The sequence below is a fragment of the Bacillus sp. ME78 genome, from assembly GCF_903970865.1.
Classification (GTDB): Bacteria; Bacillota; Bacilli; order Bacillales; family Bacillaceae_G; genus Bacillus_A; species Bacillus_A cereus.
On sequence record NZ_CAJCKK010000017.1, the window covers coordinates 57,672 to 115,342 of the forward strand.

Below are 57,671 nucleotides of genomic sequence, written 5' to 3' on the forward strand. Positions count from 1 at the left end.
GACACAACAGGAAGATGGTCAATTCTCTCCTCCACATGAGCGACGATGCCTTCCAATAAGGTATAGAATGAGTCCGCCATTTGAGCAATGATGTGTTCATCAAATAAATCTGTATTGTACTCAAAAACACCAGTCAGTCGATCATCTTTCTCTGCAATAAAGAGGGTTAAATCATATTTAGCCGACGGTCTATCAATCTCTATGTCTTCTATCTCTAATCCCGGCAATTCTACTTCCACAGCAGAGGTATTCTGAAGCATAAACATTACTTGGAATAGCGGAGAGTAACTTAAATTTCGTTCCACGTTTAATTCCTCTACCAATTTTTCAAATGGAACATCTTGATGAGCGTATGCTTCGAGAGCTACCTCGCGTACATGCTTTAACAATTCACGATAGGTCATGGTTCCCGCTACTTGCGTACGCAAGACCAACGTATTGACAAAATAGCCTATGAGATTTTCAATGGCACGTTGATTGCGATTAGCGACAGGAGAACCTACGGAAAGGTCCTCTTGGTCCGTATAACGATAAAGAAGGACTTTAAACGCCGCTAACAAGGTCATATACAAGGTAGTGCCTTCTTCTTTGCTTACATTTTTCAGCAAAGCGGTTACCCGCTCTGAGATTTCAATCCGATAGATGTCTCCCCGATAAGTCTGTACCGATGGACGCTGGTGATTCGTCGGCAATGGCAGCAGCGGAGGCTGTCCTTGTAATTGTTCTTTCCAATAATTGATTTGCTTCGTGATCTCTTCACTTTCGATCCACCCTTGTTGCCACGCAGCAAAATCAGCATATTGAATCGGCAATTCCGGAAGCTTTTCCACTTCCTTTGCTAAACGCGCCCGATAAAGAATAGATAATTCACGCATGAAAACATCATGTGACCATCCATCCCAAATAATATGGTGCAAATTAAGCAGCAAGATATACTTTTCAGGCTGGAGTCGAATGATACTTGCACGGAAGAGCGGTCCTTGACTTAGATCAAATTCGTATAGCACCTCTTGCTGAATCAGACTATTTGCTTTTGTTTCTCGTTCTTCTACTGGCTCCCTACTAAGGTCAATAAACGGAACAGACATGGCTTTGAATGGAGAGATTACTTGCTCGATTTGCTCTCCATTTTCCACGAAAGTCGTTCGCAAGATTTCATGGCGACGAACGATTTCATTTAAACTTTCCTTGAATACAGCAAGATCTAATTCTCCCTGAAGTCGCAAAGCAAGTGGAATATTGTATACATGCTTGTTTTCCATTTCCATTTGATTTAAAAACCACAATCTCTTTTGTGAGGAAGAGAGTGGTAAATGTTGACCTCGTGCTATGGCTTCTATAGCAATCTCGTTTTCTTCTTGCTTCGTCGTATCAATATGTGAAGCTAATTCTGCGATGGTTGGGTAATTAAAGATCGCATGGACAGGTACTTCGATACCTATGGCGATACGTAAGCGCGAAAGAACCTGTGTCGCTAATAGGGAGTGGCCTCCGATCTCAAAAAAGTTATCTTGAATGCTCACCTGATTGACACCGAGCACCTGATTCCAAATCCCTGCAATGATTTCTTCAATTGGGTTACGCGGTGCCGTATATTTACCAGAAACCACGCCCTCTACTTTCGGCATCGGCAATGCTTTACGATCCACTTTACCGCTTGGGGATAATGGCATTTCGTCTAGTGTTACAAATACACTTGGAACCATATATTCAGGTAATTTTCTTTTCAGGAAATGGCGCAGTTCGCTCGTAGCCAACGCTTGATTTGGCTGCACGACGATGTAGGCTACTAACCGCTGATCCTGTAGCTGGTCTTCTCGAACAACAACGACAGATTCTCGCACAGCAGCGTAAGATTCTAATGTCGCTTGAATCTCGCCTAGTTCAATACGGAACCCTCGCAATTTTACCTGATCATCCATCCGTCCTAAATATTCCAAGTCGCCATTTGGCAACCAGCGTACCAAATCTCCCGTACGATACATCCGCTCGTCTACAGCCCAAGGCACAGGGACAAATTTTTCTTCCGTTAGACCTTCACGGTTCAGATACCCCTTTGTTACACCCAGGCCTGAAATGCACAATTCTCCTGGTACACCCAATGGCTGCAGTTGTAAATTTTCATCAACGACATAAGCCTTGGTATTCGGCAGTGGTTTTCCGATTGGTATACTTGATTCCCTCTGCATCTCCTCGACTGAGAAGTGAGAAGCATAAATTGTAATTTCTGTCGGTCCATAAAGATTTTCTAGTCGCACGCCTTCAAATAGCTCAAAGAATGTTTTCACCGTCTCTTTTTTCAGTGCCTCTCCCGCCGAGAATACATAGCGCAAGGCAGGCAATTTCCTTGGAAGCTTATCTTTTAATGACTCTAGAAAAGAGTGCAACATAGATGGTACAAAATTAACATGGGTGACTTGGTAATCTTTAATAGCCTCAAATAAACGTACAGGGTCTTTTTCAGCTTGTGGTTCTAAGATCGTAAGCTTTCCGCCTCCCTGAATCCAACCAAATAATTCACTGACAGACACATCAAAGGTAAATGGCGTTTTCAAGAGGTAGACATCACTTTCGTTAAATGGATACAGCTGCTCCAAGGCGTATAAAATATGCAACACATTACGTTGAGTAACCATTACACCTTTTGGTTTTCCTGTGGAACCCGAGGTATAAATCACATATGCCAAATCATTTAATTTGCTCAACGGCTTAAGATCAGTCGCGTCTCCTTGGTAAAGTTTTTCGTCTTCAAGATTCAAAACTTCACCGGCAAATGCGACATGCTTTTGCCAAATTTCTTGGGTCAAAAGCAGCTTTACTCCGCTATCTTTGAGCATGTACTGAATGCGTTCCTCGGGAAGATGAGGGTCAATTGGTAAGTATGCTCCTCCTGCTTTCAGGATTGCAAATATACCAATCACCATTTCTAACGAACGCTCTGCCATAATCCCGACTAGCTGGTTAGCCTCTACTCCACGCTCGCGCAGATTATAGGCTAGTTGATTTGCGAGCTTATTTACTTCTCGATACGTAAGCTGCCTGTTTCCATAGATAAGTGCCACCGCTTCTGGACTTTGGGCGACTCGGGTTTCAAAATGCACAGCGAGTGTATCAGGAGCATCCGCCTTATGATTGAATTCATTCCAATCTGTTAGAAATTTCTGTTGCTCCATCTCTGTTAAAATTGGAATCTGACCAATCGTATATTCTGGAGAATCAACGATTCCATCAAGGATTGCCTGGTAATGCTGCCCCATGCGCGAGATCGTCTCTTCATCAAACAAGTTACTATTATATTCAATAGACACTTCTAGCCTGTCTTCACTTTCCATGACGTTTAGCGTGAGATCAAACTTGGCAATATCATGCTCTAGTTCCACGGTTGTTACACTAAGCCCTGGTAACGTCAGAGACGATGATGAAGTGTTGAGCATAGCAAACATCACTTGGAACAACGGGGACGTGCTCGCATCCCGATCAGGCTGGAGTTCCTCTACTAGCTTTTCAAATGGAACATTCTGATAGGTATAAGCATCTAAAGATATTTCCCGCACATTTTCAAGTAACTCAAGGAAGGTTTGTTCGCTTGATACATTTGTTCTAAATACGATCGTATTGACAAAGAAACCGATCATTTTTTCAATTCCCTCGTGATTTCTTCCCGCGATTGGTGAACCAACCAATAAATCTTGCTGCCCCGTATAACGATAAAGTAGGACTTTAAAGGCTGCGAGTAAAGTCATAAATAAAGAAGCACCTGATTGCTGACTGAGCTGCTTCAGCTTCCTATAAAGCGCACGAGATAGTTCAAATCTCTTTAATTTCCCTTGGAAGGTCATCTCCTTTTGTCGCGGTCGATCTGTTGGCAATTGAAGTATAGGCAGTTCACCGCCCAGTTGTTTTTTCCAATAAGACATCTGTTCTTCTAGCCTATCTCCTTGCAGCCATTCGCGCTGCCAGACAGCATAATCCGCGTATTGGAAAGGTAATTTTTCTAACGGGGAATCCTTTCCTTGACTTATGCTTTCATATAAAGCAGACAATTCTTCCATGATGATTTTATTCGACCATCCATCCGACACAATGTGATGAAGATTGAGCATCAAAAGGTATTTCTCTTCTTCGAGCTTTATAAGTGTCACTCGGAAAAGCGGCCCTTGACTAAGGTCGAAGACATAATGTGCTTCTTTTTTCAGTATCGCCTTGGCACGTTGTTCACGTTCAGATTTTGGCTCGTTAGATAAATCAATCATCGTTGATTTGAATTCCGTATAGGAGTCAATTACTTGGACGCTTTTTCCATCCATATCTTTAAAAGTCGTCCGCAAGCTTTCATGACGGCGAACCATCTCGGATAAACTCTGCTTCAATGCCTTGACATGGACTCTCCCCTGCATTTCATAAACCAGCGGGATGTTGTAAAGATGACGCGTGTGAGACTGCCATTGATCTACAAACCACAAACGCTGTTGAGCAAATGACAGCGGCAGATTTTCACGTTGCCCAACAGGGGAAATCCCCTCTGTGAAAGTCTTTTTACTTCCCTTTTGCCCTTCTATATAGACAGCCAACGTGGATACTGTTGGATATGTAAAAATACTCCGCACATCTAAGCAAATGTCAAAAACTTCACGCAGGCGTGAAACGACAAGCGTTGCGACTAAAGAATGACCACCTAAATCGAAGAAATTATCATGAATTCCGATACGACGAATGTCGAGAACCTGACTCCAAACTAACGCAATCTCCTCTTCAACATTAGTGCGCGGTGGAATGTATGCTTCTGTCAAATCTTTGTTCTCTAACTCTAAGGCCGATAACGCTTTGTAATCTACCTTACCATTCGGCGTTAATGGCAAACTTTCTTTAGTGACCACAATGTGGGGAACCATATACTCTGGAATATTATCTTTTACGTAATGAAGCAATTCTTTGACTGCAAGCTCATGTTCCTGTGCAGAAACCACATAAGCCACTAAACGCTTATCCCCCGATGTCGTTTCATGCACCATTACGACAACGTCTTCTACATGTGGATACTGTGCCAATACAGCTTCAATTTCACCTAACTCAATTCGGAAGCCGCGGATTTTCACCTGATTATCAGCCCGTCCTAAAAACTCAATGTTACCGTCAGCTAAATAACGTACCAAATCTCCGGTCTTATATAAACGAGATGACGAATCGTCACTAAATGGGTCTGGAATGAATCGCTCCTCTGTTAAGTCGGGACGATTAAGATATTCTAATGCCAGACCATCCCCGCCAATATACAACTCCCCTGGTACGCCTACAGGAGCCAGCTGAAGCGACTTGTCCAATACATAGACTTGTGTATTAGAAATCGGTCTGCCGATCGGTACTGTCTTTAGGATTTGCTCCACGTTGTCCATTGGATAACAACAGGTAAAGGTAGTGCTTTCTGTTGGACCATACCCATTGATGAGACAACATCCATCTAATTTATCCAACACTTTGCGTACATGAGCAGGAGATAATACGTCCCCCCCTGCTAAAAGCTGACGAACTCCTTGCAAATCTTCCAAATGGTATTCTACCATTTGATGGAATACACCTGCTGTGAGCCATAATGTACTGATTTCGTATCGCTGCAATACCTGCCCCAATTCTTCAAGTGAGGCTTTCTCATAAGGATAAATCACCAATTGCGCTCCATTGAGCAAACTACCCCAAATTTCAAAAGTAGCCGCATCAAAGGATATTGGAGCAAATTGAAGTAATGTCTCTTCAGAGGACAAGTTCACATAATTAACATTTTTGACCAAGCGTAAAACACCACGGTGGGGGATTATAACCCCTTTCGGCCTTCCCGTAGAACCAGAGGTATAGTTGATATAAGCCGGGGCTTCTCCCGTCAAGCCATGTACGGGATTTGCGGTGCTTTCTTGTGAAATCTTGTCCCACTCGGAGTCTAGTGTAAGAGTCAAATCTTCATCAAATGGAAGTCTTCCCATCATATCCTTTTGTGTGATCAAAAAAGAAACATTTGAATCTTCTAACATAAAACGCAAACGTTCCTCTGGGTAGCAAACATCAAGGGGGACATAGACACCACCCGCTTTAATGATTCCAAGCATTCCTATAATCATTTCAATAGAACGTTCTACACTTAGCCCAATCATGGATTGTGAGGAAACCCCACGCTTTTGAAGATAGTTAGCTAATTGGTTAGCGCGATGGTTTAGCTCCGCATAAGTCAGACATTTTTCGCCTTTTTTCAGTGCTACAGCATCCGGTGTATTTGCTACTTGTTCTTCAAATAAATCTTGGATACATTTTTCTCGTGGGTATTCTGCTGTGGTATTGTTCCAGTCTGTTAATAGCCTCTTTCGCTCAGATGTTGTCAACATGGACATTCGGCTAATTTTTTGATCAGGATTGGAAACAGCACTTTCAAGCAATGTCACATAATGTAGTGTCATGCGAGCGATAGTTTCATCATTAAATAAATCTGTATTATATTCAAATACAGCTTGTAAACCTTGTTTACTTTCCTCAATAAATAGAATTAAATCGAATTTAGCTGTTTCATTGTTTACTCTACGAGGAGCCAACGTCACCCCTTCCAATTCTAATGGCTTCATGAGTGAATTTTGGAAGGCAAACATAACTTGGAAAATCGGGGAGTAGCCCGGATCACGTTGTGGCTGTACTGCCTCCACGACTTTATCAAATGGAATATCTTGATTGTCAAAAGCTTCATAGGCTACTTTCCGAGATTCCTGCAACACATCTAGGAAAGTCGGGTCATCCTTAAGTTCCAAACGTAAAACGAGTGTATTGACAAAAAAACCGATGAGGTCTTCAGTTTCTTTCTGGTTCCGTCCAGCTATAGGCGTTCCAATCAAAAGGGTTTCTTGAGAAGTATAACGATATAAAAGTGTACTGTAAGCGGCAAAGAAGAGCGTAAACATCGTTACACTTTCCTTCTCACCCAATTGCTCTAATTTATGAATTAACTCATGAGGAAGGTCAATCACTTGATAATTCCCACGGAATGTTTGCTTCACAGGACGTGGACGATCTGTCGGCAATTGTAATACAGGAAGGTCTCCAGCCAATTGTTTCTTCCAATAGTTTAACTGTTCCTTCGCCTCTTCCTCCTGCAACCACTTGGTATGCCACTCGGAAAAGTCGACATACTGAAGGGCTAGTTCAGGAAGCGGGGAATGTTCCCTTTTTGAAAACGCGGCATATAAGGTAGAAAGCTCCTTATGAAAAACCCCCATAGACCACCCATCTGAAATAATGTGGTGCATATTCCAAAATAGTACATGTTTCTCAGGATTTAACCGAATAAGAACAGCACGGAATAAAGGTCCTTTCTTTAAATCAAAAGGCTTTGCCACCTCTTCTTTAATCAGTGGCACTACATCCTCCTCTTGTGCTTCAATGACAGGAATTTGTATCTGCAAAGAAGGGTGAATGATCTGCACTAGTTCTTCTTCTACCTGCGCAAATGTCGTCCGTAAGCTTTCATGACGATCTGTAATTTCTTGAAAACTTTTCTCCAAGGCACTCACATGAAGCGGGCCTGTGATATCTAAAGCAACAGGGAGATTGTACACGGTGCTAGGCTTAAATTCCTCAATGAACCACAGTCGTTTTTGACTTGAGGACATCGGAAAAACAAAAACTTCATCTGCCGTATTATTTACGTGAACAACGGTAACAGAATCATTAGATTGACTCATTTCAACAACTCCTTTGTTTATTCGCTCATTTAATCATTTAGCAAATCTGTTAATTTTTTCGCATGTGAACGCCGTGATTGACGCACAATACCATTGTTTCTTTTTGAGGATTTACTTGTTTGATGCTCTTTACGATTAACTTTTTCTGCTATTTTCACAATAACTGGTTCACTTAAAAATTCAATGAGCGTTAATTTTACTTTGAAACGCTCATTAATCCGTGTAATGACCTGAGTGGCCAGAATAGAATTACCGCCATGTTCTAAGAAATTATCGTGAATTCCAATTTTCTGCGTACCTAGCACCTCTGTCCAAATTGCTGCAATCCGCTCTTCGATTGGATTGCGGGGAGCTATATATTCTGCTGAAACCACTCCCATTGATTCGGGGTTAGGTAATTTTTTACGATCCACTTTACCATTCGGAGTCAGCGGAAACGACTCCATTGGCACAAACAACGCGGGCACCATATACGACGGCAGGTGTACTCGAAGATACTCACGCCACTCCGCCATTTGTTTTGCATGATACCCTTTCTCTACAGTGAGATAAGCGGCTAAATATTTGGTGTTTTTCTCACTCAAACGGTCAACCACCACTACCTGCTTCACCATAGGAGCTCCCTCTAATACATTTTCGATTTCCCCAAGCTCAATGCGGTGACCATGGATTTTAACCTGATGGTCAATCCGTTCTATATATTCAATTTCTCCGTTTGAGAGAAGACGTGCTATATCTCCTGTCTTATACATCTGTTTTCCTGGTTGGTACGGATGCTGTACAAACCGCTCTTGATTTAACTCGTCACGGTTATGATAGCCGCGAGCCAAGCCGGCACCAGCAATACATATCTCACCTTTGACACCAAAAGGCTGTACTTGCATATTCTTGTCCATAATGTAAAGCTCATAATTGGCAAGCGGCTTTCCAATGGTGATTTCATCAGGACTTGTCAATTCTTTGATTGTAGCGTATACCGTTGTTTCTGTTGGTCCGTATATATTGAGAATCTTGGCATCACTCACGCTACGTACAGCTTCAAACAACGTAGGAGGAAACGACTCTCCTCCCATACAGATGACTTTTACAGATTGAAAACTTTCTTTATGGTCATCATCATTTAGCATCAGTTGAAGACGTGCAGGGGTTCCAGGCAAAACTTCTATTTGATGTGTCTTAAGTAAGGTATGAAGTGCCTTATAGTCGTGCTGCTCTACTTCATTTGCGATGACTACTTTCAATCCATAAGCTAGTGAAATGACGGATTCAATAACAAAGATATCAAAAGCCATACTTGCTAAGGCTACAATAGAACGGTGCTTATTCAGATCAAGATGATCCCTGACAGCATAATACAAATTTCGCACAGAATGATGTTCAACCATCACTCCCTTGGGCCTTCCTGTAGAGCCAGAAGTATAAATCATGTAGGCTAGTTGATTGCCTCTAATTTCTACATTCAACTCTTCTGTACTCTCCGTTTCAATATTTCCGTTCTCGTCTTGAAGATTAATGATTACTGCTTCAGAATCAGCAAACTGCTCCGCCAATTCCGATACACTAATAACAAATCCCAATGCTGCATCCATCATCATATAAACCAACCGCTCTGTTGGGTAAGTAGGGTCAAGAGGTACATAAGCAGCCCCTATTTTCAGAATTGCCAATTGTGAAATGATGATTTCTGCTGAGCGCCCTAGGCAAATTCCTACGAGATCGCCCACACCCACTCCTTGTTTCTGTAAATAACGTGCTAATTGGTTTACCTTATGGTTAAGTTCGCGGAAGGTTAAACAGTGTTCACCTACTACTATTGCAATAGCTTCAGGATTCAATAATACTTGGTTTGTAAATAATTCATGAATCTGCCCCTCATTGGGGAATTCACAAACATCAATATTTGCTATAGTTATCAATTCCTTCTGCTCTTCTTCCGTTAAAATTGATACTTGTTCAATCAAACAATCTGGCTGATTTATCATATTATGTAATACCTTCTCAAGATGCCCAAGTATACGTGCCACTACATCTTGGCTAAATCGACCTTTGTCATACACCATAGAAAGTGAGATTCCAGATTGTTCTCTAAACGTATATAGCCCTATGTAGGCACCACTCAATTCTTGAAATGCTTGTATATGATTAGAAACTGTCTTAGAAGTCTCAACTGAAAATTTTGTCATATCTATAAAATCAAACAATACCTGAAGTAATGGTGTACTACTCTCTTTGTTACGCTCAGATTGCAATTTTGCAAATGATGTTAATTCCTGAGATTCAATCTGCGCAGTTTCAACTTCCTTACATACCTGACAAAAAGTAAACTTTTCGGAAAATCTTATATTAAAAACGTTTGGATTAATGTCTTCTAGATTACTAGATAAAGAGTTATCCGATTTTATCCGTGGAGAGCCAATCCAAAATTCGACTTTTTCAGTATACCGATATAAAAGTATATTTAATGCAGAAAGTAATGCTACACCTTCGTCGTGGGAAAACATCTTTAAACTCTGAAAAAGGTAATCGGGTAAATTTTTTTTGTAAATTGCATATCCTGATTCCTTCCTATTTGTGAAAGGAAGGCTAAGGATATGCTGTTCACAATTTAAGAAATGTTTTAGATTTTGTTGTGTAATCAATATATATCACCAATACCTTTCAAAATATTAAATCAAGTGTTTATATAATGGAATTAATTATCTCGGAACAAAAGTCCAATTCTAAAGATAATGCCTATTGGGAGGTAGACATATAACGAAAAACCATAGACAAGGAAAACTTTGACACATAGATTTAAGAGATTAAAATTCAAATGAAAGAATTATTAGTACTACGATTGTACAATCGTCCAAAGTAAACTTTATTGAATGAACTGAAGATGTTTATACAAGAGATGAGATATAAATAGCATCGTATATTCTAAAAAACTTTATATATATTGACAGATTTTATTTACTAAAGTACAAATTATTCATTTTTTTCGAAAAATTAACATTATAACCATTTTATTTCAATTAATTGGATATTTCAACAAATTATTCTAATCTTTTTATTTTTCTATAAACTAAACATATTTCGCACCTAATATTTTTGTTAGTTAAATTTTATTGATGCGGTACAAATAATAAGAAAAACAGCCAACTCATTACAGTATTTACAATATGGGAAAGTTCACCTAGGACTTCCATCCCACTTTAGACAGCGGATGAAAGTATCGTTTTTTACATAGCAAAACATGTTATACTTTATTCATAGTCATGCAAAAGACATAACAGCATTTGAGAACCAACAATTTGTATAGTACGGTCACAGTATATAGACCACGAACCTATATGCTCTGTTGTCAGAGCGGTAGCAATCTTACTCGTCAGCAATACCAGAAATGGACTAAACCTTTGGTAGGAAGAATCCCACTGACGTTATTCAGCTTGCCTCTTGAGGTGGTGAAAATGTCAAAATAACTATGATTTCATTTTCTACATGATAAATTGTTTTCAATCATTTTTAGATCTGTTTAAGATCTTATAAATTTCTTGCCTATACCTTGCAATCGACACGGTATTTACAGCTTTAAAGCATATATTAATAGAAAGACCACCTAATAATCATTAGAGAAATCTTATATAAAACATAAGGTTTAATTATGTCGTAGGTAGATAAATTAATAGATAAAATCCGTAAACGTTTATGGTTAAAAGGGAGAGTATAAAATGAGTCAAATAATTAAGGAATTCCAATCATCAACAAATCATAAGAAAATATTTTGTTTCCCGTTTGCAGGAGGATATTCAGTATCCTTTCGTCCACTGAATACATATTTACAAGATTTTTTTCACATACTCGCTATTGAACCTCCCGGTCATGGTACAAATCGAATGAAATTAAATGATAATTTCGAAGAATTAGTAAACATATACATTCAAGAATTAACCCCACTACTTGATGGTGTTGATTTTGCTTTGTTTGGGCATAGCATGGGAGGATTAATTGTTTACCGATTAGCTCAGGAGATGGAAAAAAAAGGGGTATTCCCAAGAGCTATATTTATTTCTGCAACTAAACCTCCACAACACAAGTATACTAATATTTCCAATTTTGATGATACCCATTTAATAAACTATCTTATAAAGTTAGGTGGAATTCCTAAAGAATTAGTACAATCAAAAGAATTATTACAATTTTTCTTACCAATATTCCGCGCTGATTTTAAGGCGTTAGAAACATTTAAACATAATGATCATACTTTACTTCAATCTCCTGTTCACATTTTTAATGGCAAGTTAGATCACATGTGTTTTCAACACTCCTCGGGTTGGAATAGATGGGCCAATGAAGTACACTTTCACAATTTTTCAGGAGGCCATATGTTTCTTAATTCAGAAGTCGAAGAAGTCGCAAAAAAAATTCGGTTAATATTAAATAACAATAGCTTATAAACATCTTTATTTACAAAAATGTGTGAGGTGAGACAGTTATTCAAAATTATATAGATCTTATTGCATTTAAAGTAGGTAATAAACTTACAGACCTATCTATGGAGCAGAAACTTAAACTATTATCAAATAATGAAAGACAGCGGATATTGCGATTTCGAAAGTGGGAAGATCGACAAAGAAGTTTATTAGCAAATATCGCTGTACGAAGACGATTGGAGATTTTACTACAAGAGCCAATTAATCCGTCTTCTATTGAAAGAGATCAAAAAGGACGTCCTTTTCTAAAAAATTTCCGCAACTGGCAAGGAGATTTTAATCTTTCTCATTCGGGTGAATGGATTATATCTGGAATAACTACTAATGGAAAAATTGGTGTTGATGTTGAGCAGATACAATCTATAGATCTTTCAGTATCTGAACTATGTTTTACACAGGAAGAAAAAGCTTATCTATATAGTCTTCCTACTAAAGATCAACTATCTTTTTTCTATGAAATATGGACATTAAAAGAAGCTTTTGTAAAAACAATTGGTCAAGGACTTCTTTTTCCAATTAATAGTGTTGGCTTTGATATGAATAAATGGACTCAAAATAAAATAACAATGAGCAACACTACGCTTTCTTTTCATCATTTCCTATTTCAATTATATCGATTAGAACCAAATTACATTGTAGCTGTCTGTACAAATTTAAAACATGTTTCTGATTTAGAAATCCAAATTTTAGATAGATCCGATATTCTTTAGGGTATTGTAACAGTCTCTTTAATTGGTATGATAAAAATTCAACATAATCATTTATTATTGTAGATTAACGAAAATAAAAGATGGACGATGGATATGTCTGTCAACTAACAGAAAAATAATCTGAATGTTCGGATGTTTAAATAGTTCATATAAGTAACAAGGCGATTTTCCATTTTTACACGTTTAAGATTTTGAAGTAAATAATAACATTTGACTAAATATATACTTGTGTGTTTCTTAGCTCCTGCGATGCCAATTGAAGTCGCTAAGTGGTTCTTACCAATACACCACTCGGTCCTAAGAAAACAATGTTTTCATACTTCTCTAAAAAACATAAAAGAAACAAAATCTAAAATTTATTGGAAGTTAACACTTGGTTGGAAATCAAAATCTTCAATTTCTTTTAAATAAGGAAATGCTCCGAACTTAACTATAGAATGAATCATATTTTGCTCACGCACATCGATTTCGTAATTTGTTAATTTTACTATTGTTTCTACAAATGATAATTGGTTATTAATACTTAAATCAACAACTTCACCGAGCTGTTGTACCAATTGCTTAAGTTTTAGATATTCTAGATTCTTTGTTAATTGTTGATAACTATTATTCATTACTATACACTCACCTGTGGCAGATAAATTTTGTTTGGCTAATTATTGATATCTAGATATTGAGGAACTACTGTAGACAATGTTTCTTTATCATCCAACTTCGAGTGGCTTACTTTATACTGCACGATTAGCTCTGTGTAATAATAAACAAATAACTGATTATCATATACTTGTAGACTAAGGTCTTTCCTTGATACTTAGCTGGAATTGAGCATTGACTTGACTTTTAGGAAATCCTGTTCAATGCATTGACTTTTACAAGTGTATGTTTGATTCTATAAGAATCTCTTATTGTGTTCTTTTGTAGGAACTGTAAGAGATTCTTTTCTTGTGACAAATTGTATTATTAAGTGAGACACCTAAAAGACAAAAAAGCTCACCTCGCTCCGTGTAAAGTAGAAGTTACCACACCACTTACTTAACACAGAAGACGAGTATGAGCTATTTTCATTTCACCACATTTAAATGTGGACAACTAGAATCACTTTATAGATTGGGATATTTCACAAGAAAAGTAGGTTCAATTTTAAAACGACATCATTCATCTATCTCACAAGAGTTAAAAAGAAGTTCCAAAGAAAACAAGATATATGACAGTGAACAAGCACAGAAAAATATATCGAGCGAAAAATATGGTATTATCAAGCAGCTGTCATCCCAGACAGAACGGCAGAATCTATGGAATTCGTTATTAAACAGATTAATCTACTGCATTTCAAATAGCTATTGTTGATAGAGGAACAGAGTTTTCGTGTTAGCAACGAGTGGATAACAACCTTAAAATCGCAGTGTTCTTTACCGATCCTTATTAAGTCACGAAGATGCTAATAGCCTATTACGCGAGTTTTATCCTAAAAAACAGATTTGGGTCTTGTTTCACAACAACAATTGAATCAAGTACTATTTCTTATTAATTAAAGACCCAGAAAATTTTTAGAGTAGAAAACTACTCACGAAGCATTTCAGAATGAGCTGTCGCATTTAGATTGATAAACTATCATATAAAGACCCTCGGTAATACTTGGAATATAAATAATAAAACCTTCATCAAAGTCACTAACGATATTACTTGTATTTACTTTATTTTTAAAATATTCACACTCCTTTTCATCTCTTAACCTGCTGAATTATATTCTTTTCCATCGCATTTTTCATGATTATACAGCCCTTCTCTAGACCTTCAATGTCGATAGTGAGAGGTGGCATAATCTTTAATACAGTATCATTTCTTCCTACACGTTCAATTAGCAATCCATTCTCATAACAACAAGAAGCAATCTCTTTGGCAAGGATAGATGCTTGTTTCCCTAAACCTGATAAATCTATCCCCCAAATTAAACCTAACCCACGTATTATTATCTTTTCATCTAATACTGAAATATGGTCATTCAAATATTTCTCCAGCCATGTTCCTTTACTTTTTACACTCATATCAAGTTGATAAATTTCACGAAATTCAAGTGCTGCTGTCGCCCCAATAAATGCCAATTGATTCCCTCTAAAAGTTCCGTTATGCTCAGCCGGTTCCCAAATATCTAGTTCTGGTTTTATCAAAAGTATAGACATAGGTAAACCATAACCGCTAATAGATTTAGATAAAACAACTATATCAGGAATAATATCAGCTCTTTCAAACGAGAAGAAATTGCCCGTTCTTCCACACCCAACTTGAATATCATCACATATTAAAAGAATATCGTGTTTGTCACATAATTGTCTTAATCTTCGAATCCAATCAATTGAGGCAATATTTACTCCTCCTTCTGCTTGAACAGTTTCAAAAATAATAGCAGCTGGCTTAGAAACTCCCGAATGACTATCTGTTAGTAATGCTTCAATATATTCGATAGTATCAAAGGGAAAATCAGTTGGATATGGCATAAATGTAACATCCGACAAGTTGACTCCAGCTGCATTACGATGATAATCATTAGAAGTTACAGATAAACTTCCCAATGACATTCCATGAAAGCCACCTGTAAAGGAAAAAATCCCCGTTCTTTTCTTTGATTTCCTTGCAATTTTTAATGCAGCTTCTATAGCATTTGTTCCCGTCGGCCCACAAAATTGTACTTTATAATCCAGCTTTTTAGGATTAAGTATTAAATTAAAAAAGCTTTGTAAAAAATCTTCTTTTGCAGAGGTATACATATCTAATCCATGCATAATTTTATCAGATTCTATATATGCAAGAATTTGCTTTTTTATAAAGTCATTGTTGTGACCATAGTTTAATGCACCCGCCCCAGCAAAAAAATCAATATACTCCTTTCCTTTTTTTGTGTATAAATTGAAATTTTTTGCAATCTCAAAGGTGTCAGTAAAATTCCGGCAATAAGAACGTACATTTGATTCTAGTTGTTCAAATGTATTTAATTTAGTATTTAACATTAGATTATGCCTACTTTCTAAATTATTATCGTAATTATAACTGATTAAATATACATCCTGAAAATGTAAAAAGATTTAAAATCAGGTACTTATTACAATTTTTATGTGATATTAATATAATAGAACATGCGCAACGGATTTTCAACGGAATTTTCTGAACAATATAATTTAATTATTTTGCATATAGTTATGTAATCCTTTATCTTAAGCTAATTTATTCCTATTAGGATTATAGAAATATCAATACTTTGATTCAAACTGTAAAAGAACAATGGAATAAGATAAGCCTTGCAGAAGAAAAAAATATTTCTGGAACAAAAATATCAAAAGGTGACCTTTTACTGTTTTTAATTCAATATCAAATTCAGCACCTAGGAAAAATGACAATTCTGATGCGCCAAGCTAACTTAAAAATGCCCGCCATTTACGGTCCAGCAATAGAGGAATGGGCTAATTTTGGTACGAAAACACCAAAGTACAATTTCAATTATGATTTTGATCTAAATAATGAGCTCTGAAACACTACTCTTCTTCTAAAATAGCGTAATAATATTCATCCCACCACTCATTTCCATGTGGTATACACCTCCTGAAATAAGCCTCTTTTCTCATTCCCATTTTCTCCATCAATCGATATGCTGTGGTATTTTGTGGCTGACATGTAGCTATAATTCTATGTAATCCCATTTCCTTAAAACCATATTTCAATGTGGCTTGTGCAGCTTCAGAAGCATATCCTTTATTGAAATATTTAGGATTGAATACCCAACCAATCTCATAAGTATGCTCACCAAAATATTTATGAAAAACAATATGATTAATCAATATATTTTCATCTATTAATATCACAGGAAAGTTCTTAGCATTTTCACCCATATTTTTATTCACAAAATTCCTTTTATCTTCTTCAGCAAAAAAACCTTCAGGTATGTATTTCATAACATTGCTACCTGATGTATACTCATGAACAGCTTCCCAATCCTTGAACTCAAATTTTCGTATTAATAATCTTTCTGCTTTTATAAACATTTACTTTTCTTCCCTCAAAAAATCGTTTCTTTATTTCAGATCCACATTCAACCCTTAAAACAAAAAAACTTGCAGGAATCTCTACAAGTTTTTTTATCAGGTGAATATATGGGAAAAACAACCTATCTTACAGATTTATCCTAGAAACTATAGAGGTAGTACTTTGACAACTATATTATATAACAAATATTAACATCATAATTTTTTGGAAATTACGTGAATTAAGGGTAGAATTGTCATTCCCTTAAAAGTTCTAACTTCTTTTCACTTAAATAAACTACTCGGTTTGTTTTTTTACAACTTCTTGGTAATGTGTAACAACAATTACACAAGTTCATGTGGATTGGAACTATATAATAAGATATGAGCACCTCCTATTAAGAAATGCTCTTATCTTTCATATAAGTGAATCCGATTTATAAATTGAATTTTGTATGATAAATCCCTATAACTCTTCAAAATATTTATTTGATATAGATTGAAGTTCGCATTGTATTAAACGGAGCGTTAATAGATGTTTTCTGGTATTCAAATGTCCCTTGCTGATGCCCAGAAGCATCCCACTTATAATACCAACCAACAATTGGTTTTCCACCAATTATAGTAGAACTAATACTTTTTACATTAAAACCATTCATTTTCGCAAATGGATTTTGACCATATCCCATTTCCTTTGTAGTAATATATAAGTATTTTCCCCCGTGGTCACGTGTTGTGCTAAAACTGTTTGGATTAATCGTTTCTACTCCACCCAGCTCAGACTCTACTTGTACGACGTTTAGTGAAGTAAGTGGTGCTGCAGGTCCAGCAAAAGCTTCTGTTGCCATTCCTAATCCGACAAACGCAGTTATTGCTAAAGATGAAATACCCAGTGCTGCTTTTTTAAAAATAAAAACATCCCCTTCCATCTATTGTTTTCTCTTTCACTGTAAATATAATCCTACTACCTTTATATGCATATAGTTTGAAACTTTAGAAATATCAATACGAATATTCTATCTTATATTTCTGCAGTTATACGACATCAAATTACTTATTTACAGTGTAAAACAAAATCTCTATTAAAAACGCATCTTTTTGAGAGCTAAGAGTTTGGGATTTAAAAAATAATACTAGGGCTTAGCATTTTGATTTTTCCATCTTGCTTAAACCAATAATTCATTAAAAACTTTTCCAACTTACAAAAATCAGTTGAGGTATAGGCAATTGGCATTCCTTCTATGAATTCCAACCTACCTTGAGTTGAAAGAGGGTTAGGTATACTGACTTCTTCATCTTTGTACATCTGAAATAATTGCCATGGTACTGCATTAGTAACCTCAAATTTACCTTTAAGAATTGGACAAAGTCCTTTTTTTTCTTGTGTTTGAACTGGAAAAGCAAAGTTTTTATACAATGCACCTGTTTCATGAGTATAGCTATCTATTTTGGTAGAAAAATAGCTTATACCATCAAAACTAGATTTTCTTATTATTTGTAAAAGTAACTGTGGAATAATGTATTCCGGTTTAAATGAATCTTTATTATTTTTAACACGAATTGAACAGGCAGCAATTAATGGCCATAATACAATATAATCGCATAAACTAGAATAAATTCTTTTCATATCAGTTAAGTCGAATAAATAAAACTTATTTATCAAATCTTTCATTAGCTCTGCTGGAGTTATAGAAAGATCTAAATAATTAATATTTTGAGATACAAATAAGGATGTTTGAATTGTATTTAAATCCGGTTTGTTAAGCTCTTCCCAACATGTAAGAGGAGTATGTCCTAAATATACGCATGGCAATCCAGGGATGCTATATCTATTAGTACTAACCAATCCTCGACACTCAAAGGGAATATGAAACATTTCATTTTTTGAAAAAGTATATTCTGTTCCTATGCGCATCTTATAAAATTTATTTTTCATAGATCCCGTCAGTTTCATATTATTTTTAAGGTATCCTGGAAATGATAAATTACTAACAAATCCTTTATTTAACTCTATAAATGCCTGATCTGGGAATCCGCTATAATACTCTTGTATGGAATCAATAATTTTATTGCACAATTCTTTAGTGTTTTTTAATGTCTGATCACTTAAAAGTTCCTTATACTCAAGTGGAATATTACTTTTAATAAAAACTAACATTGAATAATATTTTTCGAAAATATCTTCTAAATATTCTATAAAACTTTCATTATTTCTTGTTAAAGGCAATTTTCCAAATTCTGAAAATAGACCATTAAAGGGGAGTATATTAAGACACCATCTAGCTAAATAAACAATCCTTTCTGTCACTTTAAAAAAATCGAGCGAATCCCGTACATCGGAATTGTTATAATGAACTATGTCTTCATACTCTATACTTCGGGTCCAATTTGGTTTTTCATTTAAACTAATATAAAGTGAATATGCTATTTTAGCTTGTTCATTGGTAATAGTATCTGTTTCTTGTACCTTGGAAAGTTCAATAGCCATTTGAACTTGTTCTTTACTTAAATTGTTAATATTAATCACTTCACCTTCATCATTTCAAAATATCAAATTTATCATTGCTAATAAGGTTGTTTCAATAGTTTTTTATTCCGTAGCAACGGGTTAAAAAACTTACGTTTGAGTAATAACTACTAATAAGTATTAATTATACCAAATATACGTTCTTTGATCCGAGAGATTGTAAATTAAACACGGATTTAATGTAAAATTAATAATAATACAAGATTTACTCACTTTTTGCTCCAACCAACAAAAAAGACTCATTCTAATTTGAACAAGTCTTTGACTCTTCTCCCTATAAAAATAGCACGATTCAGATCACAATACATTCAATTATATCGACAAAGTCCATTATTAAAAGCGCAAAAATTAAAGTGAAAATAAAAATCTGGTAACTAAATATAATGCCCATACTTTCATAATCATTTAAATTTCCAAATAAGGCATTGTCTTTAATCCACTTACAAATTCCTCACCCGGCTTTCCATTTACCCATAAAACGTATCAGAATTCATCTTTACTTACTTCATTTCAATTTTTTCTACTTCTTCTAATTGGATAAGTTTTGACTCAATAGATTCTACTTCAAAATCTTTAATCTCAAATACACCATTTTCATCTTTCCCGAAAATCTTAATTTCAACATTGCTTACGTTCCGCAAAGCATAATAGATTCTATTTGAATAATTTGGAGCAATTGTAATTATACGCACTTCCTCATTAAAACAAGAGGGATAATAAGCCGATTGCCATGCTATATTTTTATCATCTTCAACGACTTTTAATTCTATAACACACAATACACCTTTTTTATCTTTCGCTAAGATATCAATTATTCCGCCTTCAACTCTATGTTGATTTGCAATAAACTCCATACCTTCCTCTATACATTCAATATATTCACACAAAAATAATTCCAATAATTCTTCTGTACCTTCCATAATTGCATCAGTAATGCATAACTCCCATATGCTTTGGATGCTTCCTCTTATATTTTTTATCTTTTCATCACAATTGTATTCGTCATTTTTCATACAATTATCTGAACAAACACCATAAAAGATAGACGGTTTTACTAGATTAGTTGCATTTTTAACCATGGACCAATCCATTCCTGTAATAGTAAATAAAATTTCATTTTGCATTCGTTTCCTTGTATTATAAGGAGTACCTTCCCATATATAAAAACACCAATACTCCGTCTCTGTAGAATTTGATAACTTAGCAATATCTTTTTTTCTGAAACATTCTTTACAAAAAAACTCTCCACTTTCTATTGTTAAAATATTATTTTTGAAATATTTAACGATATTTTTATCAGTTACTATACCAATTAACTCCCCATTATTAAAATCCCATTCTTCTAGACTATTACTAAATGCATATAAATAATATCTTTGATCTTCTAATTCTCTATATTCAATCCTTACGCAGCCATATTGGTCCAATAATCTATCTTTATCTACTAACTTCCCTTTTTTATTCAAATATAAAGCATTCATAACTCCACCTCCTGCTAGCAGTATGAACAAAATAAAGTAATAACATTCATAAAAAATCACTACATTTTTTTATTATGTATCCAGTTTCTATAAATGGACTCCCTCTATTCTAGCACTGAGTACTGCGATGCCAGTCTCCTTATCTATGAAAATGCCATGTCGCACAATATGGGCACCAAACTGAAAGATTCACATTTCCACCTTTTTCATACACTATTAATACAGGCAATGATCTTTCGCTTTTATTTAATCTCATACGTATCCTCCTAAAAATATAATTATTAAATTTAAATATAAAGTAATAACGATTAACAAGATATAAATTATCTTCCGATTACAAAAATTTCTTTTATAATAACTTCAACTGAATATAACCACCATCGTTATCTTTTAAGAACCTTGAAATATCACTAAAAAAATCGCCATGCAACAGCCTTTCACATGGCGATTTTTAGGATTTATTTATGAAGAGCTATGTTCGTTTTCTCACCGATTCCCATAGCACTCTTTTTATGCATCCAGAATTTACTCTGAGTAAAAACGCAACTGTTCTCCCTTGATTTGGTGTCGCAAAAGTGTCGCACAAATAGTAAAGAAAATCCCGCTATTAAGATAAAATATTTTCTAATATTCCAGTAAAATATGAAGGATACTTACATAATAACAAACGCACTTCAACTTCAGAACGTATAAATTCTTTAATTAAAGCTCTTTTGAAAGAACTTGTCTCTTTCATAATTGAACATAATTCAATTGTAACAACACGATCTGCAAAACCTAATTCATAAATAGCAACCGCTTTGGCAGAGGATAAACCATACTTCATTCTTTTTTGTAACTTTCGCAAATTGTTCGTAAGTTCTTCATGCTTTTCTTGATAAATAAAATCAATTATTTCAATGATCGCTCCTAGCACTAATGTCCCCTCATATGCAATTGCTTGTTCACAAATATCAATTACATGTTCTATTTTTAATTGTCTTTGTTGTACTTTGCTTACAAGCCTCATATCATTGTCTGCAATATAATTATATAAATCTCCAAATGTAACTCCTTGAATCCATTGTTCCGCTATATTAATTAATACTTCTGGTTTATTACACTTATTAAAAATTTTATTTTGAATATTTTCTGAAATAACTGGCCATACAACTTTCAAAAGACTCTCTATATTTTCACAGGCAATAAGCACATGAATATTTTCAATTACCCAATTTTCAATATTAACAGATTGATATACTCCAAACAATGTTTTGCCATAAGCCCTACACCTAGAAGATTCTGAAACTTTTTCCTTAATATTATTTGCAATGAGTATAAATAAATCAATAATTTGTTGTTGTTGACTTGTATTAGCTAAATAATAAGCTAACGTTCCTTTAGCAAGCTCACTAATCCTTTCCTCAGTATCCTCTGAATTTAAAGTATCCCAATGCGCCATTAAAAAGCTTTCTATAGATGAGATAATATTTATCTTCCTATCAATCTGTCTATTTAAACTTTCAGTTGTAAATGCTTTATCTCCATGATCTAATACAAGATGTTTGGCAAATGCAGTTATTATTCTAATATCTTGCAAATAATCCTTAACAAATGTTAATGGCTCCATTGGGATGTGGTATCTACCATATTCACTTTCTAAAGGTTCAAAAAGTGATAATATAGTACTTGCACAAGGCTCAGCATTCTCAGGTTTCAACATCTTTTCAATTTGTTTCCATCTCCAACTATCTCGAGCTAATTTTCTTTTATCATATACGATTGGATCAGCAAAGATAATGCTCCCTTCTGTATGCATACCTGAACGTCCAACGCGTCCAATCAAATTGTGAAAATCCCTAGTTTTTATTCTTTCCCCTCCTTGATATACACTTGTCACAATAAGGTATCTAATTGGTAGATTGACTCCTTGCGCTAAAGTAGAAGTACAAATAACAAATTTAATTAATCCTTCTTTCATGGCATGCTCTACAGAAAGTCTAATTCCCATAGGAATATTACCATGGTGCGTGAAAACTCCTAGCGCAGCACTTTGTGTCGTTACATCTTTATAACCAAGATGGCTTTGATAAAGAAAATGTAGACGCTTTACCTCTGCTTCATCTGAGAATACAAGAGGCTTCACAATATCTAGTTCTCTTTCATAAGCTTCAACAATTTTTTCACACATACTAGTTACTGAGGTTTTTGTGCCACAAAAAATCGCTACACTACCATTTATCGCTAATTTTAATCCTAAATATAAAGCAATAGATTTCCCATCATTTTTTTCAGGGAATACACGTCTCTTTTTCTCTCTTCCCTTAAGTTCTAATTCTTGCTCTTCCAGTACTCTAGGTACATAAAACTCTTGATTATCAGGATTATTTTGTTTTACAAATTCCAGCCTACCAAGTTGATCTAACCAACTTGTAAAGGCAATAGTTCTATAAGTAGGTATAAGATTTGTTCCAGAAACTAACATATTGTCTTCACCATTAAGCCAGTTACCTACAGATTGTGCATTACTAATCACAGCAGAAATTAAGACAGTTTGAATCGTTTTAGGTACCATTTCTTTCAATGACGTCAAAAGAAGTTCATAAGTAATACCTCGTGTGCCATTATCAAATTGATGTCCTTCATCATATATTAACAAACCAATACTATTAGCTAAATCAGGAGTATGACGTAATATGTATAGTAACTTTTCAGGAGTAACAATCAATACTTGCTTCCCTTCTAAAATAGCTTCAATCTCAAAATCCGGTTGAAGTACATCCGAAAGTTCATCTACGGTAATTGATTCGTCCTGAAATGCTTTTATTAAACCATTACTTATCTCATGACATAATGCTCGAAAAGGTGCTACAATAACAGCAAGCGATGTTCGTCCTGAAAGGAAGGCACTTCTAATTATAATCTCAGTAGCTTTCGTCTTACCTGCACTCGTAGGCATCTGAACTACAGCTGACTCTCCTCTAAAAACACCTTTTTTCCCTAATAGATGTTGAGCAGGCCATAACTCACGAATAAAGCTTTTTTTATATAGCGTACTTTGCCACTGGCTAATATCAATTGATGAGTACATAGGTAATGAATACCAAGTAGAATTTAAAATTCTTTTTCTGATAACTGCACAAACCACATCAGTAATAAGTAATTGACGCGATGTACCTGAAGCATAAACATTTTTTCTCAATGCATTCGCACTTTCCAAAAGCTCATCATTATTCATACCCTTTTTAAAGTAGCTAACTACTAATCGAGAAATTTCTTCAATGTACCTCTTAAATGATCCGCCTGAATAAATAATTTGATTGCTAAAATCACCTTTAAGTAACCAAAGTAAAAGTATTTCAATTCCTTCACACTCTAAATCCAGACTTTTTATATCAATATTATTAGCTAAAACAATAGCACTTCCTGGTAAATCACATAAATGATACGATGATGCACCTAGCAACAAAAGATAAGGATTTAAATTAGCTTCTAAACGAGATTGTAAGTAAGCATCGAAAAATCTTGCTGAAAACTCTAGATTTTTACGTAAATCACTTAAACTCTCTTCGTCTAGACTTTCCGAAATAGTCTGAACCGCAACATCGCCTAACAAACCAATTGCTAAAGGAAATAATCTCGAAGGATCACGAGAAATATTAATATGATCCCCCAAAGGAACATTATACTCATACATCTTTGCTTTAGATTGAGTTACTCCTAATAATTGTTTTGATCTATTTTCAGGCTTCATCTGCAGTCCTCCTATAAAGTTCATATACAAGTTTCATCAATTCAGCTCCATATATAACTAAAAGTTTAAGGTTACTTTGATTAGGATGATTACTCGCGTCTGTCCCCTGAATTATCTCTTGATCAAATACTTCAGTATTAAATATTGCAACTGCGCCATTTAACTCTTTATATGGCCGATCCTCTGGATTTTGAAATCTTCCTACGCGTCTAGCTTCCTCTATACGATTGTCACCAAAAAGTCTTTGTTTTATAGCGTTTAGAGACTCACCTCTTCTAGCTTGATCCTTACTTGAATCATTCACGGCATCTTGAAGTCTTGGTTTTGATTTTTTTCCCGAAAATTGTGTTTTCGCCTCAAATATAGCTAAAGTATCTTCTAACGATTCTTTACCATCATCCACAATTTTAAATCCTATAATATCACACCCTTTTGTTGATTCGTTACGAACTGTCTTATTTCCATATCGAGTTCTTGGCACCCAATATGAAAGTATATATTGTAAAAAATCTGATATCAAAATTTCGCCAAAATCTCCCGCCATTGTAGATGGACCTAATCTATCGGACTTATCAGGAAGTTTTATTTCTGATAAATATTCAGCTCGAGAATATCCATAATCTTCTCTTAAGAAATCTATTTCTTCTTCCCTACAATAATGCCCTCTAAAATGTTTAGCCCACTCTGAAAGCACTATTTCATCATTTTCATGACGAAACTCCCATATTTCCACACTTTTCTTGTCTGTAGTTTCTAATTGTACTCCTGTATTAATAAACCACCTTGTATGTTCTAATTGCTCCTGAACCATTCTATTCATCCTCTTTCACTTATTTAATGAAAAAACAAATTATATTCAAAAAGAGAGTTAAAGCTAAATTAATAATACTGATTTTATTTCTTTATATTTCAAAATAATTTCTTTTATAAGAATAAATAAAATTCCATATATTATATATTTTTTTGCAAATTTACCCATTTTTTATTTTGTAATTTCAACTTAAACTACTCCAAAAGAAATCTGTAGAATACAAATTGAAAATTTTCTTACTTCTAAGTTTTTTTCGTTATTCTGGAAACACTTGATTTAAAATAGTGTGAAACTGCTGCTTAGCTCCCGCATACATATTCGTCACCATCTCCTGTTGTCTAGAAATATTTCTAAAATTTAATAGTTGAATTCCCATCTTTTTTATAAATATGAAAAATGCAATCCTCATTTTTGAAGAATCGCACCCTTAAGCATTGGTGAAACGAAAAATCACCTCTATTGAAATGATATCGCAAATATTTGGTTACACCACGACTGTCTGTCTGATTAGTCTTTTTCGTTCTGGCAAGCAAAACGGTGCAACTTTTTTTATAAACGGCTCGACTGTATTTTAAAGCTACACATTGTTTATCCCACCACTTTTCATATTTTTAATTATCATTTAAATAATAAAAAGGACTAGATGGTAAATCCTAGTCCTTTTTATTATACATTAAATTAGTGTATCAACCACCGTGATCTCCAATTGAAAGGCCTTGAATTACTTCGTAAGATTGTGGAGTTTTCGCTGTATTCGTTACACCTATAGTCAAGGTTATAGCGGTGACAATTCCCATTAAACTCAATACTATTTTTTTCATTTTAAAGCTCCTTCCTCAAAAAATTTTCGTTTCGCTTGCAATCCTAAATGGAAATACTTACTCGCCGCATGATGATTCTTTTCATCATAAAATTTTGTTCCAAGCGTCTCATAAGACTCTTGAACATCTTCATACAATCCTTCTCTTTCGAAGTAATCAATTCCTGCTAGCACTACTGTTTCGAGTATTTGAGTAGGTGAAGCATTGTTTAGCTCTTGTAAAATGAGATATCTATGTATGAACTCTTCTTGATCTAGTTTCTTACTAATATTTAAACCGTTCTTAATGAGTTCTGCTGCGACATCTCGCTCGTCCAGTTTGTAATGTTCCAATGCCTTTGCATACATGGCTTTATAATGGTTTGGAGACTTTTCAATGACTTCCGATAAATAACGAATCGCTAAAGAGGATAGGTTTTGTTTAGAATACATCCAACCCAAGTTATGGCGCACCATAATAATAAACTTATCTTCTCCGACTTTTTGGAACTTGTCCATTGCAGCCGCAAAATGTTCCTCCGCCAATGACCACTCTTTTAAGTTTATACAAGCTAATCCCAACAAGTTCTCACAAAAGCCGACATTACGCTCATAATCAGCGTGGGCTAAAAACATTTCTTTTGCCTTTGTTGTGTACTGAAAAGAGACTAGTGAATCACAAATATCAAAATGGAATGCACCTAACTTATAATAAAATTCAGCTTTCTCAACGTCATCATTGATAAGCTCTAATAACTTTTCTGCTTGATCAAAGTGTTCTTTTGCAACCTTATAACTACCAGTTCCACTAGCATGAATGGCTTTAAAGAAATGATAATAATAAGTTAAAGTGTTATTAGCGGGAATCTCAAAAGATTCTACTTTATCAAAACTACTTGTAGAAACACCTAAGTTATCAATTACATATTGATGACGAAAATCTAATAACGAATAATATAATAATAAGTTCTGATCTTCTATATTTTGCATTTTATCATCAATTTCTTCTTTTAAACGATGTGCATTACTTATGCGTCGCGCACGAATTTCCACATACCAATCATTTAATAAGCCCAGAATCTGTTCATTTCCTTTGACTGCTATATTCATAATCTACCCCCTCATTATCAATTACCATATATTCTTTTAATAATATAATAACAGAATTTGTAATTTAATAGGCGCATTTTTAAATATATATCAACAAAATTCGGAATATTAAAATTGTTATTATCAGGACTATAGTAAAACAAGAACCCCAAAATGAAATGAGATTCTTGTTTTACTGTCTAATATTCTTCTATAAACCCAGCACACTAACAATCTGACATGCTTTGGAATTTGCAATATGATAGTACATCTCTAATCCTCTTCTTTCTGAACGCAAAATTTTCCCGCGCATTTTAGACAAATGCTGTGATACTGTAGATTGAGGGACATCTAATAACTCTGTTAATTGTGTTACATTACAAATTTTGCGGTGTTCTAGCTCCTTCACAATTTGTAACCTAACTGGATGGGCCATAATCTTTAATAATTCTACATCTGCCTCTGGGATTTTGTACATTTCATTACTTGCTTGAGTAGTTATCATTTTAATTTCTCCTTTTATAATTTCGTTTTATTTTAATTATCTATTTTTAAGTATGTTGTGTTTACTTGAGTACATTGTTCATAACCACTATGTTGTTTGTTCTTTCGTCTCCCTATCAGGTTTAATATATAAAAGTATTATGATGGCTAAAAATCCAACAAAAGATAACATAGGTATCGAGATGAAACCGAATAAATTTAAGTAATCTTCTGTACAAGAAACCCCTCCAGAACAAATCTTCATCTCACTAATAGGAAACGCTTGAATTGTAATTTGATATACAGATAACATTAAACCAATACACGCAAATGGAAATGCATACGTGCTGACGTGCGGATCTTTTCTATACATTCCTATCCCCAATATTAATACTAATGGATACATGGCCATTCTTTGGTACCAGCACAAATCACATGGTGGCAGCTTCATCCATTCACTAAAAAACAAACTAATTAACATTGCACTAGTAGCTATCATCCAAGCAATTGCAATGTGGTACTTACGAATCCATTCCATTTTATGTTCTCCTCACACGATTTTAGTTGCATTGAAGGTTTTATAATAAGGATGTGATATTATCTCAATTATCTATTTAGAATGTCACTAACTTATTTCCGTATTTGGAATAACCGGTTTCAATGGATAGTATAATCATTTAGATCTTCCCAGTCATACCCTTTATCTTTCAACTCTGGTGGAAAGCAATTCTCAAAATCATCACGCATTCCGTACATAGTTTCTAATGCTGTTTCTAGTGGACCGAATCTATATACAATATGTGTCTTCACTTGTTTGTTTTTCTTTTCTACTACAGCCAAATATACATATCGTCTTTCCTTTGCTAAAACAAACTTCAAGAACCCTGGTATTTGACTCATCTAAAACATTCCCCTTTCGGTTTTCCTTACCCTTTTCTTTTGTATACGAGTAAGGAAAATAAGCCCTTTTGCCGTATTAATTTAAGAGATGTTTCATTTTTTTGCTTTGAAAATATAAGAACACACTCATCATGACAATATTTATTACACCAGCTGTAGCTCCAATTTTTGATATTACATATACATATTCATTACCACTAAATGGAAATAGACTCAAAAAAATAAAGGAAGTAGAAATAAAAAAAGATAAGAGCATGTTTCTTTTGTTTCCATTCATTCATGAAACCTCCTTTTGGAATAAGTATTGATATTAAGCTGCATCATTACGGTTATAATGCCGGTTCTTTTCATCTACAAATCCTTTAATGCTCCACACGCCAGTCTTTAATTCTTTTGCTTCTTTTTCTGCTTCTAGCATTTCAGGTAAAAATGTAGTATTAGGTCTAGAAATATAGGCTATAATCCCATAACCAGACTTGACCATTAATTCATTAATATGTATTCCGTTACAAAATACATAAGCCAATTTCCTACCGTATTTGTCTTCTTTTGGTCCCCGATCATAAACCAAGGTTACACTTTTCCATTCTAGCTGTTTCTTTAAAAAGGAAGAGGCTTCTTTTCCCATCTTTTGTGGTGGGATTTTTTGAGATACAGACTCAGGGGTATCCAATAACAACAACCTTACCGTCTGTTTCTGTCCCCTTACGTTCACGTCTATCGTATCTCCGTCCTTTATATGTAACACCTTCCCTTTAACAGTCTTTAAGCCTTTTATTTTTCCCTTATAAGCTTCTGGAATATCGACAATACCTTTCCCTTCCAAGTGCTGTTGTATCCCGTTTTGTACTGCTTGGGTAGGTCTTGAATCATTTTTTGTTTGCGTCGAATTGCTACATGCTTCCATTTGAAATACGAATGATGTTATACAAGCGATCTTAATCCATGATTTCATCGTAATATTTTCCTCCTACTAAAAGCGTGCAAAGTACTATATCCATTTTATCTCTAATATTTTTTAAACAACTAAAAAAGGACACACCTATAGCATGTGTATGCGTAGGTGTGTCCTTTTGCAAGATAGTTTTTAGAGGTATTTTGTTACTTTTATCATATCATATTTCCGATTAATTTTATATATAGAATTTAGGATTTTAAAATCTTATTTCATTTTATTTTAGTATAAATACCGCATTTTGGAGTTAGTAAAGAACCGTTTTCTCTTTTAGCATTTAGTGAAGTTCAAGTTAGGGATTTTTTTCACTTAAAATAAACTACACGTTAGTCCCATAAGAGAAAGGTAATAACTTTTATTCCGCTATTTCATACCTGTTAGTGTAATCTCACGAGTATTTTTCTTGCATAAGAATCTCAATCTACTTCGTCAATGTTCATGTCTAAAGTAGAGACTTATTCTTTAATGATGTTCCGGACTTTTACTATTAGCCAAAGAATCTAAATGCTCCATATACTCGTCCCAGTCCATAACCTTTGTGCTAATGTTTAGTCTTTGATATATGAGCTTCGAGCGTTCCTTAAATTTTTTATCCATCGTAACAAAAATATCTGTTCCCGTCGCATAAATCATGTGCTCGATATCATGTACACTGCTTCTTATTGCACGGTGCTTGTCTGTCTTGTACCCGAGATTATCCAACGCCTGAACGAGTGCATGTATCGCTTGACGGATATACGGATTACCTTTTACTCCCCCATTCTCATCGGGGATTTCTCCATGTTTAAAATCCTCATATACCCCAATAACCGTCTCATGGTTAAATACCTTATCAAAAGTTAATTTACTCAGGTAAGTTTGTTCTGTATGTTCGGGATAGAATATTTTCCGGTCATCGGTGGTAATAACGCGGTAATCTTCGACGTCTGGTGCAACCTCACTTTTCAATATCCTAAGCATTCCATATTTTGGGTCCTCATAGGCAAGGCTCAATTCATTACTATCTTCAAAATTGGAAATGAAGAGAGAGCGGGTAATTTCTCGGATCGCAGACAACACTTTCTTTTCCTCTTCTGCATTGTTCATCCGTTTGATTTCCTCGAGATGAGAAGGACTGTAGACATATTGTACATCTGCATAGCCAGGAACTAGTCTTCCCTTCTTTTCCTCCTCTTTATGGAATTTGTCCATCACATTATGGTCTAAATAAACAAGTGGTTTATTATTTGGAATGTATGGAATCCTATTAAAATCTTCAGAGTTTACATGAATTGAATGAGAGTGTCCAAGGATTTTATCAATGCCCCTTGCCTTTTTTACATACTGTTCCTGTTCTATTACCCATTGCTTGTCTTTGCCTTCAAACAAATAACCATAAACTATCCGTCTGTTCTCCACAAACGTCATACAATCGTCACAATCTAGACAAGGCGGTTCAATTTTTTCAACGGCCAGTCTTTCCTCAAATTGAATGCACTCCATTTTAAAAGTGGAATAATCCTCATTTTTTTCCTGTTTTATTTCCTCTATTTTCTTAGATAAAGCTTGACCTACCTCGCCATATTTGGAGCATATATTCATATTCGTTCCCCCTCATTGTCAATTTTTGTTGCTTCTAAAAATCATCATTGCACTAAAATCTATCTGTATCGCTGAATTTTCGAATGTACTGGACGGTATTTCCAAATGCTGCTCTTTCCGTGTAAGAGGATTTAACTCTTCTACAATAAAACAGAACCCTTCTGCAATGTACATCTACCATATAAGTCCTTATTCAGAGGCTCCAGCTGCAAGAGGAAAAAGTGCGATAAATGACTTTTCAACTACAAATATATTTTTCCATCTAACAATTTACCATATTTTTCAATGGAGTTCATTATTTTTGAAGAAACTATACTATCACTCATAACTGTGAGATATTATAAATCTTCTAATCATTTTTTTCCGTTACAAAATCTCTTGTATCTCCTCTTAACTTGTAATACTTCATGTTAAGGCGAATAGCTATTACAGATATTATGACAAACCCTATTATATATAACATGTCTTCTTCTCCATTTTCTTATTGTTTAGCAAACTTATTGTGTAAATATTTCATACGTTTCTTTTCAATATCTTTATCAATGATATTCACTCGCGATATTGTTTGATAAATATGCTGGACCTCGTCTTTTGTTAGCTGCACCTCAGTATAAGATTCAATACAACTTTTTAAGTCGTTATAATATAGGACGTGTTTATCTTTGGAATGAACATTTACCCTTTTCAGACTACATTTGGGATGAAATGCTGCAATAGAGATACATGGCAGCTGTTGTTCCATTAACCATTCAATAGCTTTTATATGTTTATAATTTTGGCGAAATGGATTTTGAAAAGAGGATTTCTTTCTAAAAATACCCTGTGTCCACCTTGCGGATTTCTCATTTCCATAGACCCAACCCTCGTAGTTTTTCGTCTCTATAACAAATACTCCTGTTTCCCCAATAACAATATGGTCAATTTGCGTTGTTTCACCATACTCCGTATGGACCGTAACATTATGTAATATATAATAACTTTCGGGATCTAATTTTCTTAGTATACGTTTCACTAATTTTTCTCCAGCTTTCCCTTTCCATTTTGGTATATGTTTTTTCACAACAATATTCAACGGAATCAGAATCGCAATGAGAATTAATTCGAATATCAATACTTTCATTTTAAAATCCTCCTTTTTACACTCTTGCGTTTCTGCGCATTAAACGATATATATACGTTTCTAATCCTAAAATAAAATATGAGATACATAAGCCTTTTATCACCATTTCTACAAATCCTAAAGCTAATGAAACAAGGAGCCCGCCCCGAAACTGAAATGGTCTTGTCACTCTTCGATTTACTGGCTTTTCAATAACCCCAAAATTAGCCCATGTGGGTAAACGTTTTTCCACATTCTTTACGGTACCCATTAATCCGTATTTAAGGGATAAAACGAAACATCCGATTAGTAAATATACAATAGATGAAAAATAGATAGATAGGCCTATAACCGTAATTGTAAGCAGCCACCCTATTAAAATAGAATTTCGCAAAACCATATATTCTCGATTTCTCTTCAAAACAAACATTCCTTTCAAAATAAATTAGGTTATTTAAAATTGGTAGATATTTACATTTAATAATAAGCATGGTATGATACGTCTATATTAAACTCACAAATAGCTTAAAAAGGATTGTGACAGACATGTTAAAACTTGTAGTAGATAATACCGTAACAGAACAAAAAACAAATTCAGCTTTTTCAAACTTGTTTACCTGCAAAGACTGTGTATACTACCTTTCAAAATCGGATTCTTGCAGTCTACAATTAGCAGCTGATTCAAATAATCCACTTATCCCTTATAAGTGCGGAAATTTTGAAGAAACCTATGAAATTGGAACGGAAGATCCATTGAATTCACATATACATCAACAACTTCGGGAAGAAAAAGCACAAATACTGGCTAAAAATTATCCAGCACAACCTTCCATTGATCCGATTCATAAAGATGCAATATGGTATGGAACAATAGATTATGGTTGTTGGATTGTAAATGACTTAAAGAGACGCTTTACTCTTGCAGAACAAATTCCTTTTGATAATAATATCTCCCCAGAAAAATATGCTTCTCCTTTCCCTTTACATGATCACGGTGCAAAAGAAGGTATTAGGCACTACATGTGTTGGTATGTAAATGAAAAAGGGATTGGTGAATACCATCTCCTAATTGGTGGTGTCATCATGAAAATTGCAGAAGGGATTAAGAAACTTGGATTCAAACACTAAGCGTATTTATAAGAAAAGAATGATAGAACAAACGATATTATTTAGTCTGATACAATTGGTGCCACTCCTCTTTGTTACTGGTATCATATACGTAGCAATGGAGATTTCTAATTCAAAATGGCAACGTTGGCTTAGTTATGAAGGGATCTTCACAATTTTATTCCTCATAATAAGATTCCCAGTCTTTCAAATGAAAGATCAACCACACTTTTTATATACAGCTGTATATCTAAGTAGCATATTATCCCCTATATCAAAGGAAATATTTGAAGAATACAAGACAAGGAACTTAATGGGTAGATAAAAGGTACTGAATGTAGATTCAGTACCTCTTCATTCTTATATAAGGTTTTTTACATATTAGCAAATAGCCATGGAGCGAGTACAGCTAACATACACAGCAAACAAGATCCCGTTATGACACGGTTGGACCACCGGTAGTACTCAGGCTGTTTCGTACTCTCATGAATTTTTCTTAAACGAATACCTGCTATTAACATAAATGGTGTGAAAATAAGTGCTGTTGCTTTAAACAGGTCTAAAAAATCCGTAAAGATGTTCATAAACGAAAGTACATCGGAACTGAACAGGAAGTACACACTTAGTCTCATGGACATCATACTAATAAATGAGAAAATCATACTTCCGGTTGCCCACTTCATCCATTGACCATTCTTTGTAATTAATGCCATAACCATGACAATAACGCCTAATATAAATGAAATAGAAAAGATATTTACTCCTACTTTAAAAGCCGGTGCATACATACCTTCAACTTTTTGTATGATCGATGAACCAAATGAGTCATCTTTCTCAGTTGTTTTCTTTCGATTGTTTAATCCCTCTTTAAAGGATGATGAAACGTCGTCCCCCTTCAATTTGTTAAAATCTACTTTTACAGAAGCCTGAGCTGCTTGTAAGGGGGTAAGAAGTAAAACCATTAAAACAAGCGTACATAAGACTCCTATCATCCCTTTTTCTTGTTTCATCACACATCACCCGCTAATTTTGGTTTAACGCTCTTTAATTTGATTTGATTTCCTTCTGCAACATAAAATAGGTCTGCCGAATAATAGATATTTGCTTTTGTATATGCCCCCATAATTGCATTTGCAATTTCTTCTTTTTCTACTGCCACATATGTTTCATTTTCATTGTAAAACTCAATTTCAATTCGATTAATATTATTATTTAATACTGTAATATGTAACTCTTTTAAGCTATCTAAACGATTGCCTAATCCACACACTAACTTAAATACTTTATTTGCAATTGTTGGTGGTTTGACATACGTCGTATTAAAATGAAGAGTTTCATCATCTATCACACCATCTTCCTCAACTGCACATGTCATAATGAAAGAATGATTTTGTTTTTCAATTTCTTGTTGACTCAACTTGCGATCAATAACATACTTCACGCTTATTGAAAGGTTTTCTATATATTCATCCAGTTCGGTATTTGAAATTTTAACCTCTGAGAATTCCGGAAAAATCATGTAAGCATGTATATTAGAGCTACTTTTACTTACACGTAATACCTGGATTTGTTTCTTTTCATAGCGCACCGTTTGTTCTAATTTTTCTACTACGTTGTTGCTTATATGATCGATTGCCATATATTATCACTCCTATTTACTTTTATAAAATAATTCTTCATACACTTCTCATGATTTGATGCTATCTATTTAAAGCATTGTAATATTACGAAGAGTTCTCAATTCTCCTGTTTTAAGACTGTTAATCACTTGAATCTCCAAACATTTTAATATTACAATGACGTACAATGTCTCATTATAGTCGAATATCCTTATATGGTGAATCATTCTGTCCCACTCATTTGTACAAAAATAAAAAAATATTTTATCCTTGTACAAATGAGTGAGAAAATGCTGTATTTCATGCTATTTAACTAAGAAAATACAACTAGGAAATACATTCAGCTATTTCCTAGTTATCTTTCACTCCATCTAACTAGCGTATAGGAATACAATAAATTAATTTGTAATTCTATATACAACAGTTGATTTTCTGGTAATATTTCTCCCACTGTATGAATCCAATAACGCTTGTTATTAGACATATTAAGTACACGTGTCAGTCCTTGTTCTCGCCCTATTACTTTTGCAGTCCACTTTACAAAATCCATATCATCTACTTCTGAAATTCCTTGTTGGAGAGTGACGATATGCTCTGTTTCTTGTGGAATCGGCAACTGTCCTAGTTCCAGAAATGTCTCCTCATATTCTAACAATTCCTCTGGTATATCCTCATCGCTAGGAAAAGGGATATTATATACTGCTTCAGAAGCAGGAATATGGTGAAAATCTTCAACATACTCCACTTCCTTTGCAACGTCCTTGTCCTGTTCTAACGTTTTTTCTTCTTCACCTACATTCATTCGAATAGATGTAGCAACTAAATCGTATATATTTTCTACATCCTTTTCTAAGGTAATTTCTTTCGTTGGAACAGTAACACGTTCTTGTTCCCTACCTATAGGCCTATTTTCTCTCGGGCACCAATAAACAGGTCGTTGCACCGGTTCTGGTCCTTTTTCCTTCTCCTCTATCAACATGTTTCTTTTTGTTTTGTAAACTACAAAACACATATAGCAAATTAGTGCGATAAGAAGTTTCGTAAACATAATTTCCCCCTCTCCTTTAACCAAATAAATCAAACTCAAATTGTCCTTCAATTACTTTACTTTTTCGTTTTCCTTTCTTTTGAGAAGTATCTACTTCCACAATCAATTCTTCCCATAATGCAATATCTTGTTTTTGTACAAGCATACGCTTATCAGTATTCAGTGTTGTTAAAGTACGTATGATATCTTCTGCATTCCCGTCAATTTCAAGTTTACGTTGCTTTACAACAAAACCAGGAACTTTTTCTTCTTTGATACATTCAACAGCTTTTTGCACAAATTTTACATCTTCCATAAACGATACATCAAATGTACTCGGTAATGTTTTCACCCAATTTGTAAATTGAATTTCAATTGATTCAAACACTGGTTTAATTACTTTACCGATATTTGCAAGTACCCGCTTAGATTCTTCCGATGCCGCTTGTGTCCATTCTTCTGTTGAACCTTTTAACTGATTCCCACTCTTGATATTTTGAATTAATAATGTTTGTAAATCCCCAGTATCACCCAGCATTGCATTTAGTCCGTCACTTGTTGCATCACCGTTCATTGCTTCAGCAGCTTTATTCTTTTGGGCAATTAATTGTGCCATCTGCTGTTGGAAGGTTTCTCTGTAAGCAAGATAGAACGTTCTACATTGCTCCGTTTGACCAATGCGCCAATGTCTTCTTGCAGCTTGGTTTAACGTAAATAAGCTAAATGATAGTTGGTAGAAAATGAGCGTTGGTGTCGCTAATAAATCTAATCCAACCTTCACCAATTCTTGCGAACAGATAATTACATTCACACCGCTTTTTACTTGCTCTTTTAGCCATGCACTACGTTTTGGCGGAGTAACTGTATTCGTACGAAGAATAGCTACTTTTGCACCCGGTACTTGCTCGGCAACCTTCTGTAAACGAGGCTGAACATCTCGTTCTTTTACTGTAGATCCTGTATCAGATACATAAATGATGGTTGGACGGCCTTCAGAGATTTCAGTATGCAATATTTCTTGCAACTTCTTCTCCTTCGGCTGTATACAATCCTCATCAAATCGGAATTCCTCATTGGACCAAATCAATTCTTTTTCCGCGTTATCTAAATGATAGTTTGGATAATGGTTCATATTATCTGGATACGCATTTCCTGTACGAATATAAGAGAGCCATAGTTTTCCAGTATCTGGTGTACCTTTCGCCCCTTCGATTGCTTTCTCAAAAGATTCGTTCATATGCTCATAAGCCTGTTTTTGTTCTTCCGACATCTCGACAAGAATCGTAGGAACATTAATTAACTCCACAGGATTTGGCCAAACATCTTTTAAGCGTACATTAATGGTTGTATCCATTAAGAATTGAGTAAACACATACGGCGAAATACCAGGAACAACTTTTGTTTTATCCAACATCCCTTGTGCACCACGTGAAGCAACGTTGGATACAACTTCACCGTCATGGTAATACGTTCTCTCGATGTTTCCGTAAGTTTCATTCCATTCCATTAAAGAACTATATTCAAAGCCGCTTTTCACCATTTTTTGAGGGAATAAACGCCATAATGTATAAAATACGTCGCTCGCTCGTCCACCAAATAATGTACCTGTTCCAGCTACAACTTTTTTACAAACCTTTGCTAAACTCCCTAGGGCAGTTCCTTGTGCTGTCTCACTTTTTAATTCATGAACTTCATCAACAATAAGAGCATCAAAGAAGTGTTTCATTTTCCTACGAATATACTCAACAGTTGCTACCTTTCGATATGCTCGCCCTGTTTGTTTCGCATCATATGGTTTCACACGATTTTCTAACTCTAGTTGTTTTTGCAAAGATTTATTTCCTTCTTTTATTGCTTGTACTAATTTATTTTCATATTTCGTCCAGTCTTTAAAACTTGAATATCTCGTTTTTACTTTTGGACTCCAAATATTTGAATTACAATCAGCACAGGCACTATTTTTATTTGTTTTCGAATCTAAGTCACTTCCTGTAAAATCTTTATACTGGCAAACTTCTTTCTGATCACCATTAGCTTGTTGAACCATAATGGAAGAAGTTTTTTTACGTAACTTAGCACCACAATCTGGACAGTAGTATCCATTTTTATAATATCTTTGCACCTCTTCCTCTGATTTCTTGGAAAGTGCAATTTTTTTATAAGGTAATGGCATCTGTTTAATAGAGTCCCCTCGCATTGTTGTAAAACTAATAACAAAGAAGGTTGGTTTTTCTGGTTTTGGTCTTCCAGCCTGAATCCAAGATTGATGAATACGAATCAAATCTTCTGTACGTTTAATTAGATGTACATCTGCGTCTGGTATTAAGTGGTGTATTTCTTCTTTTGCCCATTTCTCAGTAAGAGTAGGTGGAACAAATACGCAGGTACGATACCCTTTTTGCCCTGTTAAATGGAAATATCCATCTACTGTAGCTGTCATAATTGCACTTTTTCCGGACGACATTTCCCCCTGTATAATGATTCCTTTCTGTACTTGCAATGCTTTTGCTGCACCTGTTGCTACATGTGCCTGTACAGGGAATAATGGTCTTTGGTACATATCAAAATGAGATAATACCTGATCTTTCATCGGTTGATGTAAAGGCTCATCTAATTTTGTTACTTTGTCTAGCATGACAGGTGAGTATTCCAATAGATATTCATTTAAATCGTTGATTCCATTGATTTTTTCACCTGTACCCTCTTGTGGGAATTGACATCTTCCAGACCGGATCATTTCTGATAAAAACTCTTTACAATCATCTTCTTTTAATACGACTTTTGCAATCGTTAGAGAAGAAAACTCATTCTTATCAAAATACATTTCCAATGGTTGTAACAAATTTCTTGTAAGCATTTCTTCATAAATGGGTTTCGCCCACTCTTCTAAGATTGGCAGACCATACGGAGGAGCCATCAAAAAATCTCTTACTTGCATTTCTGGTGCTTCGTCAATTGCAACAACATACTTTTCTTCTATTTCCTTAGAAAACGCAATAATTGCTTTTTTTCTATTTGCTGTTTGTGTATTAATGAATTCAAATTGTCCTGTCGGGATTACATTCATTTTTTTACCTAATGCATAATATAATTCTTCTTTTTTCCCTTCTCCAAAATACAAACGGCGTGTACCCATAGATATAGCAGCACGAAACGCTTTTAATGTACTATCATTCGCACCTAATACTGCAAATTGCATATGGTTATTATGATTAACTGCCATGGCAAAGCAGAAAGCCGAATGAGAAGCAGTAGCTGCCTCCAGTTGTAACATCGCTGGTGTTTGTTCCTGGTCAAATGTATCTTGTTGAATCATTTCTTGTATCATAATTTTCCCTCCTAAAAATAAAAACGCATCTAATTCGATACGTTTCATGTCCTACTCATTCAATTTATTGTTTAAAAATCTACAAACTGTTTCCACTCTGGTAATGATTGTTCAGCATCATGTAGCATATCGCCTGCACCCTTGAAAAGTGAGAATTGCTCAAACACTACAAAATTTTCACCTGTACCAGATTGAGATGCACATAGGCAAATGACTGTAAGAACAATAACAATACGGAATACGCAATTACTAAACTCCCATACAATGCATAGCGCTCCTATCCCTAACAGTACAGACATAATCCTCTTCCTTTCCTAGACAAGTTCTTTGACTTCACCAGTTGGTGTTGCTGTGATAAATTTCGCACGGCGTTTTTGTAATACAACTTCTTTCGTTGTTGTTTCCAATTGCTCGAATGAACTCTCAAAAAACACATTTTCAGATCCACGAACAGCATGGAGTGTATTACCTTCACCAAGCAAACCATCTGCTACACCTGTTATCAGCAATAGTCCTAATTGTCCAGAAGCAATCGGCATCTTTGCACTTTCAGCAGCTGTTTTCTCACCTTGAAGTGAGTAACCATTCCCTCTATTTAAGCGTTTCTTTAATGATACGATTCCCTCTGATTTGCCTACACCTTCATATGCGTCTTTATAATCCACGCGAGATGTAAAAATCAATTTATTATTATATTTCAATTCTGGTATAATCCAATTTTTACGATTCACCATTTGCGCTAATGTATTCACATTTGCTTTGACAAAATCTAGTTCTGACATATTCTCGCAAAAATTAGCGAATCGATCATTAAAATATGTATCATTTTTCGTAGCTGTACGCTTACGACCAATAAAGACACATTGCTTAAATTGCTCAAATTCTTCATTTTCATCACCAAAACGCATTAATCCTATTTCCTCGTAATTCTTAGCTAAAAAGTAGCTAATTTCATCTTGAGCAAAACGATCGTATGGAATGACATACACCATAACGCCACCATCTTGTAAATAATGATGTGCACGCTTTAAGAAATTAAATTCCATTTTCTCTGATTTCTTTTTTTCTGTCCGAAGCTCCGTATTATACGGTGGATTTAAGAAGATGAGCGAAAAATAGTCATGACTAATCATCATATTTTCAAAACCAGAGCGTATCACAACATCTAATTGCTCTTTTGCTTTGTTATAACGATTTGCATCTAATTCCACACCATATGTATCAAGTTGTATACCAACTTGTTTCACCTTATCTGCAAAACTTCTTAAGATTGTACCTTCTCCACAACATGGATCAAAGCAAGCATAAGCTCGCTCTGATTCCATTTGTAATAGCTGTATTAAGTGTTTCCCTTCTGTTAATGGTGTTGGATAAAATCCAGCCGCCAAATCATTTCCTATTCGCATAATGTTTCCCTCCGAGTTCTTTTTTTACAATAAAAAAAGGAAGATCCAAGTATATACATCACTTAGTTCTTCCTTTTATCCTCTATAAACTACCTCGACTTTATTAAAATGGTAGTTCTTCATCTGTAATCTCCGGCAGCTCACCCATACCAGCAAAAATATCATCCGGCTCTTGGGATGGCTTTCTTATTTCCTGCTCTTTTGGATCAACTAATTCTGTCCAAATGTTATCTTTTTTCATTTTCATATCCCTCTATCCTTCTTATTTTTCAGGTTCATATACAACTTCTTCGTAATCGAAAAAATAATCTTTCAGCTTACGTAGGATTGTACGAAACTTCGGTTCAGCTACGATCTTTGTACCATGGTAAAAACTTTGTTGCCCGACAAAGCGCCATAAGATTACGTAGCCTTCTTTTGCTTCCTGTATACCTTCAATGTATAAAGCGATTTCTTGAATGGCAACCTTTTCATTAAGAGTATCTGGTTTAAAGTATTGAAATTTCCCATCTGGTAATATAATTTCAGCTTCAAAACATCCTCTCATTTGGTTCACTCTTGCTCTGGATTCAGATGACATCGCTGGTGCAGCATATGATTTCTGATTTTTTTCCATTCGTGTTTTATGTTCCTCTACTGTTGGTACTAGTTGTAAGTGTCTACAATCTTTTTTCATTTTACTATCTCCTCTACTGTTTAATTTGTTATTTTATGAATAATAAATAACCCCGCCTGCAAACTTGAAAACAACACAAAAAGGGCTTCTTCAAGTCGATTAAAAATGTGCATAGCAAAAAAAGCTATATATACACTAATCGGCTCAAAGAAGCCCTTTCAAAATTGAAACAAGACGCAACTTGCTTCTACAACTCAACCACAACACAAAAAAAGGTGTGGGAATAAACGGAATCAAATAAACTAACAATATAACCATATATTACACAATTAATATAATAGAATCAAGTTATTTTCTAAGTTTTAAAAGCTTAATTACCTAAATCTTAACAAAATCCTTAGATTTGCTTGATAATACGTTATCGTTTCACATGCTCTTCTGGTTAAATTCACAAACAGTATTTTAACACGTATTACTGCCCCTTATGGAATATGTTGGTGAATTCGAATTGTATTTGACTTTCTATTTTAAGCGCACTCCAAACCACGGCCATTAAGAATCTGCTTATAAATAATTGAGTAAATTCAGGAATATGGGGCAGAACTAACTTGTAAAACCATTTAAAACTTAGGAAAGCAGGTAGAAATAATTGAAAAAAAATGAACAACTATTTACTTTCGAAGACTACGTCGTACCAGGAACAATCCCTGTCTTAGAACAACCTTCTTCAAACGTTTGCTGGGCCACCGTATTGACCATGTTAATTAATTGGAAAAACAAAACATCACTGAAAATCGAGTCGGTATTGCTATCTCTGGACGACATTTATCTTGAGAAATTCAACAATAACAATGGCTTGTTGGGGGCGGAGAAAAAAGCATTGCTAGATAAAGTTGGCTTAGTGGGCGAGATCCCTCAGAGCTATACCATCGACGGGATTCTAGGATTGTTAAAAACGCATGGTCCACTTTGGGCAACTACCGATGAAGATCCGAGCAAAGAATTTTCAATCCACGCAAGGATCATCAATGGAATTTCTGGGGACGGTTCAGTTCTAGGAACTACCCTTCATATCATTGATCCTAACGGCGGACGAATATACGATGAAACATTCTCGAAGTTTATTGAAAAATTTGAACAGGAAGCACGAGATTCGGGATCCCCAAATCCACTACGTATTCAAATGGCCCATTTTTGATGAGCATACCATTTACCTCAGCTTGTGGAAACTAAAAAGCAGAACGATTCCAGAGATTCGTTCTGCTTTTTGCTTACCATTTTATTGCTCCATTAAATTGATTTTAAGTCTTTCATATCCTTCTCTTAGTGATAAAGGTTCATCGGTCGGAGCATCTTTGGCTACCCATGGCTTGACAGGGAAAATTCGGGCCTTCTCCATATCCGCATCTAGGTCAAATTCAACCCAATTCCAGTTCATTTCTGCTTCTTGGGACATTGGTAGAAGGAAGGATGGAGTTTGTACCTCCTCTAAATCAGTAGTACCCGAGACAAAAGTAGACAACAGCGGTCCTGCTCTGAACGTCACTTCCAAGCGACTTAATGCCGCAGTAATGAATTGTTTAGGAAGCGAGATGCTTTTGATTGGTAGGATACCTGAATAAGCATGTACATTAGCTTGGGGTACCATAAGCATTGTGACAAAGGCCTTACTTTCATTAGTAAAGGTCAATCGGGGACAATTTTCCGCTGTCTGCAATACAACATAGGGATCTTGGTCAGCGGTATCCTGTGGATGCTCTGTTTCCCTCACCGAATAGTAATGATTATAGTTACCGTTCAGGTAATAACCCAAAAGCCCGTCCGAGCTTAAATCCGCAAATCCGAGTGAGACGGAAAATGGCATGTCCTTATACGGATTCGTTGGTGTAGTAAAAGTCTTACGCCAATCCGGATCGTAAAGGTTGTCTTCCTCAAGCTCAAGCTTCAACATAGCACGTACAACAGCGATAGGACGTCCGATCAAAACGGACAAGTACTGGTCCTCCAGTTCACTAGATGGATCAATCGTCCATAACGTGCGGTCTACAGCCTCCATGAAATCGTCAAAGCCAGGCGTCTTAGCCTTAAGTATCAGAGCTTCTATCATCTGGGCTAGCTCTTGAGTTTTGTTCACTTCTTTCAAATCTTTTAAACTTTCTCCACTTATCGGATCAGGTAGCCATTGTAACTGCTCTACTCCATCTGGATAAATTCTTCGAATTTCACCTAGTGCTCTTCCGTCCTGGTCATAAACAGTCAAAGAACGGTCCATATGATCGGGAAGAATCCAACCACAAATTGGATTCACTTTCTCCTCCATATGCAACCGATGCTCGGGGTTTTCTGCACTAATCCAATGAAAATGCAAACGGGCAGGCTGTAATAATCTTGGGCGCAAGTGTATAAATCGATCTGGCTGTACATCGCTAATGGGGAGTTCCGCCTTCATGCCGCTAGGCTTAGCCGTATGCACCGGCGGGCAGGCAGCCTGTTCCTGCTGCAGCACTTCGATGGTTTGTCCAAACCGATCAACGATTGTCAGTCGATGGAAGCATAATTGTCCACTACGGATGGCTTGAAATACTGTCTTTTCATCATGATCCATGTAAGGTTGTCCGGGATCAGGAACTGCTGTGTATTCTCCATGAATGAGATCTTCAATCTCAGCATCTGAATATAATGAACAGATACTGTCCTCTAACACATTTTCTGGTGTACGATGCATCCGAATATCTCTCATGGCAAGTTGCTTATGGAGACCACTTAAAGTTTGAGATAATATATTCCAATCCCCGACAGCTGCAATTAATTGATTTAACTGATTTTTTTCATCGTCGCCAAGTTCCTGGTGATCCTTTAAGAACTGCTTAATACGTGCCCTTAGGGAGAACATAGCCTGATGGTCTAGATAGGTGCGACCACCGATCACATGGTGAGAATCTTCTATATTGCTTAAGGATTGGCAAACATAGTCACTTCCATCAAACCTATAGTTTTTATACGGTACGGGGTGCCATTCGACCTCCCATTCCAAATAAAGCGGATCCCATGGCTGCGTCCACATACGATTAAGAGCAGGTGATGTTCCCAAGATTTGTTTCCCCATCCATTCCATTTCCGAAGCACCAGTAAGTTGACCAATTATGCGATCATTCATAGGGTCGAGGAGTACAAATTCACGGATCAGGGCATCGATGCTCTTCGGTAAGTTCTTCAGTTGAAGCTGGGGCACCAACTCATCCAATTGGGCCGATGTAATAGTTACAGAATTATCTTCCTTCATATATTCGAACCCCTGAAACAATTGATTCAGATGTCGTGTGTAAAAAGGCAGTTGTTCTTGTTTTTCATAAGGTAGCCCGGCGAAAAGGAGCACAGGGTCTTGTTGTAACCAATAACGAGGTAAAGCAATTGGCTTTAATACGAGATTGTTACCCAACCATGATAAGTCGAAGGATTGAAACTCACTAGCATAATTGTTTAACGTTCTTTCCTTTTCCTTCAAGTCTCGAATTACGGAATGGATGCTAAGTTCGAACCGCTCACAACTTGTCTCGTTCGGCCATCTCCCTTGGTTATCATCTGCGATAGCTTGGGCCCGTCCAGCCTTCCACCAAAGTTCATACAATTTACGCCGAAGCTTTCTTACCTCTCTGTCAGCTTCTTCGAGCTTGGTTTGTAGTCGGTTTAAGCCGCGTAGTTTACTTTCTTGACGTTGAGTTAAAACCAAATGTCCCGCAGACTTCTTTTCCTCTTTTCTAACCACAGTCCAGATTTTCCCACCCTCTTCTGACCCAAAAGCGCTTTGCTGGATATGTTGGTCTAGAGTCAGCGCACCATCACTATCCGCAATTTCGGATAACATATTGTGCTGGAGTGCATCGATTACGGTGGAGATGAGTCGATCTGTATCATCACTACAATTCTCTTTGATCAGAGCAGACAAGGCATCAAGTGAAGTGTTGCCCACAGCAAGTGAAAGATTTACTTCATCACGTGTGGAAATAGGGATATCCCCCTGTCGGTCCCAAAGGACTTTATAGACCGAACCGTGATACAAACTCCTCTTTGCGGTCTTTTTTTCAGCGTCCTTTGGATCCCATCCAAGTCTAGTTAACAATTTTAGATAGTCGGAAGGTGTTCTCCAATCGGCCACTGGATCGTATGCTGGATTGGAGTACCATCCCACCACTAGATAGGACAACATTGTCTGTTCCAACCCTTCATCTGTCAGCGGATCATGAATAGAGAACATATTTTCCACTTGAGGCTGATAGGCAGTAAATGTGAGATCTCCAGTTCCTAGAGCGGTTAAGAATAGCTTATGCCCTGGAGGTTTTTTTTCCTCCCAACTCTCAAGCGGTAACTTTCTCCCAATAAACGTTTGCTTAATTGGTGAATGGTCAGGATGATTATATGGAACCGTTCCTTCTTTAGCGCTTAGTTCATCGCTCTCAACAATCCAAGCCACAAGAGGATCTTGCTTGATCCCACAACTCCTTACAATGAGCCAGCGGTTTGGTACTTTGGGGAATTCGATTTCGCCTGATTTATCGGAGCCCGTTCTAAGGGCATCCGGTAGAGTCCAATGCAAATATACCCCTTCATTGCTTGAATACTGGTTAAAATCATTTTGACCACCTGAAAAAGGTTCGGGCTCAGGCGATAGAAATTCCGTCAGATTATCGTAATTTTTATGGAAGCGCCTAAAATTTCGCTCCACTCTCATTTTCTCGTTCACAACAAGTGCTTCCAATTGGATGGGTACAAAGAGCATATTTTCTGGCATCTTGGTTAAGGGGCCTCCTTTGTGGGCATGGAAATGTTTTGATGTGTCTCAAATGCATAGGGAATATCCGATTCAAAAACACGAATCAAGACTAAGGCATCGGGCTTGATCAGCAATCGAAACCGATCTCCCTCTTGACTGTGAACTTTAATCAACTCTTCCTCCCGCTCCCACCACATATCCTCGGACCATACCTCCGTCCCCGAAACCAAAACGGTAAAGAGGAGTTTCATTGGATCAGTAAACTGAAAGCGATATGTATATATGGTTCCGTCTGTTGCGGTATTTGACAATTCAAACTTACGTCTCGTGAAAAAAAACTCATAGGAACCGACTTGCACAGGAAGGCGTCTTTCCATCCACATTCCACCCTGCCGTTGATACCGTAGCCAATAAATTGATACTCCATCGGTACCTACAGTAACTTCTTGTGATCCCACTGGTTGTTTCTCCTGTCCTTCAAATAGAACCTTAGTATCAGGGGGGCATGCCCATTCTACCGTAATTAACTGACCAGGATATGCAATTTCAGGACGGCTTTTGAATTCGACATCACCCGGATCAAGCGCAATGGTCACAACCTTCTCCGCAGAGACTATATCCTTGTAGTAAGCCCGAAGGATATAGGTAGCATTCGTGGAATCGGGAATCACTTCTGCTTCCCCATCCCCTCTCCACTGCGTAATAAGACTGCCGTTTCCCGTCATTAGTTCACCATATTCAGTCCATTTATTAACCTTCCAACTTAGCTTCACCTTCCCTCCCCATTGTTTCTTCAGTACATTCGGCTCCGCTTTAACTTCTTGAATCTCAGGTCGCCGTACACGCACATGAACATGCCGTTTAATTTCCAAAGATTCTCCATGTGCTTGAGTTATGGCACTCAAAGTGAACGTTGTTGAACAATTCAACCTTTGAGCCTTCCATTCTCTTAGATGGGAAACATCTACGGATTCTCCATCTTCTCGACTCAGTAAGTAACCGGATTGCTCCGCCGCGTGCCAAGTGAGCGTCGTTTCTTGTCCGGGATCAATCTCATCGGGGAGTGCCTGAAATTTTTCGATCCATGGTTCCTCAGGAAACTTGGTTGCTGAGAAATTTGTTATGTGCAAATCTATAAAATCATCTTCGTACCCAGCCTCTTCTTCAACTTGTAGTTCAAAGGTACCCGGTTCCCGATTCACCGCAATGTTCGATAAAGTGACCGTAAGCGCTTCCGAAGTAAACTTTCGAGCCCTTTCCGTTTGAGCTTTTAATTCAACTGTTCCATGGTCATCATAGGAAAACGACCAATGCGTCGGATTCGAGGGATTCATTTCAATTCGAATTCCTTGTGGGACATCCGTTAAATTATGTGCATAATCCCCAATCTCCAGTTTTATTCGGATGAGTGAGCAGATAACTGGTTGTTCATGAGGGTTTGATATGACGAAAGTGACTCGTGCCATCCGTCGATCACCTTCAGCAGGACTCGCTCGGAGCGGGCTTGGTTCGGTCAGGAGATCATACTGAAGTAAAAGATTTCGTTCCATGGTTGTTCCTCCTTTACCATGCTAGATCGAATTTCATTCGATCTGATAGGTTATACAACTGCAAACCTAACTCGGCAGGTGAGAGTTCTTGACGATTTAGCTTTGGGAGTAACTCCTTCACAAGATCCTCTATAAGGACTGTTCTATGTTGGGGATCAATAGGCAGAGAGATATCTCCAAGATCCTGCCCCTCACTTCCTTTGTCTAGAGAGCGATAGTCAAGTAATAGTTGTTCGTTTTCTGCTCCAAACCTTAAACTTTCCTGCGGCTCCGCGATCTCAATGGAACTGGGAACTCCCTCAATTAAGCAAAACAAAAGCGTAGGCTGAATCTTTTCTGTAAGAAGTATCGTCGCTTCCTCATTAGATCGGGGGGCTACCTTTATCGTCATTCCCTCAAGCTTATCGACCAAACTGGAGCGCATCAAGAAACCTGTACGTTCCTTATAGTTATACTGAGAACGTTCTACGATTGATCTCCCAAATAGCTTCGGCCTTTCTTGAGCCGAGAGCCAATATGCCTGTTCAATCAACGTTTTTCGGATTACACCGAGCATCTGGTAATCTAAGGTGGATTGGAACCCGATGCTTAACGCACCATCCATAAGCGCATGCGTCCAATTTGCATCAACGCGAAAAAAACGAATTGAATCGGGTGGTAGCATACGCCAATCCGGTACTAGATAGGACAAAGGGATGTTCTTGAACAATAATAATTCACCAAGCCACTTTGAAATAGGTTCCCATTCGCTAGACAGTTGTAACATAGCGTGTTCCCACCATTGCTCTTGTGTTCGCTGAGGAACATTGAATTGTTCAAAATTTTCCGCCACCCTTTCTGGATCCATTTTCCTTTCTGGTTCCCGCTGGAGTTCTTTTCTCAATTGGCCAGTCATAACCGAATGTATCTTTTGAAACAATGCCGAATCTCCCAACCCTATTACATTTTGAACAATTTGTTTTTCTACCCTTTGGCAATCCTCTGTTGGACATGCAAAATTGAGATCCAGGAATGCGGTTGACATCCATCCATTTTGTTGCTGTTTTAATAATTTATCTGCAAGCCGAATTGTATTCTGCCTTACTTTCAGCAGCCTTGTTGAAAAAGATTTATCAGCACGTGCCAGTTTTCGTCCCAGTTCCCACGCCGCAGAGTAACTTAGGTCAAAAACGCCATTTAACTCATCATAGATCATAGCACCCGACGAAGTACGGAAGGGATCTGACTTGGCCGTAAGACCTATTTTGCTTTTTGTTAGTGGACCTCGATACCAGGCGAAAGTATGCTCTCCTGACAACATTTTATAATACTTAGGCACATACCCCGTTTCTGTTCGTTTACAGACCCCCTCGGGTACACTCGGGTCAATTTGGCACGTTGGTAGGATTAGATACCGATTTGAATCTTCTGCCATTTTACTCATGATATCACTGAAAGTGCCCTTTTCTTCAGCGTTAATAAAACTCCAGTTGTGTAGAGAAACCATTCTTACCTTTTTTCCTGCAGCCTTCATTTGGGAATCGGGCTTCAAATAATCATTCCAGCCTTCCAGAGATACCAAATGGACGATGATTTTTCGTCCCATAGGCTTGGAAGGAAGACGATGGGACGGCAATACAGCGAATTGTCCTTCTTCTAGAGGCAGAAACGCCTTATTCGTGAGGTCCACCTCACGGACATGGGGAAGCCTTTTGATGGTAGCCCATTTGGGTACGATCCAATCGAATAAATCACCTGAAAACGAGATAGTGCTGCACTTCATGGACCGCTCATGTATAGGTACATTTTTTAGTTTGATGTCAGGTTTCAGGATATTCTCATCACTATCACTTAATAACATCTCTACAGTCATAGTTTCGATCTGTGTATCCGATTCAGCGCCTCCAATCAACTCATCTTCCTCGAAAACCAACAGGGCCATCCATGGCAAACTACTGGCTTCATTGATATCCAGAATTCTTTCCCAAGGTAACACTCTTTTATTGAAAACGATGTGTGGGAGAATATAGCTAAAATTACCCGAAGCCTTAGACGGAGGATAATATTCTTTAACATCACCCTCGCTTAAAAAAAATCGGGGACCGCTAACTCGAATCTTTAATGGATCTGCTTCTAACTTCTCGGTAATTGCTTGACTTCCCATGTCCAAATTCGCTTCCACAACATATTCGCCTGCCTGTAGCTGTGGAACCTGACGATCGTATAAATTCAGTGTGGCTTCCATATTCAAACTCCTTCCTAATTCATTCCTTTGACCTTATTTGGAGGCTCTGGTATATATCTGTCATACCCAGTCGCAAACCGGTTCAAGGAACCATCGGCTTTAGGCCCTTGATATACACCTGCACTTGTCAGACTTTCGAGCAGGCGTTGGCGATTCATCTTAATATCCGGATTCATGATATTCGCGACAATGGATGAACTTTGATATGCATTGAAGGGCTCTCCTGATTCCTCTGGTTCGCCCTGTATCCCTTGACGCGGTAAATCATGGTAGAGTAAATTTTCTGAGATACTTAGCTTCAGAGGCTCTATATTTTCACGGGGAGATGCAATGCTAACCCCTGTAAGATGAGATATTAACTTTGCATCACTTGAAGTGCCCCAGAGTACCGATGGGACCTCAGATATTCTTGGGTCAATACGCCACTGAATAGGATTAAAGGATTCCGAAGCTAATTTTATTTCGATCTTATAGGTCGGTTCGAAGTTAAGATCCATTGGACGAATATATACTGAGTCGCCAGAGCATTCCTTCTCATCAACAAATATTTTTTTAACGGGGATCGCGCTGTCGACAACTACTTTAAATTGATCGGGACGGACTACATAAATATCTTCTTCGTCGCTTACTTCTTCTTTGCGGACAAGGCCGTCAGCTATTCTTATGGTACAAGGATTCTCAGGCAATAAGCTTCGAAACTCTTTCCAGCCTACTGTACTCTTATCCGATACACTCTCTTGAGGTGCTCCGAAACCTACCGTTAACTTGCAGTAACGATGTCCCAGCATAGCGCGTCCACCAATAGGAGAACCCCATAATTCTAAATCTGCACCGATTTCTACCTCAAAATGCAGTTTTATTCCTGCAACCCGTGCTCGAAAGGACATGCCCGCACGAATACCGACTTCGACAGAGAACTTAAAGGGTTTCCACTGAGCAAAAAAGTCAGCCACTGCTCGAAACCAAGCCCGGAGAGAACCTGCATGGAAGAGCACCTCTAAACTGGAACCACCCATTAAAAAGTCTGGTGTAATGGCGAAATAGGATTCCCCTTTAATCGTCAGGTTGGGCTCTACTGACCAATTGTAGCCTAGCCGGGGCACGGTCGGATAATGTTCCGGCTTTTGAAAAGCCGGGTGATATCCACCAACGGATAATACAAAGTCACCCTTATGGCTGTCGCCGAACCAAGCATATAGAGCAAATCCACCCGTTAGTTCACATTTCTCATGAAGCACATAAGATTCTGGCATCAATTCACCAGATATCCCAAATAACCCCTCTGCAGGGCGGATGATCGCCCTCAATTGCATTGTTACATCCGCGAACTTAGGACCTCCGGACTCAGGTATAGTTAGATTGGAGATACCGAGGAGCGCTAACTCGAATTCCCGACCAAAGATGGCAGCTAAAACTGCTCGCGATTTAACAAACTGATACGTTGTGAAGTGCATCCCTACAGCCAGCCAATGTTCTCCAAGCGCCGGTTCAATCCAATCCTGATCCTGTAAATTCTTGATTGCTTTATCTGAGTTTAGATCTTTCTGAAGTAGCGGAAAATCATCGACCTCATGGACTTCTGGTACTCTTAAGGTACGATTGTATCCGAGACCTCCGGTTAAATCCGTAATATACATAAACGGAGGTCCTCCGAAGTTACCCTCAGTTCTCATGAAAACAAATAAGGACGGCTCCGCTAACTCTGTATACGACCCTACCGCATCTAACGAGTACTCTGAAGCTTTAACCACAGCCCCCCCATCAAAAGAGGCTTTTTCGAGATTCCGGAGGAATGTTCCGCCTACCTCCACCGGACCTGTTTCGTAGTCAACCCCGATACCATTAAGTCTGAACTCCGGTTTGAATGATTGAAAAGGTAGATGAACGCCCAGTTCCAAAAGTGAAACCGTTAATACATCAATAGTCAGACTTGCATCTACAAGGATATCCAGCCCGTCATCGACAAGACGAAGGCCAATCCGTTTAAAAAGTAAAGGGCCTAACGTTCTTTGAACCTCACACCATTTTGTTTTTCCACCCACATCTGCAAGCAGCAAATTCGATGGACTTGCCCCATTGGAGGTAAGTTCTGCTAACATTAGGTGCAAAGGTATTATTGTGTTTCCTACCGACATCTCCGCACGCAGCACTGCTCCGTTAAGATCCTCCTCTGGAAAGACCGGATTTTGCTGTAATAACTCGTTTAATTGTTTGATCTCGTTTATTGTTATGACAGCAGTAGCGTTAAGTGGTATTAAGATTTGAAATTTTTGAATGGACACGGATTCCGCGGCAGGCAATTTCCCTTTAACCATCGGTAAGTCCGCAAGGCTAATGGATCGGTCTATGGTGCAGGAAATCGCGAAGATCCATGAATTGTCATCATTCCTTAATCCCGCTAAAACGACCTTGTCACCTTCAGCAGTCCGTTCCGCGGTAAGCACAAAAGTTCCCTTCGTGACCTCGTAGATAAAGCTTATGTTAGAAATGGAATTAAGCGATTTCGGGAGTTGAATTTGGAAGCCAACAGCATCACATAATTGTTCAAGCGTCCCCCCTTCAACGTGCCCGGTAATACGATCAGAAGATATTTCCTCTATGGGCAGTATCAACTTGCCGAATTCCAGAACGTATCGAGTCACCAAAATTTCAGCGGCAGGTGTAATACGTATGTCGGCTATTAATTTAATCCTCTTGGGAAGGTGAATGTCTGCTCCTCTCTGCGGTACGGTGTTCAAAATCACCGAACCGTCAGGTTCCACCTCACCTGTGAGCTCAAGATTCCATTTTTTAAATAATTCAATATTGGCCTTGAAAGTGAACGCAGGCTTACCGTCCGTTTTTGGGTAAACCACCGCCGCTTCCAATTGCAAACGAACGTTCGTTGAATTGAGTGCCACTTTAAATACCGGGATCTCGAAAGCAAAAGGCTTAAACGTAATTATGGACCTTGCTGGAGCTAACTGGTTAACCCGCTGCTCCAACCAACGAAGAATGACCAGTCCACCAGTAGAAAAGTCGAAGTTACCGAGAAAGTTAATCCCCGCTTGCAATGGTTCTTCTCCGGGAATATCTAACATACCATCTGCTGAGGCTAATCTTAGAGAAACCGCATGCTCCGATAGTTGAATATCACGCCAAAACGGACTATCCTTTAAGTCTGGAAATCTCTCACTCCACAAAGATCCTGGACTGAGAGGGATTGTAATTATAATTTCGATTTTTTGCTCATGTTCTAAAAACGCAAAGGTAAGCAATTGATCTGTAGCTAATAACGCGTTTCCTTCGACTTTACCTCTAAAAAGGATCCGATTTTCCATCTTCTCTGGTTTAGAAGGCAGTTCAGTAACTTTTAACATTTTGCTGATTTCCATGTCTTCAAATAAGCGTTTAACACTATCTAGTTGAAGTTTCTCGATATCAAGAATAAGCGTTCCGTCATTTTGGTACATGGATATTAACTTAAGTAAGAGATCATCCATTCTTATTCCCCCAAAGTACCTCTGAGATTTTTTACAGTTTTATGTTTCCTCCAAATATCTTGTTTATGCAATAAAAGTAAATTTTTATGATTTTTATTACTTCTTCTCTAATCCCGTTGAGAGAGTATGAATCCATCGAGGTAAGCCATTGTTGCTGCCGGGGTATAATCCACTAATATTCGTTAGGTTTCAAACCAATATCTAGTGGTATGTAGATATCCCACCCTAAATTCAATAAATCTCCAAACATTATCCAGATTACCACTTTAAAAAATTAAGGAGAGACCAAAGCTCTCCTTACATCTATACTGCATATGAAATTCATGATAATAAAGACCTCCATCTCTTTAACAATTTCTGTTGTCTTTCCATCAACACATTCTCTAGCTAAGTGTTCCTAGCACTTATTTCACTTTTCAAGCTGGAAGCGCAAAGATTCCTTTCTTATACTCTATCCTTAGCGCAGATGTAGCGAAATATATATTCATTTACTGCTAATTAATATCTCTTAACACTAAGGATCCATTTTAAATGAAAAGGCTCTAGACTGCTGCACTTAGCATATCCACATAATTATTTAATATTATTAAAAAAGATATATTTTCCCAGAAAGCATAAGCATTAAATAAAAAAGAGCCATTTTAATATGGCTCTTTTTTTTAATATAGTAAGAGTGTCTCACATTATATTATTCCTTGCTAATTCAGCACCTTCACGCTTCATTTGTTTTAATACATCAACGTACACATGAATCGCGGTAGCAACCTCACTCTCAACATCTGTAGAATGTTTCGTGTAAAATGTTCTTATTCCTTGTTTGTTAATCCCTGGATATAAATTCTCTGTTTCTCCATGTTCAATTACTGCATAAATACCATCTTGGCGAGAAATTACTAATTTTTTATAATCATTCCAGACTAAATCAGGCTTTTCGCTAAAACCCCAATTAATAATTAAGTGGAAGTTACAATTCCCTATATCATATCCAAAAATTTTCTGAGTATGGGTTTTTATGCTTGCAGTATCTTTCCCTTTCAATATTAGAGCTTCACCCATTAATAAGTCTTTATTTTGATGAGAACGAATAACTAGATCCCTTTCTCCTATTCCTCCTCTATCTCCTAGCTTTTCACGTGTGTATCCCCCTCTGCTTTGGGTATGAGTAATCCACCCAAAGGTATCTACTAAATTGGAATCCATATGTGACTTAAACAAATCTGTATATCTATCCTCTTCAGCAGCTTTATTCTGAGATGGCGTAACAATTGATGATAAATTCTCGATTATCTTTAAATTATCAAATATTTTTCCTATCAGAAAACTCGACACACTTTCTTCTTCATTTCCTGTAAACAGTTTGACCTGCTCCTCTGGTCTTAGCGTTTTAAGTTTGTTAATACTACTAGCTCTCAATTCTACACTCTGTTTTAATAAACTAATTTGCTCTCTATACTCACTTACTTTCCCCTCGTTATGCTTTCTACCTATAATTATCCCTTTGGTCATAGCAATATTTGTATTTTCAGGATTTAATTCTTGAGCACGGTCAATATATTCTTCAGCCAAGATTAGATCCTCTTTCTCTAAAAAACTTAATGCCATTAATTCGTATACGATAGCACATGTAAAAAACCCATCAAAACCTATATAGTTTTTTTCACCCGTTCTTTGCTCACGTACCATTTCCTTCAAAGTATTCCAATTATATTGAAATTCTAAAAACTCCCTAGCCGATTTTATTACTTCATCATGCTGATTTAACTTAGAATATATAATTGCTAATCCAAGATGTGAATATTTTGGAAAATCATCATTTGGTCTATCGTACAGGTCTAATTCAAAATACTCAATTGCTTGATTAAAATAATATACAGCTTTTATAAGATTATTTTCTGCTTGATATATCTCTCCCAGGATACGATAAGTTTCCGCGTGATCCTCATTTATTTTTAAAGACTTTAATAAACACTCCTTAGCTGCTTCTAAGTCATTTGTTTGAAAATATATCTTTCCTAATAGTAACAAGACTTCACTATGAGTATTTTTATCTCTATAAACTACTAACAATTTTCTTGCTTTTTCATATTCTTCTAAGAAGTAATATGCTTCCGCTAAATCATATACTCCATGAATATCTAGTGAATTCATGGACTCTAGTAATATAGTTTTTTTCTTATGAAAAAATTTATTTGCATAAGAATCCCTAAAACCATTAAAAACATATTTACAATTGTACTCATAGTTAACTATTACTCCGAGCCCACCTAATTCAACTTCTTGATTTCTTATTAACCCCTCACATTTTAGGCAAGATTCACTAATATAATAAAATTCCATCTCATCTTTTCCTATATTTACAAAATCACTCCAATTGCCCCTAAGTTTTTTTAGCTGAAAGTTATTGCAACAGCTTTCACAAACAGCACCCCCTGTTATGTTACATTGGAATTCTATATTTTTTTCCTCACAAATGTCACAATTACACAAATTGGTTCCCTCTTTCCTGTTACCCTTTACTCTTTGCTCTTTACTCTTTGCTCTTTGCTCTTTGCTCTTTGCTCTTTGCTCTTTGCTCTTTGCTTATATATTATCTACTTTACTATGTAAAAACAAAACTTCATAATAAGTATTGCTCTAATTTCTATTCGATCTTCTTTTTTATAAAATGCACATATCAAAAAGACCTAACCATTACTTTGATTAAGTCCTTTTGTACATGTATATTTATTTTAAAAAATGTTGACAGCAGATTAACTACCTCTTGTCTCTCTATCCAATTACCTAGTTTATTTCGAGTCTCATCACCTAATTCTTTTTTGATACATCATGTTCTTTAATTTTTGTATTGTATCTTTCAACAACTAAATTCCTTGATCCCTTGCCTCAAGCATACTATGGTGTTCACGCCAAAACGCAAAAGCAACTTTTTCAAAATCTGTATTCCCTACATATTCCGACATGTATAAAAAATCTTGGAGGTATTTATTTTCTATAATATCTATTATAGAATCTATTCCATCTTTCCCCACAGCTTTTTTTAATCTAGAATAACTACCCACATCAAAATTACTAAAGGTATACCTATCATTCTTAGGATTATAAGATTTCTGTGCAAATCCTATTAATAATTTTTCTACACCATTTTCTTTCTTAACCCATTTATTTAGGCTTATTTTTAATTTATCTTTATGATTTTCACTTCCAAATTCACTTAACATAGATACTATCGTAGAAGCATTTACTCCGTAATTATCTAGAAAATTCTCATCGCCTAATTCTGGTATTATTTTTTCTATAACGCTTATAGCTACTTTATTTATGTCATTCTCTTTTAAAATATGCTCATTTCTAGAAGCTAAATCGAGATATCTTAATAATTCTACACTAAACAGTAACTTATCTATTGATTTCATCACTTTCTCAATAACATCCGCTCTTCTATCTTCTGCTTGTATGCTTAAAAGTCTACTTATTATCAGGGCTGTCTGTTGTAGATTATTCATATTTCCAATTCCTCCAGCAGGAATTGAATCCTCTAATTCTACTAAGCACATCATTAAAATTTCCGCTTGCCTTGGCTCTAATACATCTAAAATCATTTGAATTTTTCCAATTAACTTTAAGTAATTACGTGCACTAATTATATCTTTAGTTTTATTAATTACACTAGTAATATCTTCATTTTTCAATTCATTAAGTAAATCATTAAATTTCTTATCAGATATTTGTCCATCACGTACAGAATATGCAAAATACTTATTAAAATAATCAGCTGAACAAATTCTTTTCTCCACTTCCCAATTTTCATCATACGCTGCTATATCATTTTCTTGACCAGTGAATAGATATTTACTCCTAGGAAATAATATATTTATTAGGTAATCAATATTTTTCTTTTCTTGATTAGTAAAATCCTTGAAAACTCCATCTAAAATAGATTTATATTCTTCATGAAGCTCTTTTGTTTTTGGGCTACCAGCAGTTAAAAAGGCATCTGAATGTTTATATATAAATTTATATGTATCCGGTAAAAATACTCGCATTCCTTCGATGCATAAAAAATCTACTATGTTTACTTCTTCCTTAACTAAAGGTAATGAAAATACAATTGAATTTTGATACCTTTTAACAGACCTAACGGTTAAAGGAAAACTCCCCATCGAACGTTCCCAA

General features: G+C 36.3%; 39 protein-coding genes and 2 pseudogenes (2 of these 41 cut by a window edge). 6 read left to right on the forward strand and 35 right to left on the reverse strand.

Annotated features, from left to right (window positions below; genetic code table 11):
* Positions 1-7,715 carry the 5' portion of a non-ribosomal peptide synthase/polyketide synthase gene (locus tag H6481_RS18395; RefSeq protein WP_182812674.1) on the reverse strand. Its footprint begins 5,131 nt before the window's first position, so the window shows 7,715 of its 12,846 coding nt (coding positions 1-7,715); the start codon lies at positions 7,713-7,715; its stop codon lies beyond the left edge, outside the window.
* A gap of 29 nt (positions 7,716-7,744) precedes the next feature.
* A complete protein-coding gene (locus H6481_RS18400; RefSeq protein ID WP_182812677.1) occupies positions 7,745-10,354 on the reverse strand; it encodes a non-ribosomal peptide synthetase in 2,610 nt (869 codons plus the stop codon).
* 1,071 nt (positions 10,355-11,425) lie between these two features.
* Here H6481_RS18400 and H6481_RS18405 point away from each other — a divergent pair.
* Positions 11,426-12,151: an alpha/beta fold hydrolase gene (locus H6481_RS18405; RefSeq protein ID WP_182812680.1), complete on the forward strand. Its 726-nt coding sequence runs from the start codon at positions 11,426-11,428 to the stop codon at positions 12,149-12,151.
* A 98-nt stretch (positions 12,152-12,249) separates the two neighbouring features.
* Complete coding sequence (locus H6481_RS18410; protein WP_137035917.1) at positions 12,250-12,897, forward strand: 4'-phosphopantetheinyl transferase superfamily protein; 648 nt, start codon at positions 12,250-12,252, stop codon at positions 12,895-12,897.
* A 356-nt stretch (positions 12,898-13,253) separates the two neighbouring features.
* Here H6481_RS18410 and H6481_RS29060 read toward each other — a convergent pair whose 3' ends face one another.
* From H6481_RS29060 to ectB, 3 genes and pseudogenes are all read right to left on the reverse strand, one after another.
* On the reverse strand, positions 13,254-13,511 hold the full coding sequence (locus H6481_RS29060) for an ATP-binding protein (protein WP_086420190.1): 258 nt from the start codon (positions 13,509-13,511) through the stop codon (positions 13,254-13,256).
* Positions 13,512-13,520: 9 nt separating this feature from the next.
* Positions 13,521-13,848, reverse strand: a pseudogene (locus H6481_RS28870) (IS21 family transposase); the annotation flags it as partial.
* A gap of 770 nt (positions 13,849-14,618) precedes the next feature.
* Entirely contained in the window at positions 14,619-15,902 is a 1,284-nt protein-coding gene (gene ectB / locus H6481_RS18420) for a diaminobutyrate--2-oxoglutarate transaminase (RefSeq protein WP_137035918.1), read from the reverse strand.
* A 248-nt stretch (positions 15,903-16,150) separates the two neighbouring features.
* Between ectB and H6481_RS18425 the strand changes: the two genes are divergently transcribed.
* Positions 16,151-16,420 (forward strand): DinB family protein, encoded by a 270-nt coding sequence (locus H6481_RS18425; protein ID WP_170969728.1) that lies wholly within the window; start codon positions 16,151-16,153, stop codon positions 16,418-16,420.
* A 4-nt stretch (positions 16,421-16,424) separates the two neighbouring features.
* Here H6481_RS18425 and H6481_RS18430 read toward each other — a convergent pair whose 3' ends face one another.
* The 16 genes and pseudogenes from H6481_RS18430 to H6481_RS18500 all read right to left on the reverse strand — a co-directional run bounded on the left by H6481_RS18430 (position 16,425) and on the right by H6481_RS18500 (position 32,789).
* The gene (locus H6481_RS18430) at positions 16,425-16,931 is read right to left on the reverse strand and encodes a GNAT family protein (RefSeq protein ID WP_182812683.1); all 507 of its coding nucleotides are present in this window, start codon (positions 16,929-16,931) and stop codon (positions 16,425-16,427) included.
* A gap of 464 nt (positions 16,932-17,395) precedes the next feature.
* Positions 17,396-17,821, reverse strand: a complete 426-nt coding sequence (locus tag H6481_RS18435) for a DUF4879 domain-containing protein (RefSeq protein ID WP_182812779.1) — start codon at positions 17,819-17,821, stop codon at positions 17,396-17,398.
* A 209-nt stretch (positions 17,822-18,030) separates the two neighbouring features.
* Positions 18,031-19,437, reverse strand: coding sequence for a hypothetical protein (locus H6481_RS18440; RefSeq protein ID WP_182812686.1), 1,407 nt, complete (start codon positions 19,435-19,437; stop codon positions 18,031-18,033).
* A 500-nt stretch (positions 19,438-19,937) separates the two neighbouring features.
* A complete protein-coding gene (locus H6481_RS18445; protein WP_182812689.1) occupies positions 19,938-20,918 on the reverse strand; it encodes an endonuclease NucS domain-containing protein in 981 nt (326 codons plus the stop codon).
* A gap of 607 nt (positions 20,919-21,525) precedes the next feature.
* A complete protein-coding gene (locus tag H6481_RS18450) occupies positions 21,526-24,651 on the reverse strand; it encodes a DEAD/DEAH box helicase (RefSeq protein WP_182812691.1) in 3,126 nt (1,041 codons plus the stop codon).
* Positions 24,641-25,462: a Hachiman antiphage defense system protein HamA gene (locus H6481_RS18455; RefSeq protein WP_182812694.1), complete on the reverse strand. Its 822-nt coding sequence runs from the start codon at positions 25,460-25,462 to the stop codon at positions 24,641-24,643. Before H6481_RS18455 ends, H6481_RS18450 begins: the two co-directional genes overlap by 11 nt.
* Before the next feature lie 686 nt (positions 25,463-26,148).
* Positions 26,149-26,283: a hypothetical protein gene (locus H6481_RS28875; protein WP_000725058.1), complete on the reverse strand. Its 135-nt coding sequence runs from the start codon at positions 26,281-26,283 to the stop codon at positions 26,149-26,151.
* Positions 26,280-27,371 carry a Rap family tetratricopeptide repeat protein gene (locus tag H6481_RS18460; protein ID WP_182812697.1) on the reverse strand — a complete coding sequence of 364 codons (1,092 nt, stop codon included), beginning with the start codon at positions 27,369-27,371 and terminating at the stop codon, positions 26,280-26,282. The genes H6481_RS28875 and H6481_RS18460 overlap by 4 nt, the downstream gene beginning before the upstream one ends.
* Positions 27,372-27,561: 190 nt before the next feature.
* Positions 27,562-27,855: a metalloregulator ArsR/SmtB family transcription factor gene (locus tag H6481_RS18465; RefSeq protein WP_182812700.1), complete on the reverse strand. Its 294-nt coding sequence runs from the start codon at positions 27,853-27,855 to the stop codon at positions 27,562-27,564.
* Positions 27,856-27,942: 87 nt separating this feature from the next.
* Complete coding sequence (locus H6481_RS18470; protein WP_182812703.1) at positions 27,943-28,371, reverse strand: disulfide oxidoreductase; 429 nt, start codon at positions 28,369-28,371, stop codon at positions 27,943-27,945.
* A 76-nt stretch (positions 28,372-28,447) separates the two neighbouring features.
* Positions 28,448-28,733, reverse strand: a pseudogene (locus tag H6481_RS18475) (hypothetical protein).
* A gap of 76 nt (positions 28,734-28,809) precedes the next feature.
* Complete coding sequence (locus H6481_RS18480; protein ID WP_182812706.1) at positions 28,810-29,010, reverse strand: hypothetical protein; 201 nt, start codon at positions 29,008-29,010, stop codon at positions 28,810-28,812.
* Positions 29,011-29,043: 33 nt separating this feature from the next.
* On the reverse strand, positions 29,044-29,688 hold the full coding sequence (locus H6481_RS18485) for a thermonuclease family protein (protein WP_182812709.1): 645 nt from the start codon (positions 29,686-29,688) through the stop codon (positions 29,044-29,046).
* 462 nt (positions 29,689-30,150) lie between these two features.
* The gene (locus H6481_RS18490; protein ID WP_182812712.1) at positions 30,151-31,269 is read right to left on the reverse strand and encodes a hypothetical protein; all 1,119 of its coding nucleotides are present in this window, start codon (positions 31,267-31,269) and stop codon (positions 30,151-30,153) included.
* A gap of 481 nt (positions 31,270-31,750) precedes the next feature.
* Positions 31,751-32,389 (reverse strand): nuclease-related domain-containing protein, encoded by a 639-nt coding sequence (locus H6481_RS18495; protein WP_182812715.1) that lies wholly within the window; start codon positions 32,387-32,389, stop codon positions 31,751-31,753.
* Between the two features lie 16 nt (positions 32,390-32,405).
* Positions 32,406-32,789, reverse strand: coding sequence for a hypothetical protein (locus H6481_RS18500; RefSeq protein ID WP_182812718.1), 384 nt, complete (start codon positions 32,787-32,789; stop codon positions 32,406-32,408).
* Between the two features lie 125 nt (positions 32,790-32,914).
* On the opposite strand from H6481_RS18500, the gene H6481_RS18505 reads away from it, so the two are divergent.
* Positions 32,915-33,496: a hypothetical protein gene (locus tag H6481_RS18505; protein WP_182812721.1), complete on the forward strand. Its 582-nt coding sequence runs from the start codon at positions 32,915-32,917 to the stop codon at positions 33,494-33,496.
* Entirely contained in the window at positions 33,480-33,800 is a 321-nt protein-coding gene (locus H6481_RS28880; RefSeq protein ID WP_259347374.1) for a hypothetical protein, read from the forward strand. Before H6481_RS18505 ends, H6481_RS28880 begins: the two co-directional genes overlap by 17 nt.
* Positions 33,801-33,849: 49 nt before the next feature.
* On the opposite strand, the gene H6481_RS18510 is transcribed toward H6481_RS28880, so the two are convergent.
* The 8 genes from H6481_RS18510 to H6481_RS18545 all read right to left on the reverse strand — a co-directional run bounded on the left by H6481_RS18510 (position 33,850) and on the right by H6481_RS18545 (position 41,531).
* A complete protein-coding gene (locus H6481_RS18510) occupies positions 33,850-34,485 on the reverse strand; it encodes a hypothetical protein (protein ID WP_182812724.1) in 636 nt (211 codons plus the stop codon).
* Positions 34,485-35,114 (reverse strand): hypothetical protein, encoded by a 630-nt coding sequence (locus H6481_RS18515; protein WP_182812727.1) that lies wholly within the window; start codon positions 35,112-35,114, stop codon positions 34,485-34,487. The genes H6481_RS18510 and H6481_RS18515 overlap by 1 nt, the downstream gene beginning before the upstream one ends.
* Positions 35,115-35,449: 335 nt before the next feature.
* A complete protein-coding gene (locus H6481_RS18520; RefSeq protein WP_182812730.1) occupies positions 35,450-36,142 on the reverse strand; it encodes a transposase in 693 nt (230 codons plus the stop codon).
* A gap of 16 nt (positions 36,143-36,158) precedes the next feature.
* A complete protein-coding gene (locus H6481_RS18525; protein WP_182812732.1) occupies positions 36,159-39,449 on the reverse strand; it encodes a hypothetical protein in 3,291 nt (1,096 codons plus the stop codon).
* Between the two features lie 71 nt (positions 39,450-39,520).
* Complete coding sequence (locus H6481_RS18530) at positions 39,521-39,748, reverse strand: hypothetical protein (protein WP_182812736.1); 228 nt, start codon at positions 39,746-39,748, stop codon at positions 39,521-39,523.
* A gap of 15 nt (positions 39,749-39,763) precedes the next feature.
* The gene (locus H6481_RS18535; protein ID WP_182812739.1) at positions 39,764-40,855 is read right to left on the reverse strand and encodes a DUF6094 domain-containing protein; all 1,092 of its coding nucleotides are present in this window, start codon (positions 40,853-40,855) and stop codon (positions 39,764-39,766) included.
* 103 nt (positions 40,856-40,958) lie between these two features.
* Positions 40,959-41,096, reverse strand: a complete 138-nt coding sequence (locus H6481_RS18540) for a hypothetical protein (RefSeq protein WP_182812742.1) — start codon at positions 41,094-41,096, stop codon at positions 40,959-40,961.
* Between the two features lie 21 nt (positions 41,097-41,117).
* On the reverse strand, positions 41,118-41,531 hold the full coding sequence (locus tag H6481_RS18545; RefSeq protein ID WP_044796998.1) for a DUF6018 family natural product bioysynthesis protein: 414 nt from the start codon (positions 41,529-41,531) through the stop codon (positions 41,118-41,120).
* 589 nt (positions 41,532-42,120) lie between these two features.
* On the opposite strand from H6481_RS18545, the gene H6481_RS18550 reads away from it, so the two are divergent.
* Positions 42,121-42,669, forward strand: coding sequence for a papain-like cysteine protease family protein (locus H6481_RS18550; RefSeq protein ID WP_182812745.1), 549 nt, complete (start codon positions 42,121-42,123; stop codon positions 42,667-42,669).
* 81 nt (positions 42,670-42,750) lie between these two features.
* Here the strand turns inward: H6481_RS18550 and H6481_RS18555 are convergent, their stop codons facing one another.
* The 6 genes from H6481_RS18555 to H6481_RS18580 form a co-directional block, all read right to left on the reverse strand.
* Positions 42,751-46,260, reverse strand: coding sequence for a hypothetical protein (locus tag H6481_RS18555; protein ID WP_182812748.1), 3,510 nt, complete (start codon positions 46,258-46,260; stop codon positions 42,751-42,753).
* Between the two features lie 5 nt (positions 46,261-46,265).
* Positions 46,266-47,792 (reverse strand): hypothetical protein, encoded by a 1,527-nt coding sequence (locus tag H6481_RS18560; RefSeq protein ID WP_182812751.1) that lies wholly within the window; start codon positions 47,790-47,792, stop codon positions 46,266-46,268.
* A gap of 13 nt (positions 47,793-47,805) precedes the next feature.
* A complete protein-coding gene (locus H6481_RS18565; RefSeq protein ID WP_182812754.1) occupies positions 47,806-50,016 on the reverse strand; it encodes a hypothetical protein in 2,211 nt (736 codons plus the stop codon).
* 14 nt (positions 50,017-50,030) lie between these two features.
* Positions 50,031-53,498 (reverse strand): DUF6603 domain-containing protein, encoded by a 3,468-nt coding sequence (locus H6481_RS18570; protein WP_182812758.1) that lies wholly within the window; start codon positions 53,496-53,498, stop codon positions 50,031-50,033.
* Between the two features lie 678 nt (positions 53,499-54,176).
* On the reverse strand, positions 54,177-55,835 hold the full coding sequence (locus H6481_RS18575) for a tetratricopeptide repeat protein (RefSeq protein WP_259347375.1): 1,659 nt from the start codon (positions 55,833-55,835) through the stop codon (positions 54,177-54,179).
* Positions 55,836-56,359: 524 nt separating this feature from the next.
* A protein-coding gene (locus H6481_RS18580; protein ID WP_182812764.1) for a P-loop NTPase fold protein crosses the window boundary here: on the reverse strand, positions 56,360-57,671 show its end. 1,328 nt of this gene lie beyond the right edge of the window; 1,312 of the gene's 2,640 nt are visible here — the last part of the coding sequence; its start codon lies beyond the right edge, outside the window; the stop codon is at positions 56,360-56,362.

Coding starts and splice junctions, on each gene's coding strand:
- H6481_RS18525 (WP_182812732.1), bottom strand. CDS start 39,449: ATGATACAAGAAATGATTCAACAAGATACATTTGACCAGGAACAAACA.
- H6481_RS18505 (WP_182812721.1), top strand. CDS start 32,915: ATGTTAAAACTTGTAGTAGATAATACCGTAACAGAACAAAAAACAAAT.
- H6481_RS18450 (WP_182812691.1), bottom strand. CDS start 24,651: ATGAAGCCTGAAAATAGATCAAAACAATTATTAGGAGTAACTCAATCT.
- H6481_RS18515 (WP_182812727.1), bottom strand. CDS start 35,114: ATGGCAATCGATCATATAAGCAACAACGTAGTAGAAAAATTAGAACAA.
- H6481_RS28875 (WP_000725058.1), bottom strand. CDS start 26,283: ATGAAAAAAATAGTATTGAGTTTAATGGGAATTGTCACCGCTATAACC.
- H6481_RS18560 (WP_182812751.1), bottom strand. CDS start 47,792: ATGGAACGAAATCTTTTACTTCAGTATGATCTCCTGACCGAACCAAGC.
- H6481_RS18455 (WP_182812694.1), bottom strand. CDS start 25,462: ATGGTTCAGGAGCAATTAGAACATACAAGGTGGTTTATTAATACAGGA.
- H6481_RS18520 (WP_182812730.1), bottom strand. CDS start 36,142: ATGTTTACGAAACTTCTTATCGCACTAATTTGCTATATGTGTTTTGTA.
- H6481_RS18530 (WP_182812736.1), bottom strand. CDS start 39,748: ATGTCTGTACTGTTAGGGATAGGAGCGCTATGCATTGTATGGGAGTTT.
- H6481_RS18575 (WP_259347375.1), bottom strand. CDS start 55,835: ATGGAATTTTATTATATTAGTGAATCTTGCCTAAAATGTGAGGGGTTA.
- H6481_RS18555 (WP_182812748.1), bottom strand. CDS start 46,260: ATGCCAGAAAATATGCTCTTTGTACCCATCCAATTGGAAGCACTTGTT.
- ectB (WP_137035918.1), bottom strand. CDS start 15,902: ATGTTAAATACTAAATTAAATACATTTGAACAACTAGAATCAAATGTA.
- H6481_RS18540 (WP_182812742.1), bottom strand. CDS start 41,096: ATGAAAAAAGATAACATTTGGACAGAATTAGTTGATCCAAAAGAGCAG.
- H6481_RS29060 (WP_086420190.1), bottom strand. CDS start 13,511: ATGAATAATAGTTATCAACAATTAACAAAGAATCTAGAATATCTAAAA.
- H6481_RS18570 (WP_182812758.1), bottom strand. CDS start 53,498: ATGGATGATCTCTTACTTAAGTTAATATCCATGTACCAAAATGACGGA.
- H6481_RS18465 (WP_182812700.1), bottom strand. CDS start 27,855: ATGATAACTACTCAAGCAAGTAATGAAATGTACAAAATCCCAGAGGCA.
- H6481_RS18460 (WP_182812697.1), bottom strand. CDS start 27,371: ATGAATATAGCAGTCAAAGGAAATGAACAGATTCTGGGCTTATTAAAT.
- H6481_RS18490 (WP_182812712.1), bottom strand. CDS start 31,269: ATGAATATATGCTCCAAATATGGCGAGGTAGGTCAAGCTTTATCTAAG.
- H6481_RS18480 (WP_182812706.1), bottom strand. CDS start 29,010: ATGAATGGAAACAAAAGAAACATGCTCTTATCTTTTTTTATTTCTACT.
- H6481_RS18535 (WP_182812739.1), bottom strand. CDS start 40,855: ATGCGAATAGGAAATGATTTGGCGGCTGGATTTTATCCAACACCATTA.
- H6481_RS18485 (WP_182812709.1), bottom strand. CDS start 29,688: ATGAAATCATGGATTAAGATCGCTTGTATAACATCATTCGTATTTCAA.
- H6481_RS18470 (WP_182812703.1), bottom strand. CDS start 28,371: ATGGAATGGATTCGTAAGTACCACATTGCAATTGCTTGGATGATAGCT.
- H6481_RS18545 (WP_044796998.1), bottom strand. CDS start 41,531: ATGAAAAAAGATTGTAGACACTTACAACTAGTACCAACAGTAGAGGAA.
- H6481_RS18445 (WP_182812689.1), bottom strand. CDS start 20,918: ATGAATGCTTTATATTTGAATAAAAAAGGGAAGTTAGTAGATAAAGAT.
- H6481_RS18410 (WP_137035917.1), top strand. CDS start 12,250: ATGGAGCAGAAACTTAAACTATTATCAAATAATGAAAGACAGCGGATA.
- H6481_RS18510 (WP_182812724.1), bottom strand. CDS start 34,485: ATGAAACAAGAAAAAGGGATGATAGGAGTCTTATGTACGCTTGTTTTA.
- H6481_RS18430 (WP_182812683.1), bottom strand. CDS start 16,931: ATGTTTATAAAAGCAGAAAGATTATTAATACGAAAATTTGAGTTCAAG.
- H6481_RS18495 (WP_182812715.1), bottom strand. CDS start 32,389: ATGAAAGTATTGATATTCGAATTAATTCTCATTGCGATTCTGATTCCG.
- H6481_RS18565 (WP_182812754.1), bottom strand. CDS start 50,016: ATGGAAGCCACACTGAATTTATACGATCGTCAGGTTCCACAGCTACAG.
- H6481_RS18405 (WP_182812680.1), top strand. CDS start 11,426: ATGAGTCAAATAATTAAGGAATTCCAATCATCAACAAATCATAAGAAA.